Source organism: Streptomyces hyaluromycini (assembly GCF_002217755.1).
GTDB lineage: Bacteria > Actinomycetota > Actinomycetes > Streptomycetales > Streptomycetaceae > Streptomyces > Streptomyces hyaluromycini.
Map to the genome: position 1 here is coordinate 254,760 of NZ_BCFL01000028.1, position 56,299 is coordinate 311,058.

A 56,299-nucleotide genomic window follows, 5' to 3' on the forward strand; every position below is an offset into this window, starting at 1 on the left:
GCGACGCCGTAGCCGATGCCGCGGCTCGCGCCGGTGATGACGGCGACCTTGCCGGACAGCTCGGGCAGTTCAGTCATGTCGGTGTTCCTCAGGTTCCCCGGTGGTCTTCTAGTCGAGCGGTCCGCCGGCCACGTACAGCACCTGGCCGGAGACGAAGCCGGCGGCCTCGTTCGTGAAGAAGGCGATGGCGTTGGCGATGTCCTCGGGCTCGCCGACGCGCTGCACGGGGATCTGGGTGGCGGCAGCGGCCTTGAACTCCTCGAAGCCCATCTTGACGCGCTCGGCGGTGGCCTTGGTCATCTCGGTGGCGATGAAGCCGGGGGCGACGGCGTTGGCGGTGATGCCGAACTTGCCGAGCTCGATGGCGAGGGTCTTGGTGAAGCCCTGCAGACCGGCCTTGGCGGCGGAGTAGTTGGCCTGGCCGCGGTTGCCGAGCGCGGAGGAGGAGGACAGGTTGACCACGCGCCCCCAGCCGGCCTCGACCATGTGCTGCTGGACGGCCTTGGTCATCAGGAAGGAGCCGCGCAGGTGCACGTTCAGGACCGTGTCCCAGTCCGACGCGGACATCTTGAACAGCAGGTTGTCGCGGAGCACGCCGGCGTTGTTGACCAGGATGGTCGGGGCGCCCAGCTCCTCGACGACCCGCGCGATCGCGGCGGCCACCTGGGCCTCGTCGGAGACGTCGGCGCCGACCGCGATCGCCTTGCCGCCGGCCGCGGTGATCTTCTCGACGGTGTCCTTGCAGGCGGCCTCGTCGAGATCGATCACGGCCACCGCGCGGCCCTCGGCGGCCAGTCGTACGGCGGTGGCGGCGCCGATACCGCGCGCGGCACCGGTGACGACGGCCACCCGCTGCTCAGTGCTGGACATTGCTGTTTCTCCTCGCCCTTGAGAACACCTGATCGAGAACCCGGCCGAACAGTGAGCGACCGCTTAGTACCTTCGACAGACGTGACGCTAGAAGCCCTGGCACGCGGTGTCAACGCCGCACCGCGCGGTGTGATCCATTACCTCACCAGGAGGTCCAGCAACCGCTCCGTCTCGGCGGCCGGGTCGAGGGTGAGCCCCGTGTGCACAGGGCCCGGCTGTACGACGGTGGAGCGGGGCGCGACCAGCCAGCGGAAGCGCCGCCCCGGGTCGTCGCCGGCCGCGTGCCCCGCCGCCGCCCCGCCCGCGCACACGCCCTCCACCGCCCCGAGCGCGGCCCGCACCCCGGCCGCGTCCGCGTCCGGATCCAGGGCCAGCAGCCGGGCCTCGTCGAGATGGGTGCGGGCGCCGACGTAGGTCTTGGCCCGGCAGTACACGATCACGCCGGCGTTGATGTACTCGCCGCGCTCCACGCGGGGCACGACGCGCAGCAGGGCGTACTCGAAGACGTCGCGGTCGCCGCCCTGACCGGCCCGGGTGATGTGGCGCTCGGTCACATGTCCGGCCATGTAGATATGGGTCTCGCTCACTTGGTCCCCTCGATGCCGGTGATGCGTTCGTGGATGACGGCGGCCCGGGCGAGCAGCGGCCGCGCATAGGTGCGCCGCAGTTCGTCGGGGGTGTCGAAGCCGGGCTCGGCGGCGAGCCAGACGTCCGGGATCTCGGCGGTGACCTCGGCGAGCAGGTCCTCGGTGACCAGGGGCGCCAACTCGGCGGCGGCCGCCCGGACGTCGGGGCCGAACCCGCTCAGCGCGTGGTCGGCGGCGTCGTAGGGGCGGGCGGCGGACGCCTCGGCCGAGGGCCAGTTGTGCTGCCAGATCATGGTGGCGCCGTGGTCGATGAGCCACAGGTCGCCGTGGTGGACCAGCAGGTTGGGGTTGCGCCAGGAGCGGTCGACGTTGTTGATCAGCGCGTCGAACCAGACGATCCGCCCGGCCTCCTCGGGGCTCACCGCGAAGGCGAGCGGGTCGAAGCCCAGGGCACCGGACAGGAAGTCCATGCCGAGGTTGGTGCCGCCGCTGCCCCGCAACAGGTCCTGCACCTGCTGCTCGGGCTCGCCGAGCCCCAGAACGGGATCCAGTGCGACGGTGACCAGCCGGGGCATCCGGAACCCGAGCCGGCGCGCGAGCTCACCGCAGACGACCTCGGCGACCAGCGTCTTCCGGCCCTGCCCCGCACCCGTGAACTTCATGACGTACGTCCCGAAGTCGTCGGCCTCGACGAGCCCCGGCAGCGAGCCCCCCTCACGCAGGGGCGTGATGTAGCGGGTCGCGGTCACTTCTCGCAGCATTTTCCCAGGCCATCCAGCTTCTCAACCATGCAATCGACGACCGGGGTTGTCGGGAGCAAGACGGGCGGGTCCTCCCCGGCAGCCCGTCGGCGGCGCTGCGCCCCTCGCTTCCGGCCTCCGGCATGAAGTGAGCATAGTAACCGAGCGTGACAGCACGCCAGGAACCCCCGGCCCACGCGCCCGAGTCGCCGCACGGCCTCGGAACGAGAGCACCTAGCGACCGTCAGCACACCGCCGCACGTCCTCGGAACGAGATCGCCGAGTGACCGTCAGCTCACCGCCGAGCAACGGGTGTTCCCCGCCGGCCGGCACCACCTGCCGGTCCGCAGTCCGCGCCGGCTCTCCGCACCGCAGGCCGACGGCGTGATCCGCCGGATCCACGGGCGGCGGCCGACGCCTGCCCGACCGGTCCGTGCCCGGTGGTGCCGCCTCGCGACATCCATGACTTCGACGCATACCACCTGTTCCCAAGTCTCGTTGGCGTCATGGTCACCGGGGCTCCTACGGTGAGTGGGTGGAACCACCGTTTCAAGAGGAGTTCGGCATGATCACCACCCCCTTCGGCTTCTCCAGCACCGCGGCCGAGGTGGCCGCCGGCATCGACCTCTCCGGGCGCCGCGCACTGGTCACCGGGGCGTCCTCCGGGCTCGGCGCGGAGACGGCGCGGGTACTGGCCTCGCGGGGTGCGGAGGTCACCCTCGCCGTGCGGGACACGGCGGCCGGTGAGCGGGTGGCCAAGGACATCGGCTCCGCCGGCGACGAGGCGCTTCGTGTCGCCCGTCTGGACCTGGCCGACCCCGCGTCCGTGGCCGCGTTCACCGCGGCCTGGCACGGCCCGCTGGACATCCTGGTCAACAACGCGGGCGTCATGGCCTGCCCGGAGCAGTACACGCCGCAGGGGTGGGAGCTGCAGTTCGCCACCAACCACCTCGGCCACTTCGCCCTGGCGACCGGTCTGCACGGGGCGCTGGCCGCGGCGCAGGCCGCCCGCATCGTCGTCGTGAGCTCGACCGGCCACCAGCGCTCCCCCGTCGTCCTCGACGACCTGCACTTCGGCTTCCGGGCCTACGAACCGTGGGCCGCGTACGCGCAGTCCAAGACCGCGAACGTGCTCTTCGCGGTCGAGGCCACCCGGCGCTGGGCGGCCGACGGCATCACCGCCAACGCCCTCATGCCGGGGGCCGTCGTGACCAACCTCCAGCGGCACATCGGGGGCAGCAGCGGACGGGGGGCGGCCGATCAGATGAAGACGGTGGAGCAGGGCGCCGCCACCTCGGTGCTCCTCGCAGTCTCACCGCTGCTGGACGGGGTGGGCGGGCGTTACTTCAACGACTGCAACGAGGCCGAGGTGGTCGACCGGCGCACGGGCACGCTGCACGGCGTCGCCCGGTACGCCGTGGATCCGGACAACGCCCGCCGGCTGTGGGACGTCTCCGAGGCCCTGCTCGCCGACGCCGCCGGTGCCTCATGACCGACCTGGTCCAGCGCGACGAACTCGGCGCCTTCCTCCGCGCCCGGCGGGAGGCGACCGACCCGGCGGCGGCAGGCTTCCGGTCCGGGCCGCGGCGCCGCACCCCGGGGCTGCGCCGCGAGGAGCTGGCGCAGCTCGCCGGGCTGAGCGTCACCTGGTACACATGGCTCGAACAGGGCCGCGACATCAGTGTGAGCAGGCAGGTCATCGAAAGCCTGGCCCGTGCGCTGCGGCTCTCCGGGCCGCAGCGCGCGCATCTGTTCACGCTGGCCGCTCTGGTACCGCCGTCGGCGGGACCGGCGCCCGCGAAGGTCGATCCGCTCCTTGAGCGGCTGGTTCGGGAGCTGTTCCCGAAGCCCGCCTACGTGATGAACCCGTGGTGGGACCTGCTGGCGTACAACGACGCGTACGCCGAGCTCCTCGGCGGCCTCGACCAGCGGTCGGCGGACGAGCGGAACATCCTCTGGATCACCTTTGCCGAGTCGCGCGGTTCGGGACTGTTCGTCGACTGGCTCGGCGAGGCGCGTTCCCTCGTCGGCCAGTTGCGGGTGGCCCTCGCCCGGTATCCCGACGATCCGCGCGGCCCCGCGCTCCTCAAGTCGCTGCTGAATTCCTCCGAGGCGTTCCGCGAGCTGTGGGACGAGCGGAGCGTCAGCGGATTCACCGCCGCCCGCAAGGAGCTACGGCATCCACGGCTCGGCCGCATCGCCCTGGACCATCTGAAGCTGTCGGACGCCCATGACGAAAAGCTTTCCCTGACAGTCTTCCTGCCCGCCCAGGAAAGCGGCTCCGAGTAACCGAACACGACGGCCGGTCGACCCCGCCCGGTGGAGCCTCGGGGTGCCCCGCGCGGGCTCCCGGGACCGCCTGACCGTCCGCTTCGGCCGTCCGCTCGACCACGGCCTGCCGGCACGCAGTCTGCTGGTCGCCGACGCCGACGGCCTGCCCGTCGCCGCCTCCGGGACCGGGGACGGCGAGGAGTCCCGGGAGCTGACACCCCACCGGCCCTGGGCGGGGACACCGCATCTGCTCCGGGTGGACCCCGCGCTGGAGGACGTCGCGGGAAACGCGGTCGGCCGGGTCTTCGACCGGGATCTGAGCCGCTCCGCGGACCGGGCCCTCCGCGGCGGGCCCGGTCGCGGTGCCCTTCCGACCTGCGTGACGGTGCCGTGCGTCGCCCGCTCGGCTGCGGCGCAGGTCAAGACCGACAGCGAACCGACAGCGCCGTTTTACCGAAGCCTCATGTCCGGGTGGTCACTATCTGGATGCCGTCTGAACAGGTGGTGCCCGAAGACCGTACCCCTGGACAGATCCACGAGAAGCTCCGCGGAAGGGAACCCCTCACATGACCAGCGCACCGCTCACCCCCTCAGCCGGACCGGGCCGCCGTACCGTCATGGCGGCGGCCGGAGCGGCGGGGCTCGCCGCCGCGCTGACCGCGTGCGGGTCGTCGGACGACGGCTCGTCGAGCACGACCACCACGACCAACAACGCGGGCGGTGGCTCCACCACCCAGGACAGCAACGGCTCGGCCGGCGGCTCCACGGCCGCGGCCGGCGGCACCGCGCTCGCCAAGACCACGGACATCCCCGAGGGCGGCGGCACGATCTACAAGGACCAGTCCGTGGTCGTGACCCAGCCGACGTCGGGTACGTACAAGGCGTTCTCGACCAAGTGCCCGCACGCCGGCTGCGCGGTGACGAGCATCGCCAACGGCGAGATCGTCTGTCCCTGCCACGGCAGCAAGTTCGCCATCGCGGACGGCAGCGTGAAGCAGGGCCCGGCGACCACGGGTCTGACGGCCGCGAACATCACGGTCGCCAGCGACCAGATATCGCTGGCCTGACCCTCAGGACCGCCGGCGCGGTTGTTTGAGGCAGCCGAGCACCTCGTCCGTGGTCGCGACCGTGGCGACCAACGCGAGGGTGTTGCGGACCATCGCGGGGGTGTACTCGGAGGGCACTCCCGCGATGGCGTCGGCCGGGACGACGGCCGTGTAGCCCCGGTTGACCGCGTCGAACACCGTGTTCGGGATGGCCACGTTGGCCGAGACACCGGTGACGACCAGAGTGCGGCAGCCGAGGTTGCGCAGCAGAGCGTCGACGTCGGTGCCCTGGATCGGCGACAGGCCGTGCAGCCGTCGTACGACGAGATCCTCCTCCGAGACCTCGATGGGGGGCGCGACGCGGACCGCCGCCGTGCCGGACAGCTGCTGGACGGGCAGCCGTTCGGCGGCGCGGAACAGGCGGGCGTTGCGGTTCGCGCCCCGGCCGTCCGGGCGGCGTTCGGCGATCGCGTGGATCACCTGGACACCGGTGTCGTGGGCGGCGGCGACAAGGCGGGCGATGTTGTTGAGAGCCCCGGACGTCCGCGCCTCACGGGCGAGTTCGGGCAGCGCGCTCTCCGGGCCCACCACACCCTGCTGGCACTCGACGGTGAGCAGCACGGTGCTCACGGGATCGAGGAGTTCCGAGAGCCGTTCGTACGACGGCATGTGACGCCCCCTTCCGCCTTGGTGCGGGGCGGGCGAGACTAACCAGCATTGCGCGGGAACGGAAGAAGAGGGGGCCGCATGACCGTCACTCAGCGCCGGGGTCGGAAGATCATGATGACGCCCGGGGAGCTGGACGAGTTCCTCACCACACAACGCACCTGCCGGGTCGCGACCGTCTCGGCGTCCGGCGCCCCGCACGTCAGCGCCCTGTGGTTCGCCTGGGACGGCAAGTCCCTGTGGCTCTACTCGGTGGTGCGCAGCCAGCGCTGGAAGGACCTCAGCCGCGATCCGCGGGTGGCCGTCGTGGTCGACTCCGGCGAGGAGTACGACCAGTTGCGGGGCGTCGAGCTGAGGGGGACCGTCGAGTTCGTGGGCGAGGTCCCGCGCACCGGCGAACTGGTCGCCGAACTCGACTACATCGAGACGGTGTTCGCCCGTAAGAACTTCGGCCTGGACGAGATGCCGCACGACGGCCGGCATGCCTGGGCGCGGCTGACCCCGACGAAGATCGCCTCCTGGGACTTCCGCAAGCTGGGCTCGGCGTAAGGCGGTTCGGAAGAGCCGGTTCAGGCGATCGCCTCGGCCGCGCCGCGCAGAGCCTGCACCGCCGCCCGGATCGACGGGCGGCGGTCGGCGTCGGCCCGCCAGACGACGTACACATGGCGGCGCACCCGCTGCTTCAGGGGCACCATGAGAACGCCCTCCGGCACCGGGTGACGCCCCAGCAGCGGGGCGATGCAGACCCCCAGCCCGGCCGCCACCAGGTTGAGCTGTGTGTGCGTCTCGGCCGCGCGGTGCCCGACGATGGGCTCGATGCCGCGCGAGCGGAGCGTGAACATCAGCCATTCGTGGCAGAACTCGCCCTCGCCCCAGGTGATCCACTCGTCCTCGGCGAACTCCCCCAGGTCCACCTCCGCACGGCCGGCGAGCCGGTGCCCGGCCGGCAGCGCCACGTCGGCGGGGTCGTCCAGCAGGGGTGCCTTGACCAGCCCGTCGGGCAGCGGCATCGGCTTGTTGTACCAGTCCAGGACGACGGCGAGGTCGAGGTCGCCGCGGACCACCCCGGCGATGCCCTTCTCCGGCTCCAGTTCACTGGAGCGGACGCGCAGCGCCGGGTGCCGGGCGCGCAGGGCGGCCAGTGCGGTCGGGAACAGGCCGCGGGCGGCCGTCGGGAACGCGGAGAGCCGCAGCTCGCCGACGACCTGGCCCCGGTGCGCCTCCAGGTCGGACTGGGCCAGCTCGACCTGGGAGAGGATCCGGGCCGCGTGCTCGGCGAGCAGCCGCCCGGCGTCGGTGAGCCGGATGCCCCGGCCGTTCTTCGCGAGGAGCTGCTGGTCCACCTCGCGCTCCAGCTTGCCCATCTGCTGCGACACCGCCGACGTCGTGACGTGCAGGGCCTCGGCGGCCCCGCTGACCGAGCCGTGCCGGGCGAGGGCGTCCAGGGTGCGCAGGCGCTCCAGGTTCAACATGTAAGTGATTCTAAGAGGTACCGGGTGACAGATCTCGATTGTGCTACGAGATCGGCTCCCGCATGGTGGAGGCCATGAGCACCGTGACCACCGCCGCGACCAGCGAGCCGACACTGGCCGCCGGCCCCTCCCGCCCCCGCCTCGACTGGCGACTGCGCTTCGGCGCCCTGTCGCTGATCTGGGGTTTCAGCTTCCTCTTCATCAAGGTGGGGACGGAGGGCTACGCACCGTTCCAGGTCACCCTGGGCAGGCTGGCGTTCGGTACGGCGGTCCTTGCGGCGGCGATGGCCGTGAAGCGGCAGCGGCTGCCGCGCGGGGCCCGTACCTGGGGGCATCTGGCGGTCGCGGCGTTCCTGCTCAACGCGCTGCCGTTCTCCCTCTTCGCCTACTCGGAGCTGACGATCCCGTCCACGCTGGCCGGGATCTGCAACGCGACCTCGCCGCTGTGGGGGATGGCGCTGTCGCTGGTGGCCCTGTCGGAGGACCGGCCGACGAGGGTTCGGTTCGCCGGGCTCGGCCTGGGGTTCATCGGCGTGCTGACGGTGCTGGGTGCCTGGGAGGGGTTCCACGGCCTGGACGTCACGGGGACCGCGATGGCGCTGCTGGCCTCGCTGAGCTATCCGGTGGGGTGGATCTACGTCCGGCGGACGCTGGCCGGGACGGGTGACTCCCATCTGGCGACGACCGGGGCGCAGCTGTTGCTCGCGACGGTTCAACTGGCCGTGGTGACACCGCTGTTCACGTCCCTCCCGGCGCACTTCGCACTGGTCCCGCTGCTGGCGATCGCCGCGCTCGGCGCGCTGGGGACGGGGCTGGCGGTGCTCGTCCAGTACGGGCTGGTGGCGGAGGTCGGCCCGACCACCGCCCAGATGGTCACGTACTTCATCCCGGTCATCGCCGCCGCGGCGGGGGTCGCGGTGCTGGGCGAGTCGTTGCGCTGGAGCACGCCGGCGGGAGCGGTGATCGTACTCGCGGGCGCGGCCCTCACCCAGGTGAGGCCGCGCCTCCGGCAGCGCCCCGAAGGGGCGCGGGGCTGTATCCATATGCGGCTCCGCCGCGTGGGCGCGACCAGTCACGACGGCGCCGCAGACGGCAGACGGCAGATCGCGGCACTTCCAGCGGAGCGCTTGGCTAAGCCTGGACGCGTCCTTTCGCCGGCCTCACCGCCGTCGCCACCGCCTCCGCCAGCGGACCGGTCTCCTCGGGCGTCAGTGTCGAGACGGTGATGCGGATGCCCGGTGGGGTCGCCAGGCGGTAGCGCGCGCCCGGGGCCACCGCCCATCCCTCGTGCAGCAGCCGGGACACCGCGGCCGTCTCGTCCGGAACCGGGACCCAGACGTTCATGCCGCAGCGGCCGTGGGCCTGGACACCGTGGTCCGCCAGCGCGTCGATGAGGAGTTCACGGCGGGCCCGGTAGGCCGCCGCCACCTCCGGTCCGTTCACCGCGCCGTCGGCCCACATGCGGACCACCGTGCGCTGCAGCAGCCGGCTCACCCAGCCGGGGCCCAGGCGCTGGCGCCCCCGTACCCGGTCGACCGTGACCTCGTCGCCGGTCAGGGTGGCCAGGCGCAGGTCGGGGCCGTAGGCCTTGGCGACCGAGCGGACGAAGGCCCAGTGCCGGGTGACGCCCGCCAGGGGGTGCAGGGGGAGGTCGACGATGCCGTGGCCGTGGTCGTCCTCGATCAACAGCGTGTGGGGGTGTGCGCGCAGGACGGCCCGCAGGGCACGCGCGCGTGCCGCGCTCACCACGGCGCCGGTGGGGTTGTGTGCCCGGGCCGTGACGATCAGGGCGCGCGCCCCGGACTCCAGCGCCCGGCGCAGGGCGTCGGCCCGCGGCCCCTCGTCGTCGACCGCCACCGGGACGGTGCGCAGTCCCAGCGCGGGGATCAGGTCGAGGGTGCGGCCCCAGCCGGGATCCTCGACGGCGACCGGGTCGCCGGGCTTGAGGTGCGCCAGCAGGACGCGTTCGGCGGCGTCCAGGGAGCCCGAGGTGACGGTGAGCGGCCCGTCGGGCACACCGCCCGCGGCCAGTTCGGCGCGCGCCATCCGCTCCAGCTCCGGCTCGACGGGGTCCGCGCCGTAGAGGACCGGGTCACGGTCGCACTCGGCGGCCACCGCCGCCAGGGCCGGCGCGAGGGCGGGGAGCAGTGCGGGGTCGGGGTTGCCGGAGGACAGGTCACGCACCCCGGCCGGGACGTCGGGGAGCTGGTCCCGCCCGGTGGTGGCCGGCTTCGGCCGGACCCGGCTGCCCCGCCGGCCGGCGGTCTCGATGACCCCGCGCTCGCGCAGGGTGCGGTACGCGGCCGCGACCGTATTGGGATTCACCCCGAGCGCGCTCGCCAACTCCCGCATCGGGGGGAGCAGTTGCCCCGGCGCCAGCTCCCCGGAACCCACCGCGCGCTCGACGCTGGCCGCAATCTCCGCTGCGCCACGCCCTTCGATCCGATATTCTCCTAGCACAAACAACATTATGCACTAGTGCAATGGAGAAACGCAATGGAGACAGCCGTACAGGGAACCGTGCCGGCCCAGCCCGCCGCGTACGAAAAGACCGACCGCACCGTTCCCACCCGTTCCGCCGAGCGGGCGTCGTACGACAGGGAACTGGTGCACGCCATCCTCGACGAGGGCTACCTCTGCCACCTCGGCTTCGTGCGCGACGGCGCGCCCGTGGTGCTGCCGACGCTGTACGGCCGGGTCGGCGAGGTCCTCTACCTGCACGGCTCGACGGGCTCGCGGCCGCTGCGGATGACCGGCCAGGCCGACCCCGGACTCGCGGTGTGCGTGACGGTCACCCATGTCGACGGCCTCGTGCTGGCCCGCTCGGCCTTCCACCACTCGGTCAACTACCGCTCCGTGGTGGTGCACGGCATCGCCCACCAGGTCACCGACCCCGAGGAGAAGTGCTGCGCGCTGGACGCCCTGGTCGACCACGTGGTGCCGGGCCGGGCCGCCGACTCCCGCCCGGCCAACAAGAAGGAACTGGCCGCGACCGCGGTGATCCGCCTCGACCTCAACGAGGTCTCCGCCAAGACCCGCACAGGCGGCGCGAACGACGAGCCGGAGGACCTGGACCTCCCGCACTGGGCGGGCGTGCTGCCGCTGCGCAAGGGGTACGACACCCCGGTCGCGAACGAGGACCTGGCGGCGGACGTCGCGGTGCCGCAGTACTTGAAGACCCGCTGATATGCAGCGCCCCCTCGGGGGCGCGGCCGGCCACCACCGACCGGCGGCCGACAACGCTCAGACCGCCGGCTCCCGCACCACACCCTCACCACGCGCCAAGGGCTCGGCGGAGCCCTTGGCAGGCGCAGAGGACTGCGCGATGAACGCCCCGGCCAGTACGACAACCCCGCCCACCACCTGCGGCGCCCCCAGCCGCTCCCCCAGCAGCACCCACGCCAGCACGGTCGCCACCACCGCCTCCAGACAGGCCACCACCCCCGCCACCTGCGGAGACAACCGCCGTACCGACACCACACCCGTGACGTACGCGACGACCGTCGCGACCAGCACGATCCACCCCAGCAGGACCACCGCCGGCACGGCCGCCCCGTTCATCCGCGCGGAGCCGCCCAGCACCGACCAGTCCATCTCCCACGGCCGGGCCACCACGGTGAGCAGGCCCGCCCCGACCAGCAGCCCGTACGCGATCACCCCCAGCGGATCCGCCCCCTCGCCGCCGCCGTGGTCGGCGAGCACGAAGTACCCCACCTGGCAGCAGGCCGCCGACAGCGCCAGCACCAGCCCCAGCGCGTCGAACCGCAGCCCCGACCACACCTCCACCACACACGCGAGACCGCCCGCCGCGAGGACCACACCGAGCGCGGCGGCGCGGGTGACCGGCCGTCGCTGTACGAACCGGACCCAGCCGAGCACCAGCGCGGGAGCGAGGTACTCCACGAGCAGCGCCACGCCCACCGGTATCCGGGAGATGGCGGCGAAGTAGCAGGCCTGGACGCCGGCCACGGCCAGCAGGCCGAACCCGGCGAGCAGCGCCGGCCGGCGGCGCGGCAGGTCACGGTGGCGGACGGCGAGCGGCAGCATCACCAGGGCGGCGCCCGCCACGCGCAGCCACACCACGTCCAGCGGCGCGAGCCCGGCCTCGATCAGGGGCTTGGCCGCGACGCCGGAGCCGCCGAAGGCGAGCGCCGACCCGACGGCGAGGGAGAGCCCGAGGCCCTTTCCATGGCTGCTGTCAGTGGTGTGCACCGGGACATGATGCCAGCGGACGACATGAGCGTCACCTCTTATGGCACCTGTCTCAGCGGCCGGACGTGCGGCGCTCCGCCTCGGCGTCCACGACCGCGCCGACCGCCCCGTCCCCGTCTATCCGTACGGCCAGCTCACGAGCGGCCACCCCGGCCCGCTCCAGCACCTGCACGGCCCGGGACTCCGGGTCCAGGACGAGGCCCGCGAGCAGGTCGATGCCGCCGGCGTGGTTCTCGCCGCGGCGCCGGGCGCGGCTGCGGGCGTACTCCAGGGCGGCCGCGGCCACCGGCGACCAGGCACCGTCGCCCCGGCCCTCGGCTCTGCCGCCTGGCTGCGGAAGGGCCGGCAGCGCGCCGGAGTCCTCCACCCCGCTCTGCCAGCGCAGGCCGTAGCCGATGCTGCGCTGCACGAGGTAGCCGAGCAGGCGGGCGAGCTGCGGGGCGTCACCGATGGCGGCGCGCACCTCGGGGTCGTACTCGATCAGCGAGTGCAGCAGATGGGCGGTGTCGACCTGGCGGTCCCCGTCCCGTACGGCCCGGCGCCGGGCACCGGCGACCACCGCTGCCGGCTCGGCACCGAGCCCGGCATCGTCGTCCGCGTGGATACTGCCCTGGTCCTGGGCGGGCTGGCGGGGAATACGGGGTTGCACATCCCCTACCTCATCAATCCCAGGGCTCCGAGTCATCGGCGAGGGGAAGCATTTTCGCGTCCCACGCAGAGTGGACGCGGATGGCCGGAATCTCCTCCTTACGGATGAGATCAGACCGATTCCGGCCACAGCGGCGCGCGCCGTCTTGCCGCGCGCCCCACGCGCAACCGTCGCACACCCGTCGTACGTCTCTCACCGACATGGAGAGCGGGTGCTGTTGCTGGCTGGTCGCCCTGCCGGCGGTCGACGGCAGGCAGTACGTGTACCGGGTGTACGCCCCGCCGGACGCGCTGCTCGCGGACCTGTTCTGGGACGCCTGGCACTGCCATGACGAGAGCGCGTTCCCGCGCGCGTGGGACCTGTTCGACGCGGCGCTGATACGGCGGGTCGGCTGAGCGACCACGGCGGCCGCCGCGGCCCCGGATCCGCACATTTCCTGACGGTTCATCAGTATTGAATGTTCGAGGCCCTGCGGCTACGTTCCGCGACACCGTAGCCCGACACGAAGGGGTGGCCCGATGGCCGAAGTCAGCGCGGAGGCACGCATCCAGGCACCGGCCGAGAAGGTGTGGGCACAGCTCACCGACTGGTCGGCGTACGGCGAGTGGAACGCGACCCACACCAACTTTCCCAAGGGCGGCCCCGAGACCCTGGCGGTGGGCGGCACCTTCCAGGAGAACATGAAGCTGATGGGCTTCCCGGCGGAGGTCGAGTGGACCATCGAGGAACTGGAGCCGGCGCGGGTGCTGGCGATCCGCGGCAAGGGCCCGATGGCGGTGACCGTCGCCACCCGCTACACGCTGACCCCGGACGGGGACGCGACGGGGGTGCGGATCGACGGCGAGTTCACGGGCGCGGCCGTGTCGCTGATGGCGGGCAAGCTCAAGGACTCGGCGACGGCGGCCCTGAACGAGTCGCTGCGCAAGCTGGGCGGGCTGGTGGCCTGAGGCGCCCGGCTCGCCGGACACGCCGGGGCGCCCCGTGGATCACTCCACGGGGCGCCCGGTCTCACCTCGTGCCCGAGGGCCCCGAGGGCCCCGAGGATCAGTCCTCGTCGGCGAGGATGAGGTACAGCTTCTTGCGGGTCTCGTTGATGACGGCCAGCGCCTTCTCGCGCTGTTCCTTGCTGCCGGTCTTCCAGACCTGCCCGAAGGCCTCCATCAGACCGAAGCCGGCCTGGCGGATCTCGCTCAGGGCCTCGAAGTCGACCCCTCGGGAAGCCTCTTCCCAGGGGGCGTCCGGCCCCTCGTCGGCGGCGGTGCGGCCGCTGTCGGTGAGGGAGAACAGCTTCTTGCCGCCCTCGCTCTCGCTGGTGATCAGGCCCTCGTCCTCCAGCAGCTGGAGGGTGGGGTAGACCGAGCCGGGGCTGGGCTTCCACGCACCGCCGCTGCGCTCGGCGATCTCCTGGATCATCTCGTAACCGTGCATCGGGCGGTCCTTCAGCAGGGCCAGGATCGAGGCCCGTACGTCACCGCGCCGCGCCCTCCCCCTGGGACCACCGCGTCCTCGCGGCCCCCAGTGCCCCGGTCCGAAACCGGGCCCGCCGGGACCGAAGCCGGGGCCACCCGGACCGAAGGGCCCGAACGCCGCACGCCGGCCGTCACGTCCACCGAAGCCGCCCCGCCCGTGCGGGTGAGAGCCGCCCTGACCATGTCCACGCTCGAATCCGTGGGAACGCATGGCAATCACTCCATTCATCGTTGATCTGTCGCGTACCGTTCGCGATGCCTCAACGATATATCGGAAGCGTTCGGATGGCAAGCCCCTGCTTCACCTGCAGGACCGTGTGACGGGCCTGGCTTCATCCACCCGAATGCGGTCCGTGTCGTCCACAGGGTCCGCGGTCAGGGCGTGCAGATTCTGAGCTGCACCCCGCTGGACGCTCGGACCGTCATGGCCGAGCCGTCCCGCCCCTTTCCGCTCCGGTGCCGTCCCGGCCGGAGCCTCGGCCATGCCCTGGAGCACCCATGCCACGCATGCCCGGCGCCGTCTGGCGGCCCGTCGTCAACGCCCACAAGAACGGCGTCCTTGAACACCGAGGCCTGGTCCTGCACGTCCAGGACGGCAACCACAGCCCCTACGGCTACTTCAACAATCCCGCCAAGCAGGTCAGCTCCGACTTCTGGGTCAGCACGACGGGCCGGATCGAGCAGTACGTCGAGACCGGCGTCGACTACGCCTTCGCGCAGCATCTGGGCAACCCGTACTACGCCAGCGTGGAGACCGAAGGCCACCCGGACATCGCGCTCACCGCCACCCAGGTGGAGGGGGTGGCGCACATCTACGCCTGGGGGAACTCCACCTTCGGCTGGCCGCTGCACGTCGTGGACAGCACGACCCAGCCCGGCCTGACCTGGCACGGCGTGGGCGGCGACGCCTGGGGCGGGCACCCGCACTGCCCCGGTGACAAGCGCAAAGCACAGCGCGGCCAGATCATCGCCCGCGCGACAGAGATCCTGGCGCTCGAAACAGACGGCGAGCCCTGCATCGACCTCGACCGCCTTATCACCCTGACCCGCTCGAACCCGGGCACCACGCAAGGCCACCCGGCCTACCCCGACGGCGCCCGCCTCGTCGAGGGGGCGCTGCACGCCGAAGGCCTGCTCGACAACATCAGTACCGACGGCGACTTCGAGTGCCTCACCATCACGGCGTATGCGGCGTGGCAGCGGCGCCTCGGCTACGAAGGCGCCGCCGCGGACGGTGTTCCCGATCATCTGTCCCTGGCCAAGCTCGGCCGGCGGCACGGCTTCACGGTCACCGCCTGACCGAGCAGGTCGACTTCAGCAGGCTTGCCGACACGCCACGAGGATGAAGGCCAGACCAGCGATCTCTGTCACGGCCTGCGATCGGGGCGCCGTCACTCCATCGACTCCAGGATGCGGTCGAGTGTCCGGCGCCCCATCCTGCTCATCGTCGGATTGCTCTCGACGTAGTACCAGACAACACCCATCGCCTGTTCGAACGCCCATGCCTTGCCGCGCTCCCACTCCAGATCGGCACAGCCCAGTGTCCGCCGAAGCACTTCCCGCGGACCTGGCTGCAACAGGTGCCAGGCACTGACCAGATCGAGCGCGGGGTCGGCCGGGCCGAAGCCGCCGGTGTCGAGTACGCCACCGAGCCGGTCTCCCGCGACCAGTACATTGCCGGGAATCAAGTCACCATGGCTCATCACGTCGGCACCCGTGCGTGGCAACTCCCGGAGGTGGCTCCACACCTGGCGCAGCCGGGGCACGTCGAGCAGCCCCTCACTCTCCTCGAAGCACTTCGCCATCCAATCGTCGTGGTGAGCGAGAACGCCGCCACGATTTTCGCCGTTGAAAAGCCGCCCCCGCGTCTCGGCGTCCCGGAGGGCTGCGATGAAGGCCGCAAGGTCCTCGGCAAAAGCGTCCGACCCACTCGGGTCGGCATCAAGGGCGACCGTTCCCGGCAGCCATGTCTGGACCGACCACGGCATGGGGTAACCCGCGCCAGGCTCTCCCAAGGCGACGGGTTCCGGGACGGGGAACCGAGACACCTGTGCCAGCTCCGCGCTCGCCCGGGCCTCCCGTTCCAGAACCGCCAGCGCCTCGGCAGCATCGGCCAGGCGCAGCGGGAAACGCGCAGAGAGGTCGTTCCCGATGCGGAAGATGGCGTGGACCGTCCCGGTCGACGACTGGAGTCGGACCGCCTTGCCGCTCCACTGAGGGAACTGTTCTTGGATCAAGGTCGCAACGATTTCGATGGTCACGTCCACTTGGTCGTCGTGCATGGTCATCTCTCGCAGTCCCTTCCACTGGTCCCATTCGAAACGCCGGAAGCAGACCAGATCAACCGAGATTTTCGGCCACTCAGGTGTCTCAACCGTTCTCCACCGTGTTTCGGCGTCGGCGGAGAAATGCTGCTCGACGAGCCAGGTGACGTGGCCGGTGGCGACTCGAATGAGTGAGAAGGGACAGCCGATCCGGGGGGAAACCCCCTTCCCCATCCGGGGGTGCCTCGGATCGCGACCCGGCGAGGGCGAAAATTAGCGTTCGGCCATGACGTCGACACTTCGGAAGCACCTCGCCATGGCGCTCGCGGTCACCACGCTGCTCGCCGCCGAGGCGGCCGGCGCCGTCGCCCAGTCCGCCGGTCCCTCCACCGTGGAGCGGCTGCGCCGGGACACCGCGGCGATCCAGGCCCTCGGGGTCAGCGGTGTGCAGGCTCGCGTGATCGGGCCCGACGGCCGGCAGTCGGTCGCCACCAGCGGCACCGCCGACCTGGCCACCGGCCGCCCGGTCTCCTCCGACGGCTACTTCCGCATGGCCAGCACGTCCAAGACGCTGGTCGCCACCGTGGTCCTCCAGCTGGAGGCCGAGGGCCGGCTGTCCCTGGACGACACGGTCGACCACTGGCTGCCCGGAGTGGTGCGGGGCAACGGCAACGACGGCGGCCGGATCACCCTCCGCCAACTCCTCCAGCACACCAGCGGCATCCACGACGACCTGCCCGGATACACCACGCCGGAGGAGTACTACCAGCAGCGCCACGACGTCTACGGTCCCGAGCAGCTGGTCGCCCGGGCCATGGCGCACGCGCCGGACTTCCCGCCCGGCGAGGGCTGGGAGTACTCCAACACCGGCTACGTCCTGCTCGGCATGATCATCCAGAAGGTCACCGGCCAACCCGCCCACCGGGCGATCGAAGACCGCGTCCTGCGCCCGCTCGGCCTCGACCGGACCCGGTGGGCCGGCACCTCGCCCACCCTGCCCCGCCCGCATGCCGAGGCCTACCAGCTCTTCGGCCCCGGTTCCGTGGTGGACGTCACCGACCAGATACCGGTCGACCACGAGAACCTCTCGTGGGTCACGACCACACGGGACGAGAACGGCCTCCTCCGCGCCCTGCTCGCCGGCCGCCTGCTACCGGCGCGGCAGCTGGCCGAGATGAAGCGGACCGTCCCCGTGAGCGCGGAGGTCCAGCAGCTGTGGCCCGGCGGCCGGTACGGGCTCGGCCTGTCCGAACGCCCGCTGAGCTGCGGCGGAACCTACTGGAGCCACGAGGGCGGGGACGGCGGCTACATCACGCTCAACGGCGTCACCGACGACGGCCGGCGAAGCGCCGTGGTCTCCATGTCCGAGGCACGCGGCGACACCCTGGAGCACATCCTGGGCCAGGAGAACGCGGCGAGCGCCCTGATCGACCACGCTCTGTGCGCCTCCCCGTGACCGGAGGCCTCGTCGCGGCGGCCGGATCGGGGCGCCCTCAACAGGGGCGTTGCATGACCATGCGTTCTCATGCATAATCTTCCTATGTCCAAGGTCCTCACCTCCCTTCCCGCCGGCGAGCGCGTCGGCATCGCCTTCTCCGGCGGGCTCGACACCTCGGTGGCGGTCGCGTGGATGCGCGACAAGGGCGCCGTCCCGTGCACCTACACCGCCGACATCGGCCAGTACGACGAGCCCGACATCGCCTCGGTGCCCGGCCGTGCGCACACCTACGGTGCCGAGATCGCGCGCCTGGTCGACTGCCGCGCCGCGCTGGTCGAGGAGGGCCTGGCCGCGCTCACCTGCGGTGCGTTCCACATCCGCTCGGGCGGACGGTCGTACTTCAACACCACGCCGCTCGGCCGTGCCGTCACCGGCACGCTGCTGGTGCGGGCCATGCTGGAGGACGACGTCCAGATCTGGGGCGACGGGTCGACCTTCAAGGGCAACGACATCGAGCGGTTCTACCGGTACGGGCTGCTCGCCAACCCGCACCTGCGGATCTACAAGCCGTGGCTGGACGCGGACTTCGTGACCGAGCTCGGCGGCCGCAAGGAGATGTCCGAGTGGCTGGTGGCCCACGGGCTGCCGTACCGGGACAGCACGGAGAAGGCGTACTCCACCGACGCCAACATCTGGGGTGCCACGCACGAGGCGAAGACCCTGGAGCACCTGGACAACGGCATCGAGACCGTCGAGCCGATCATGGGTGTGCGGTTCTGGGACCCCGAGGTCGAGATCCTCCCCGAGGACGTCACCATCGGCTTCGACCAGGGCCGCCCTGTCACCGTCAACGGCAAGGAGTTCGAGACCGCCGTCGAGCTGGTCATGGAGGCCAACGCGATCGGCGGCCGGCACGGGCTCGGCATGTCCGACCAGATCGAGAACCGGATCATCGAGGCCAAGAGCCGGGGCATCTACGAGGCGCCGGGCATGGCGCTGCTGCACGCGGCGTACGAGCGCCTCGTCAACGCGATCCACAACGAGGACACGGTCGCGCAGTACCACAACGAGGGTCGGCGGCTCGGCCGGCTGATGTACGAGGGCCGGTGGCTGGACCCGCAGGCGCTGATGATCCGCGAGTCGCTGCAGCGGTGGGTCGGCGCGGCCGTCACCGGTGAGGTGACGCTGCGGCTGCGGCGTGGCGAGGACTACTCGATCCTCGACACGACGGGGCCGGCGTTCAGTTACCACCCGGACAAGCTGTCGATGGAGCGCACCGAGGACGCCGCGTTCGGTCCGGTGGACCGGATCGGGCAGCTCACGATGCGCAACCTCGACATCGCCGACTCCCGCGCGAAGCTGGAGCAGTACGCGGGGCTGGGTCTGATCGGTTCCGCCAACCCGGCGATCGGTGCGGCGCAGGCTGCGGCGACCGGGCTGATCGGCACCATGCCGGAGGGGGGCGCCGAGGCGATCGCGTCCCGCGGGGAGGCTGCGCCGGACGCCGACGAGCTGCTGGACCGGGCGGCGATGGAACTGGGCACGGACTGAGCGTTCCGCTCAGGGGGGCCGACCTGGTGACGGGTCGGCCCTTCTCGTCTTGGCGGGGTGCGCTTGGGCGTCCGCGCCGTGGTTACGGCCGGTTGAGCGGCCAGTGCGACGCCGTCGTGCGTTCTCGCGCAGTTCCCCGCGCCCCTGAGGGGCGCGCCGTGGTGGGCCACCGTCAGGGAGCCGGTGCGGCACCGTCGTGGTTGCTCGCGCAGTTCCCCGCGCCCCTGACGGGGCGCTGCAGTCGCGTCAGCCACATAGCTGCGGGCAATCGGTGGGCGCAGCGGCACCCTGCCGGCGCCGGTGAGCGACACCCCGGCCCCCGGCTGGCCGCACCTGGTGGAAATCGGGCCAGGGCTCCGGGATTGGCCTTGGTCGGCCGCGGTGCGGAAGCTCTAGCGTCTGGTGCATGCGGATTCGAATCGTCGATGCCTTTGCCGAGCGGGCCTTTGCCGGGAACCCCGCCGGAGTCGTGCTGCTCGATGCCTTTCCCGGTGACGCGTGGATGCAGAGCGTCGCCATGGAGGTGAACCACGCCGAGACCGCGTTCGCCCACCCCCTGCCCGAGGGCGGGGACGCCGACTGGGCGTTGCGGTGGTTCACCCCGGTCACGGAGGTCGCCATGTGCGGGCATGCCACCCTTGCCACCGCCCATGTGCTGAGCACGACGCAGGCGCAGGCGGGACCCACGCGGTTTGCCACCCGCAGCGGCGTGTTGATCGCGACGCCGAACGCGGACGGGTCGATCACCCTCGACTTCCCCACCGCCCCGCTCACCCGCGTCGACGTGCCCGACGGGGTCACCGAGGCGCTCGGGGCCGAGCCCGTCGCCGTCTTCGACACCGGGCCGAACATCGGGGACCTGCTCCTCGAACTCGCCGACGAGAAGACCGTCCTCGGCCTCTCCCCCGACCACAAGGCCCTCGGCGCCTACTCCGCGCGCGGGATCATCGCCACCGCCCGCGCCGAGGACCCTGCCAAGGGGTACGACTACGTCTCCCGCTGCTTCTTCCCGAACGTCGGCATCGACGAGGATCCGGTGACCGGGAGTGCGCACACCGCCCTCGCGCCGCACTGGTCCGGGCGGCTGGGGAGCGACGATCTGACGGGGCTCCAGGCCTCCCGTCGTACCGGGCTCGTGCGTACCTCGCTGCGCGGCGACCGCGTCCTGCTGACCGGGCGCGCGGTCACCGTCATCGACGGCGAACTGCTCACGCCGTAGGCAGCCAGCCCACCTTGCCGGCGAGCAGCGCGTAGCCGACGAAGGCGCCGATGTCGAGCAGGGAATGCGCGACCACCAGGGGACCGACCCGGCCCCACCGCCGGTACAGGTAGACGAAGACGACGCCCATCACCATGTTGCCGACGAAGCCGCCGATCCCCTGGTAGAGGTGGTACGAGCCGCGCAGGACGGAACTGGCCACCAGCGCCGTGCCGGCGGTCCAGCCCAACTGGTCAAGGCGGCGCAGCAGATAGCCGACCACGATGACCTCTTCGAGGATCGCGTTCTGCATCGCGGAGAGGATCAGCACGGGGTACTTCCACCACACCTCCGGCAGCGCCTCCGGGACCACCGTGAGGTTGAAACCGAGGCCGCGTGCGGCCAGGTAGAAGGCGATTCCGGTGCTGCCGATCACCGAGGCGACGGCCGCGCCGCGCCCGAGGTCGGGCCAGGGGCGGGTGCGGTCGAAGCCGAGCGTGCGCAGGCTCGCGCCCTCGCGCAGGAGGAGGTGGGCGACGAGGAGGACGGGGACGAGTGCCGTCGCGATACCGAAGAGCTGCCAGGCCAGATCCAGCCAGGGGCGGCCCGGCGCGGCCGACGCGTTGAGGGTCGCCGCCTGGTCCTTGAGGCCGCCCGGTTTGGTGACCGAGCCGACAAAGCTGATCAGGGCGGACACTCCGCTCGCACCGAGCGAAAGCCCCAGGACGAGCAGCGTCTCGTCCCTGAACATGCGTTGCGAGGGCCGCTCCAGTGGGTAAGCACCGGCCACCTGATCCGCCTCCACCTGCACTCCTGCCTCCAGCCGAGCAATCCCGCCGCCCCATGGGACGTCCCAGCTTGCCCGATCAACCTGAAGCAGGCACGACCGACCCCCGTGGAAGAGGAAGGCCCACTACAGCGCCCCGAAAGGGGCGCGGGGAACTGCGCGACCAGCCCCCACGGCGCCGCACCCGGCAACCCACGCCCCCCAACGGCGCCGCACCCGGCATCCCACCGCCCCTCCCACGGCGCGACCCCGTCGGCCCTCACCCCAGCGGCACCGGCTCCAATAACCCCACCGGCCAGGTGTGCACCGGCTCCCCCTCGTTCATCAGCTCCGCATAGCGCCGCGTCATCGCGGCCAGCGCCGCATCCCTCGGCAGCCCCCGCTCCAGTGCCCGGTGGAACGTCGCCGCCTGCCAGGACGCCCCGTTGACCCGCCTGCGGCACCGCTCCTCGATCACGCCGAGGTAGAAGTCCCGGTCGGCGGGCTCCACCCCCCACGCGTCCAGCCCGGCCTCCGCCAGCGGCAGCAGCTCGTCGCGGACCAGGGTGACCGCGTCCACCTCCGCCGTACCGCCGCCGTACCGCGCCCGCCTCGGCCAGACCAGCCGTGCGTCGATCCCGTGCCGGCACGCCGCGTCGAAGTTCGCCTCGGCCGTGGCGAACGGCAGCCGCGTCCACACCGGGCGGGACTCCTCCGCGAGGGCGCGGACCAGGCCGTAGTAGAACGCCGCGTTGGCGACGACGTCGGTGACGGTGGGCCCGGCCGGCAGCACGCGGTTCTCGACGCGCAGGTGGGGGACGCCGTCGGCGATGCCGTAGACCGGCCGGTTCCAGCGGTACACCGTGCCGTTGTGCAGGACGAGTTCCGCGAGCTTCGGCACTCCGCCCGCGTCGAGGACGGCCAGCGGGTCCTCCTCGTCGCAGATCGGGAGGAGGGCCGGGAAGAAGCGCAGGTTCTCCTCGAACAGCTCGAAGGCCGAGCTGATCCAGCGTTCGCCGAACCAGGTGCGCGGCCGTACGCCCTGGGCCTGGAGCTCCGGCGGGCGGGTGTCGGTGGCCTGGAGGAACAGCGGGGGGCGGGACTCCCGCCACAGTTCACGGCCGAAGAGGAACGGGGAGTTCGCGCCCACGGCGATCTGCGCGGCGACCGCCGCCTGTGCCGCGTTCCACACGTCGGCGAAGCGGGCCGGGGTGACCTGGAGGTGCAGCTGCACGGAGGTGCAGGCGGCCTCCGGGACGATCGACTTCGAGGTGCACACGAGGTGCTCGACGCCCTCGATGTCGAGCAGGAAGTCCTCGCCGCGGGCGGCCACGATCTGGTCGTTCAGCAGGGTGTACCGGTCCACCTCGGAGAGGTTCGCGGAGACCAGGTCGTCCCGCTCCAGCGTGGGCAGGATGCCGGTCATCACGATCCCGGCGTCCACCTCGCCCGCCTTCCGGTCGGCGTAGGCCAGCGAGGTCCGGAGTTCCTCCGCGAGCCGGTCGAAAACCCGGCCGCCAAGCCGGTGTGGAGCTATGTTCACTTCCAGATTGAACATGGCGAGTTCTGTTTGGAAATCACGGCTCGCGATACGTTCCAGAACCTGACCGTTCAACATTCTCGGCAAGCCGTCGGCGCCGGCCAGATTCAATTCGATCTCGACGCCCATGAGGTTCTTGGGGCGGTCGAACCGCTTCTCCACCAGCAGCCGTTCCAGCCCCGCCAGACAGTCGTGGAGCTTTTCGCGGTAGTGCCGGCGATCGGACAGGTCGAACCGGCCCGCCGCGACCTTCTCCCCCATCGAAGCGTCCCTCCTCGAATGGGCGGGCCGGGCTTCCGGCCGCCGGTGTCCCGAGTCCAGGTGGGATGATGCCCAGCGGAGGCGATCGATAACGTCGCGCGGGGCACCGGCACCCGCTACTCTGTTGGAATGTGTCCCGCGGCACATTCACGAGGCATGGAGCAGCATGCAACTTCGGGTTCCCCGTTCCCCTCGTGAAAAACGCCGACTACATCCGGCCTACCGCGACAGCCTCGTAATCCGAGGTCAGCAGGGTTTCGACGGGCAGGAAATCGGGAGGATTCCGCACGAATCTACGGCCGAATTGCGCCTTGTTCGGTTGTATGAAACAGCCCGGTGAAACACCACCTGAACAGGCGTCGTATAAACTCCGCGGACAAGGCAGAAGGCTGGCGCCCACGGTCCTGGTTCCTGCCGTCTGAGCGACGTGCGGCAGGCAACGCCCGCATCTCTCTTCACCGAACCGGGCCCCCGCCTCTCTGACCCCTGTGAGCTGACAGCGCCGTCCGCCCCCGCCCTCGCGCCACCGCGCCTGTCGAATGAGAGGCGACCCACCATGCCGCTGCAAGTCCCTCCTGCCCCCGCGCCCGCACTGCGTTCCGTCCTCACCGCCCTCGGTTCCCCCACCGCGGTCCGCGAGGCCCGGACCCCCTCCCTGCGCACCGCCCAGGGACCCGCGACCCCCGAACTCCCCCTTCCCGTGCACGTCATGGACCGGATCACCCCGGAGGGCGTGTCCGCCACCCGGCTGGCCGGCTGGCGCTTCCTGATCCGCTGCGGCGACCGGGCGGTGGCCGCGGCCGACACGATGCTCACCCCGGACGGCTGGGCCTTCTCGCACTTCTTCGAGGGCCCGTACATCACCTCCACCGAGCGCGCCCTGCACCAGGCCGAGGCCCTGCAACAGACGTACCAGCCACGCCTGTTGTCCCTGCCCGGCCTCTACATGCTCACCCTGTGGCTGCACGGCGACTGCACGGCGGACGGCGCCGAGGGACACCCGGCCGCCACCGACCTGCTGGTGCCGCTGGCGCCCGCCCCGCCCGGTATCGCGGCCCACCGGCCGCACCTGGTCGCCGAGCTGCTCCCGGTGCTGACCGACAGGATCACCCCGGCCCCCCTGCTGATCACGCCCGCCTGACGCCGTCGCCTCCGTACCCCGCCGCTACCCGTCCAGCGGCGGGGTACGCGCGCGTTGCGGGGTACGGGCGTATTTTTGTAGGGCACAGCCCAGGACACCGGTGTCATGGTCCGAGGCACCGGATTCCGCTCGTACGAGCAATTCACCGCTCCTAAGAGCCGGAATAGCCCTCGCCTCGCGATGGCCCGCCGTCCGGACTAGCCCCATCCGGCCATGCGAAACCATCCGAATCGGCAACCCGGCCGGGATGAACCGTCCGCGCGGGTGACGCGTCTCCAATCTGTGAGAAGCGGTGCAGCGAAATCCCTGCGGAGCAACGCCCGAAAGGCAACACTGGATTCCGACCGACTCATCAGTACGGGGGCCCGAATGATCACGACCGAGCGAGAGACCCTATCCATGTGCCAGCACCAGCCGCCGTGTCCGACAGCCGAATCCGCCGACCGGGAGTCCGCCCGCCTCACGGCGCACCACCCGGAGCAGGGCTGGAGCCTGCTGTGCAACGGCGTTCTGCTCTTCGAGGACACCGGTGAGCTCCTGCCCGACGGCCAGATCATCGCGCCGCACCGCCCGCTCGGTGCCGGCCGCGTGGTGACCGCCGCCTGAGAGACCACCGCATCACCCCCGGGCGGCCCCGCCGCTCCGCCCGGTGACCCGCAGGGGCCGGACGCACACACATGGTGCGCACCGGCCCCGATGTGCGTCCGGGGTTGGTCACTGCGTGTAGCCGAGGGTTGTGCGCAGTGCGAAGTAGGCCGGTTTGGGGGCGAGTTGCTCGTCCCAGGGCAGGGCCGCACCCTCACCGGGGAAGAACGCCGGGATCCACGAGTACTTGTCCGTGTAGTCCCAGACCGTGATGCCCACGCAGTGCCGTACCGCCAGGCAGGCCTTGGTCAGATCGGCGTACCAGGCGGCCTGCTCGGCCAGCTTCTCGTCGGTGGCCGGCAGCTGCATCCGTACGTCCACCTCGGTGAGCGCGGTGTCCAGGCCGAGGCGGGAGAAGCGGCGGAGGTTGTCCTCCAGGGTGGCGGGATAGCCGTACTGGAGGGCCAGGTGGGCCTGGAAGCCGATGCCGTCCAGCGGGACGTGCTGCGCCTTCAGCTGCTGGGCGAGCGCGTAGTAGGCGTCGCTCTTCGCGCCGAGGCCCTCGATGTTGTAGTCGTTCAGGTAGAGCCTGGCGTGCGGGTCGGCCTGGTGGGCCCAGCGCAGCGCGTCCGCGATGTAGCCGGGGCCGAGCGTCTTGTACCAGAGGGTCTCGCGGTAGCTGCCGTCCTCGTTGAAGGCCTCGTTGACGACGTCCCAGGAGTAGACCCTGCCCCGGTAGTGCCGTACCTCGGTCTGGATGTGCTTCTTCAGTACCGCCCGCAGTTCGGCGGCCGTCCAGTCGCGGGAGGTGAGCCAGCCGGGCAGCTGGCTGTGCCAGACCAGGGTGTGGGCGCGGACCTGCTGGTGGTTCCTGCGGGCGAGGTTCACGATCTGGTCGCCGTTGGTCCAGTCGAAGACGCCCTGCTGGGGCTCGGTGGCGTACCACTTCATGCCGTTGCCGGGCGTGATCATGTCGAACTCGGTGCCGAGCAGCTTCGTGTAGGCAGTGTCGGTGAGTTCGGGGTTGTCGGTGGCACTGCCGAAGTAGCGGCCGTGGCGCTGGGCGAGTTCGGCGAGCGTGGGCGGCCGGTCGTGGGCCTGGGCGGCAGGGCCGGTGGCCACTCCGGCCGCCACGAGTACGGCCGCGAGGGCGCCGGCGAGTCTGAGCCGGGTACGGGACATGGTGCGACTCCTGTCCGTGGAAGGGGTGTTCAGCCCTTGGTGGCGCCTGCGGTGAGGCCGCCGACGAGCTGGCGCTCGGCGACCGAGTAGAAGGCCAGGGCGGGAACCATGGCGAGGACCAGGTAGGCGAAGACCCGGGCGGTGTCGGTGGAGTACTGGCCCTGGAACTGCTGCACGCCGACCGGGATCGTCCACCACTTCGGATCGGTGAAGACCAGCAGCGGCAGGAAGAAGTTGTTCCAGCTGGTGACGACCGCGAGCACGGAGACCGTGCCGAGCGCCGGCCGGGCCATGGGCAGCAGGATCCGCCAGAAGAAGGCGAACGGCCCGCAGCCGTCGAGCGTGGCCGCCTCCTCCAGCTCCCCTGGAATCTCCCGGAAGAAGCCGCGCAGGATGATGATGGTCATCGGCAGCCCGAACGCGGCCTGCGGAAGGATCACGCCCAGCGGGTTGTCCAGCAGGTTCATCGAGCGCAGCAGCAGGAAGAGGGGCAGGGCGGCCACCGCGAAGGGGAACATCAGGCCCATCGTGAACACGGTGAACAGGACTTCCCGCCCGCGGAACGCGAACCGCGCGAAGGAGAAGGCGGCGAGTGCCGAGACCGCGACCACCAGGACGGTGGTGGCGATCGCGATCAGCGTGCTGTTGCCGACCAGCCGCCAGAACGTGCCGGTGCCGAGGATGCCGGTGTAGTTGGAGGTCACCCAGGACTCGGGCAGCCCGACCGGGTTGCGGGACAGCTCGCCGGTCGTCTTGAACCCGGACAGCAGGGCGTACAGCAGGGGTACGACCATCAGCGCGCCGACGACGACGAGGACCAGGTGCAGCGGAAGTGTCCGTACGGTCTTGCGGTCGCCGCTCATGCGCCGTCCCCCCGCATGTTCGTGGTGGCGCCCGCCAGGTCGCGGCGGAGCACGAACCGCTGGTAGGCGAGGGCGAAGACGAGGCTGACGGCGAACATGGCCACGCTGATCGCGCTGGCGTAGCCGACCTGGTAGCGCTTGAAGCCGTACTGGAACATGGTCACGGCCATGGTCTCCGAGTGGTGGTCGGGGCCGCCCGCGGTGACCACCCACACCAGGTCGAAGAGCTGGATGGAGCCGATCACCGACAGGAAGACGCTGATGCGCAGGGTGGGGGCGAGCAGCGGCAGCGTGACGTGCCGGAAGCGCTGCCAGGGCGAGGCGCCGTCGACGGTCGCGGCCTCCGTCAACTCGGCCGGGATGGACTGGAGTCCGGCCAGGTAGAGCATCATGTGGAAGCCGAAGTACTTCCAGGTCATGACCAGGAAGAGGGTGGCCATGACGGTGGAGGGGTCGGAGAACCACTTCCCGCCGAGCGCGCCGAGGCCGATGTCGCTCAGGAGGTGGTCGGCGAGCCCGTCGCCGGGCGCGAAGATCATGCCGAAGAGCACACCGGTGATCGCCTCGGAGAGCACGTACGGCGCGAAGAACAGCATCCGGTAGACGGCCCGGCCGCGGATCCGCTGGTTGAGCAGGACCGCCATGGCGAGGGCGAACGGCAGTTGCAGTGCCAGCGACAGCACGACCAGGAGCAGGCAGCGCCACAGGTCGCCGAGGAAGACGTCGTCCTGGAAGAGCCGGGTGAAGTTGTCGGTGCCGGTGTAGTCGGAGGGCATGCCGAAGCCGCCCCAGCGGAAGAACGAGGCGTACAGCGCGAACAGGATCGGCAGCAGGACGAGGACGCCGAACAGGACGAGGGCGGGCAGCTGGAAGCCCATCGCGGTGAGCCAGTGCAGCAGCCGGCGCCTGGTGCGCGCCCGGCCCGCGCGCGGGAGCGGCTGCGGCGCGGCGTCCGGTCCCGACCGCGTGCCGGGCAGGTAGGTCGAGGTCATCGGGCGGCCTACTGCTCTTCCTTCGCGGTCTTGGTGATCGCCTGGGTGACGTCCGCGGGCGACTTGGACCCGGCGATCAGCCCGGCGACGCTGTCGTTGACCTGCTGGCCGACGGCGGGCGCGTACGCCTGGTCGAGGTAGAGCTGGAAACCGGTGGCGGCCTTCAACTGGGCCTGGACGAGCTTGAGGTTGGCGTCGGTCAGGGCGCTCTCGGCGGCGGGTACGACGGGCAGCACGCTGGTCTTCTTCACCAGTTCCGCGTCCGTCGTCTCGGAGGCGAAGAACTTCAGGAAGTCGACCGCGGCCTGCGGGGCGTCGGCGCGCAGCGCGTGTCCGCCGCCGCCTCCGAAGACCTCGGTGACGGTGCCCTTGCCGCCCTCGACGGCCGGGAACGGGAAGAAGCCGAGGTCGGCGCCGATGCCCTTGCCCGCGTCGGCCTCGACGCTCGGGGCCCACTGGCCCATCAGCTCCATCGCGGCCTTGGCGTTGCCGACGGAGGCGGCCTGGCCGGTCGGGGTGGAGTAGGCGGCGCCCAGGAACCCCTTCTGGAACGGCTGGAGGGCGACGAGGTCCTTCAGGTGCTGTCCGGCCTCGACGAACCCGGCACCGGTGAAGTCCTTGTCGTCGTTCGCCTTCTTGAGGGCGTCGATGCCGGCGGTGCGCATCGCGAGGTACGCCCAGTAGTACATGCCGGTCCAGCTCTCCTTGCCGGCCAGGGCGAGGGGGGTGACACCGGCGGCCTTCAGCTTCTTCACGGCGTCGAGGAAGCCGCTCCAGGTGGCCGGGGGTGCGCTGATGCCGGCCCTCTTGAAGAGCGCCTTGTTGTACCAGAAGCCGACCATGCCGATGTCGAAGGGGATGCCGTACGTCTTGTTGTCCAGGATGTACGCCTGCTTGGCCACCGGGAGCAGGCCGTCGGCCCCGGGCTTGGTGGAGTCGGTGAGGTCCTTGACGAGGCCGGCGTCGACCTGCTGCTGGAGGACGCCGCCGCCCCAGGTGTGGAAGATGTCGGGGAGCTTCCCGGAGGCGGTCAGGGCCGTCATCTTCGTCTTGTAGGCGTCGTTCTCCAGCTGGACGATCTTCAGCTTGACCTTGGGGTTCTGCGCCTCGAACTTCTTGGCGAGGGACGCCCACACGCCCTTCGCCGGCTCGGTCGTGGAGATGTTCCACCACTCGACGGTGGTGATTCCCCCCGACGTCCCCGAGTCCGAGCCGCCGCAGCCGCTGAGGGCGGTCATGCCCAGACCGGCGGCCGCGGTGGCCGCCAGGAATCCGCGACGGGACAGTGCCGGGTCGCCCATGATGCGCTCCTTGGGGTACGGGACGACCGACGCCGTCCTGGTTCGGTGGTGCTCCGGGGCCGCCGTTCGAAACATTCGGCGTTTTTATCGAACGTTACGAACGGCGACTCTAGAAAGGCGGATCAGGAGCGTCAAGGTGTCGCGCATCAGCTGATGGGCACGTATTCGAACCAGTCGAAGGCGGCCCGGCCCTCGGTGACGTACATGCCGACGACCCTGCCGGTGAACCCGCCGGCCACCTGGGTGGAGAGATAGCGGCCGTCGAGTTCGGCCAGCCGAACGACACCGTCGGACGTTTCGATCGAAAGGGCCACGGCATCGGGCCCGGCGGGGCGGACACCGGTGCCGTCGTCCTGCCCGGGCGCGGTCGCGGTGGGCGGCGGCACCCGGGTGGTGCGGATCTCGACGACGAGGGTCAACGGCCCCGGCGGCACCACCCGTTCGGCGAGCCGCTGCCGCACCGGCCCGATCCGCGCGACCGCGCTCACCACTCCCCCGCTCACCTCCAGGTCGTAGTGGTGGGCCTCGTCGATGCGGACCGTCAGACCCGCGCGGCCCGGGCCCGGGTCGAGCAGTGCGGCGGCCCGGCAGTCGGCATGCTGCTGGCGCCGGCCGACGAAGGTGTGCCCGGCGCGGTCGAGGCTGTCCCCGGTGGCCGCGAGCGTCAGCCAGCCGGGCCGTTCGGCCAGCGACCAGGACCCGGCCGGCCGGCTGCGCGGGGAGATCCAGTACGGCGCGAGGGCGGGGGCCGTGAAGTCGTCCCGTACGGGCGGCGGTTCGACCGGCTGCCAGGCGGCAGGCGCCTCGTGCCGCTCCCGCACCGGGCCCATGCGCGGCCAGCCGTCCACCCATGTCACCGGGGCCAGGAAGGTCTCCCGGCCGAGCACATGGAACTCGGGGAACCAGCCGCGCGGCCGGGTGCCGAGCAGCACCGCCCACCAGCTGCCGTCGGCCGCCCGGACGAGGTCGGCGTGCCCGGTGCACTGGACCGTCTCCCGGGTGCCCCGGTGCGAGACCAGCGGATTGCCGGGCGCCGGCTCCCAGGGGCCGCGCGGCGAGCGGGCGCGGGCCACGGACACCCCGTGCCCGAGCGCGGTGCCGCCCTCGGCGACCAGCAGGTACCACCACCCGCCGACCCGATAGAGGTGCGGCGCCTCCGGGTCGCGCAGCCCCGTCCCGGACCACATCGGCAGCGGTCCCTCCAGCACCTTCCCGCTGCGGGTGTCGATCCGGGCGACCGCGACGCCGGCCACCGCACACCAGCAGTCGCCGTTCTCGTCCCAGGCGAGGTCGGGGTCGATGCCGGGGACGTCGATCCACACCGGGTCGGACCAGGGGCCCTCGGGCCGCTCGGCGGTGACGAGGAAGTTGCCCCCGCCGCTGACATTGGTGGTGATGACGTGGAAGAGCCCGTCGTGTTGCCGGATCGTCGGGGCGTACACACCGCCCGAGGCCGGCGTGTCGTCCGGCAGCGTCAACTGCCCCGGCCGGTCGAGGACGTTGCCGAGCTGCCGCCAGTGCACCAGGTCCCGGCTGTGGAAGAGCGGGACGCCGGGGAAGTACTCGAAGCTGGAACAGACGAGGTAGTAGTCCGCCCCGACCCGGCACACGCTCGGGTCGGGATGGAAGCCGGGGATGACCGGGTTGCCGTACGTCCGCATGTGTGTGCCCCTCCCCAGGCCGCGCCGAAAGTTTCGGCGAGGTCGGCGAACATTACGGGGCGCACTGTAGGAGCCGGTCCGTGACCCGACAAGGCGGCCGTCACAGCTTCAACCGGTAGGGCAGCATGCACACCACGACGTCGGTGCGGGCCCGCAGAACGGTGGCGAGCAGCAGGCCGCGCTGGTTCTGGAGGATCTCGTAGCGCCGGTGCCTCGGCTCCACCTCGGGGATGAGGACGGCGACCTGGCGGCCGTCCGCCGCCGCCTGCTGCACGTACTCGACGATCGGCTGCACCAGCGAGCGGTGCGGGCTGTCGACGATGTCGAGGCGCACGCCCGGGTTCCAGCGCTCCCAGGCCTCCTCCAGCGCCCGGGACCTGGCCGGGTCACCGTGCACCGCGACCGCGACCACCTCGTCGCCGAGGGCGAGGGCGGCGCCGAGGGCGTGCCGGGCGAGCTTGCTGACCTCGCCGATCGGCACGATCACCAGGCTGGCGGTGCGCCGGACCGGCGGTTCCGGGATCCGGCCGAGGCCCAGCTCCTCGCCCACCTCGGTGTAGTAGCGCTGGATGCGGGCGAACAGCAGCATCATCAGCGGTACGGCGAGCACGACCACCCAGGCGCCGGAGAGGAACTTGGTGAACAGCAGGATGACACCGGCCAGGGTGGTGAGCACGGCGCCGGTGCCGTTGATGAGCGCGCGGCGTTTCCAGCGTGCCGGCCGCTGGGTCGCCCAGTGCCTGACCAGACCGGCCTGGCTGAGGGTGAAGCCGATGAAGACGCCGATGGCGAAGAGCGGCAGCAGCCGGTGGGTGTCGGCGTCGGTGGCGAGCAGGAGGAGCGCGGCGAGCAGGGCGAGGGCGACCACGCCGTAGCGGTAGACCGGGCGTTCGGCGCGCAGGCCGAAGAGGTGGGGCAGCCGGTGGTCGCGGGCGAGCAGGCTCATCAGCACCGGCAGCCCGCCGAAGCTGGTGTTGGCGGCCAGCCCGAGGACGAGGGTGACGACGAGTTTGGTGGCGTAGTAGGGCCAGCCGGTGCCGTAGGCGCCCGCGGTGAGCTGGGCGAGGACGGTCACCCCGCCGCGCGGGGCCACATGGTCGCGGCGGATCAGGACGGCCAGCCCGATCAGCATGGTCCCGAGCAGCGCGCCGAGCATCAGTTCGGTGCGCTGGGCGCGCCTGACGCTGGGGGTGCGGAAGGTCGGCACGGCGTTGGCGATGGCCTCGACACCGGTCAGGGCCGAGCAGCCGGACGAGAACGCCTTGAGGATCACCAGCGCGGTCAGCGCCTCGGTCACGTGCACGGGCTGGGCGGCGCCGACGACGGCGGCCGGGTGCGAGCGCAGCAGGCCGAGGACGATCACACCGAGCATCGCCGCGATGAACAGGAGGGTCGGCAGCATCAGCACCCGGGCGCTCTCGGTGACGCCCCGCAGGTTGACGGCAGTCAGCAGGGCCAGGCCGACCAGGCAGACGGCCGGCTTGTCGTGGGCGAGGGCCGGGAAGGCGGAGACGAGCGCGTCGGCGCCCGCGGCGAGACTCACGGCGACGGTGAGCACGTAGTCGACGACCAGGCTGGCGGCGGCCAGCAGGCTCGCGGTGGCGCCGAGGTCCGCCTTCGCGACGGCGTAGGCGCCACCGCCGTCCGGGTGTACGGCGATGACCTGGCCGTACGACACGACGAGCGCGGCGAGCAGGAAGGTGATCGCGAGGGTGATGGGCAGGGTCGCGGTGAGCGCGCCGGTACCGGCGACCACCAGGGCCAGCACGATCGCCTCGGGTCCGTACGCCACCGAGCTGAGCGCGTCCAGGGAGAGCGCGGCCAGCCCTTCCAGGCTGGTCAGACGGTGCTTGTCGCCCTCACCGGGGCGCAGCGGGACGCGCGGTCTCAGTTCACGACGAGCCAGGCCATACGCCATCGGGACCTCATCGGGGCCGGGTGGGACGGGTCGCCACCAGTGTCGGCGGACGACCGGTCGGGCGCAGCCCGCGAGCGTCCGGTCCGGCTGAGCCCGCAGGTGGTCGTGCCCGCCGCACGCCTTGCGGGCCGGATGTGCCCCGTCACGCGGCACGGGTGGGTGCGGGCGGCCCTCCGCCGGTGCCGGTCAGCGGCCCCACCCCGCCTCGGCCCCGTCGGCCTACAGCCCCACGTCCCGCCTCCGGATGTCGTCCAGGGACTCGCGCCGGACCAGCAGGCGGGCGTGGCCGTCGCGGACGGCGGTGACCGGCGGGCGGCCGACCAGGTTGTAGCCGGAGGCCATGGAGAGGTGGTAGGCGCCGGCCACCGGAACCGCGAGCAGGTCGCCGGGGCGCAGGTCGGAGGGGAGTCGGACGTCGGCGGCCAGGACGTCGCCCGCCTCGCAGTGCCGGCCGACGACGGTCACCGGGGCCGACGGCTCGCCGCTCGCGCGGCCGATGAGCCGGGGCGCGTAGCGGACGCCGTACAGCGCGGGCCGCGGGTTGTCGCTCATGCCGCCGTCGACGGCGACGAAGGTGTGGTCGCCGGTCCTCTTGACGGCGAGGACGCGGTACACGGAGATCCCGGCCGGGCCCACGACGGCCCGTCCCGGCTCGATGATCAGGCGGGGCACCGGGAGCCCGGCCGCCGCGCAGGCGTCGGACAGTTCGGCGCGCACCCTGCGGGCCAGGGCGGTGAGGTCGAGGGCCGCCTCGCCGGGCCGGTAGGCGATGCCGTGGCCGCCGCCCAGGTCCAGCTCGGGCAGGACCAGTCCGTGCTGTTCGTGCAGCCGGGCCATGAGCCCGACCACCCGGCGCACGGCGGCGAGGTACGGCTTGACGCTGGTGATCTGGGAGCCCAGGTGGCAGTGCAGGCCGGTGAGTTCGAGTTGCGGCTGGTCCAGTATCCGGGCGATGGCGTGCTGGGCGTAGCCGTCGGCGATGGACAGGCCGAACTTCTGGTCGTCGGTGCCGGTGCGGATCTTCTCGTGGCCGCCCGCGCTGATCCCGGGCACCACCCGGACCATGACCTTCTGATGCCCGCCGGGTCCGACCGCGGCGGCCAGCCGGGCGATCTCCGACGGACTGTCGATGACGATCCGCCCGACGCCCAGCCGCAGCGCGGTCTCCAGGTCGCGCGGCGACTTGGCGTTGCCGTGCAGCACGATCCGCTCCGGCGGGAACCCGGTGGTGACCGCCAGTTCCAGCTCGCCGGCCGAGCAGACGTCCAGGCCGAGCCCCTCCTCCTCGGTCCAGTGGACCATCGCCCGGCACAGGAACGCCTTGGCCGCGTAGAGGACTTCGGTGTCGGGGAAGGCGTGCCGGTAGGTGCGGCAGCGCGCGCGGACCTCGTTCTCGTCGAGGACGTAGACGGGCGTGCCGAAGCGGTCGGCGACCTCGGCCAGTGGGACTCCGCCGACGGCCAGGTCGCCGGGCCGGGGCTCGGTGGTGGAGGCGGGCCACACCGACAGGTCGTCGGGTGTGGTGGTGACGACGGGTTCGTGCAGGGTGGTCATCGACCGCTCCCCTCTCAGGCGATTCACGCGGTTCAGGCGGTGCGGGCGATCCGCAGGGACAAGGCGACGGGCACGAGCGGCGCCACCGGCGCGGGGGCCGGGGCCGACAGCTGCGGGTCGACCGTGACGGTGGTGACGCCGAGCGGTGCCGCCAGGGCACGCAGGGCGGGTTCGGCGAGCCGGATCCAGGCCTGGTCGGGGCCGAGCGTGACGGCGAGTGCGCGGGCCGAGGTGAAACCGACGGCGGTGCGCTCGCCGAGCGGGGTGCGGAAGAGCCGGGCCGCGTACCCCGCGGGTCCCGGCCGGACCGGTACGAACAGGGGTCCGGCCGGGGAGCGATCGGAAGGCTCCGGGTCGTCACCGCACAAGAGTTCTGGCATGGCATGCCTCCTGGCACAGGAAGGAGCTGGTGCCCCGGACCCGGGCAGGCCGGCCGGGGCTCGCCCCAGACGCTATGCCCGCTTCCGGCACCTCTCCGATGCCTCATGACGGGACGCTGACGGTGATCGCGGCGACGTTGACGGGACGCTGACGGCGGGCTCTTCACTGCTGGTCGCGGGTGTCAGAGGCGTGCCAAGAAGAGACTGCGGGGCTGGCCCGCGCCCGGCCGGGAGGAGTGTCATGGACGTTGTCCGTCCCTGGGACACGCCCGGGGCCCGCTGCCGAAGTACGGTGGATACATGTCTGGTTACGACACCTGCACATCCGGTCGGGTCGTCGTCGGGGTGAGCGGTTCGCTGGGCAGCGTCACGGCCCTGCGCCGGGCGGCGGTGGAGGCCCGGCGGCGGGAAGCCGAGCTGTGGCCGGTGCTGGCCTGGGAGCCGCCGGGCGGTGAACTGGCGGCGCGGCGCTCCCCGGTCCCGCCACCGCTGGTCGAGGAGTGGCAGCGGACGGCCCGGGAGCGGCTGCTCGGCCTGCTCGACGAGGTCTTCGGGGACACCGGCCCCGGCGTCCAGCTGCACGGCACGGTGGTGCGCGCCAGCCCCGGCCTGGCCCTGGTGGAGACGGCCGACCGGGACGATGACATCCTGGTCGTCGGCGCGGGCCGGCGCGGCTGGCACCGGGCCTTCTCGGGTCGCGTCACCCGCTACTGCGTGACCCACGCGCACTGCCCGGTCCTCGCGATACCGCCGTCCCCGCTGGAGGAGGAACTGGCGTCCGCGCATCGCCGCAATGCCTGGCATCTACCGCTGGACGTAAGGAAGTTGCCCTGCTGAGCCGCGCGGCATCGGCGCTATGGGGTCACCGCGGCCGAGAGGTCCGGCCGGCCCGGTCTGCGGCCCGGTGCCGTCGGCAGGCTCAGCACCATGGTGAGGCCGCCGCCCGGGGTGTCCTCGGCGGCCAGCGTGCCGCCCATCGCCTCGGCGAAGCCCCGGGCCACGGCCAGGCCGAGCCCCACCCCCGCACCGCGCGGTGAGTCGCCGTACCGCTGGAACGGCTCGAAGATGCGCTCCTTGACCTCGTCCGGGACGCCGGGGCCGCGGTCCACGACCCGCACCTCGACCCGGTCGGCCATGGAGCTGGCCTTCACCAGCACGGGGGTGTCCGCGGGGCTGTACTTGACGGCGTTCTCGACCACGTTGGCGACGACCCGTTCCAGCAGCCCCTTGTCGACGTGGACCATGGGCAGCGTCTCCGGGATGTCCAGCTCGACGCTGTCATCGGGGACCCCGCCGAGCGCCATCGGCACCACCTCGTCCAGGTCGGCCTCGCGGACGATGGGCGTGACGGTGCCTGTCTGCAGGCGGGACATGTCGAGGAGGTTGCCGACGAGGTGGTCGAGCCGGTCGGCGCCCGCCTCGATGGCCTCCAGGAGCTCCGCCCGGTCCTGCTCGGACCACTCCACGTCGTCCGAACGCAGCGACGACACCGAGGCCTTTATGCCGGCCAGCGGGGTACGCAGGTCATGGCTGACCGCGGCCAGCAGGGCGGTGCGGATGCGGTTGCCCTCCGCCAGCTCCTTCGCCTGGTCCGCCTCCTGCTGGAGCCGCTGCCGGTCGAGCACGACGGCCGCCTGGGCGGCGAACGCGGCCAGCACCCGCCGGTCGGAGGCCGGCAGCACCCGGCCGGACAGGGCGAGGGTCATGTGGTCGCCGACCGGCACGTCGACGTCCGCGCGCTCCGGCGTCCGGCAGGGCCGGGGCCCGACGCTGCCGGCGCAGGTCCACGGCGTCACGTCGTCCGCCCGTTCCAGCAGTGCCACCGACTCCATGCCGAAGGTCTCCCGCACCCGTTCCAGGAGTGCCTCCAGGCTGGTCTCGCCGCGCAGCACGCTGCCCGCGAGGAAGGACAGGATCTCCGACTCGGCGCGCAGCCGGATCGCCTGCTGGGTGCGCCGGGCGGCCAGGTCCACCACCGAGGCCACGGACACCGCGACCCCGACGAAGATCGCGATGGCGACGATGTTCTTCGGGTCGGCGATGGTGAGGGTGTGGACGGGCGGGGTGAAGAACCAGTTGAGCAGCAGGGAGCCGGCCACCGCCGAGGTGAGCGCCGGGAGCAGACCGCCGAGCAAAGCCGCGGCGACCGTCAGGGCGAGGTAGAGCAGCATGTCGTTGGCCAGGCCCACCTCCGGTGCGACCGAGGTCAGCAGCCAGGTGAGCAGGACTGGCCCGAGCACACCGGTCAGCCAGCCCCAGATGAGCCGGGACCGGCCGAGCCGCGCCGAACGGCCCAGCGGGAGCCGCCCCTTGCCGGCCTCGTCGTGCGTGATGAGGTGCACGTCCAGGTCGGGTCCCGAGTCCCGGGCGACCGTGGCGCCGACGCCCGGCCCGAGGACGTACTGCCAGCTTCTGCGCCGGGAGACGCCGAGGACGATCTGGGTGGCGTTGACCCCGCGCGCGAAGTCGAGGAGCGCGGCCGGGACGTCGTCGCCGACGACGTGGTGATAGGTGCCGCCGAGGTCCTCGACAAGGGTGCGCTGGACGGCGAGTTCCTTCGGGGAGGCGGAGTTGAGGCCGTCGCTGCGGGAGATGTAGACGGCGAGCACCTCGCCGCCGGCGCCCTTCTCCGCGAGCCGTACGGCCCGCCGGATCAGCGTCCGGCCCTCCGGCCCGCCGGTGAGGCCGACCACGATCCGCTCGCGCGAGCCCCAGATCTTCGAGACCCGGTGCTCGCTGCGGTACTCGTTCAGGTACTCGTCGACCCGGTCCGCGACCCAGAGCAGGGCCAGTTCGCGCAGGGCGGTGAGGTTGCCGGGCCGGAAGTAGTTGGAGAGGGCCGCGTCGACCTTGTCCGGCTGGTAGATGTTGCCGTGCGCCATCCGGCGGCGCAGGGCCTGCGGTGACATGTCGACCAGCTCGATCTGGTCGGCGCGCCGGACGACCTCGTCGGGCACGGTCTCCTGCTGCCGTACCCCGGTGATGGACTCCACCACGTCGCCGAGGGACTCCAGGTGCTGGATGTTGACGGTGGAGACGACGTCGATGCCTGCGGCCAGCAGTTCCTCGACGTCCTGCCAGCGCTTGGCGTTGCGGGAGCCCGGGATGTTGGTGTGCGGGAGTTCGTCGACGAGGGCGACCTGGGGGCGGCGCGCGAGGACGGCGTCGACGTCCATCTCGGTGAACACCCCGCCCCGGTACTCCAGTTCGCGGCGCGGGATCTCCTCCAGTCCGTGCAGCATCACCTCGGTGCGCGGCCGGTCGTGGTGCTCGACGAACGCGACGACACAGTCCGTGCCGCGTTCGATCCGGCGGTGGGCCTCGGAGAGCATGGCGTAGGTCTTGCCCACGCCGGGAGCCGCACCGAGGTAGATCCGAAGCCTGCCGCGTGCCATGTCATCCTTCGAAGCGGTAGCCCATGCCGGGCTCGGTGATCAGGTACCGGGGATGCGAGGGGTCCGCCTCCAGCTTGCGGCGGAGCTGGGCCATGTAGACCCGCAGGTAGTTGGTCTTGTTGCTCTGCGACACCCCCCACACCTCGCGCAGCAGGTGCTTCTGCGTGACGAGCCGGCCGGGGTTGGTGACCAGTATCTCCAGCAGATGCCACTCGGTGGGGGTGAGCCGTACGTCGTGACCGGCCCGCACCGCCTTCTTGGCGAGCAGGTCGATGGTGAAGTCGGCCGTCTCCACCCGGGTGGTCTCGGGGGTGAGCGGCACGTCCTCGGTGCGGCGGACCGCGGCCCGCAGCCGGGCGAGGAGTTCGTTCATGCTGAACGGCTTGGTGATGTAGTCGTCGGCGCCCGCGTCCAGCGCGGCGACCTTCTCGTCGGAGGCCTGCCGCGCGGACAGCACCAGGATCGGCACGCGGGTCCAGCCACGCAGCGCCTTGATGACGTCGACCCCGTCCATGTCGGGCAGTCCGAGGTCGAGCATCACCACGTCCGGCTGACGCGCGGCCGCCAGCCGGAGGGCCGTGGCGCCGTCGGGCGCCGCGTCCACTCCGTACTGGCGTGCCTGCATGTTGATCACGAGTGCCCGTACGAGCTGGGGGTCGTCTTCCACGACCAGCACTCGGGTCATCGGTTCTCTCAACTGCCCTTGGTCAGGTCCTTCAGCGCGATGTTGAGTTCGAGGACGTTCACCCGGGGCTCACCGATGAAGCCGAGCGTGCGGCCCGTGGTGTGGTCCTTGACCAGCTTCTCCACCTGGGCGACGGAGAGGTTGTTCTTCTCCGCGACCCGGTGGACCTGGAGTTCGGCGTAGGCCGGGGAGATGTCCGGGTCCAGGCCGGAGCCCGAGGAGGTGACGGCGTCGGCCGGCACCTGGGAGGGCGAGACCGTGTAGCCGGGCACCGAGTTGTCCTTGACGACCGCGGTCTTGGCGTCCTTCACCTGCTGGATCAGCACCTTGTTGTCGGCGGCGAGGTTGGTCGCACCCGAAAGGATCAGCTTGTACTGGGTGTTGATGCTGTTGCTGCCGAGCCCGTTGGCCGGGCGGCCCTGGAACCACTGCAGGGCGGCGTCCGGGGTCTGCTGGCCCTTCTTCAGCGGCAGGTTGTACGACTGCCCGATCAGGGACGAGCCGACGACCTTGCCGTCCGACGTGATCTCGGAGCCGTTCGCCTTGCTGTGGAACGCGGCCTGGGCGATGCCGGTGACGACCAGCGGGTAGACGACGCCCGTCACCAGGGTCAGCACGAGGAGGGCCCGCAGGCCCGCCCAGAGCAACCGGGCGGTGTTCGTAACGGAGTTGTTCATGGCCTTCAGCACGCTTTCAAGAAATTACAGCCCGGGGATGAGGGAGATGAGCAGGTCGATGATCTTGATGCCAATGAAGGGGGCGATCAGACCGCCGAGGCCGTAGATCCCGAGGTTGCGGCGGAGCATCTTGTCGGCGCTGACCGGCCGGTACTGCACGCCCTTCAGGGAGAGCGGCACCAGCGCGATGATGATCAGCGCGTTGAAGACGACCGCGGACAGGATCGCGGAGCTGGGCGAGGACAGGTGCATGATGTTGAGCTTGTCCAGGCCCGGGTAGACCACGGCGAACATGGCCGGGATGATCGCGAAGTACTTCGCGACGTCGTTGGCGATGGAGAACGTGGTCAGCGCACCGCGGGTGATGAGGAGCTGCTTGCCGATCTCGACGATCTCGATGAGCTTGGTCGGGTTGGAGTCGAGGTCGACCATGTTGCCGGCCTCCTTGGCGGCCGACGTACCCGTGTTCATCGCCACGCCGACGTCGGCCTGCGCGAGCGCCGGCGCGTCGTTGGTGCCGTCACCGGTCATCGCGACCAGCTTGCCGCCGGCCTGCTCGCGCTTGATGAGCGCCATCTTGTCCTCGGGGGTCGCCTCGGCGAGGAAGTCGTCGACGCCCGCCTCCTCGGCGATCGCCTTGGCGGTCAGCGGGTTGTCACCCGTGATCATGACGGTCTTGATGCCCATCCGGCGCAGTTCCTCGAACCGCTCGCGCATACCCTCCTTGACGACGTCCTTGAGGTGGATGACACCCAGGATCCGGGCGCCCTCGGCGTCCTCGACCGCGACGAGGAGCGGGGTGCCACCGGCCTCCGAGATGACGCTGGCGAGGGTGTCCGCGTCCTCGGCGACGGTGCCGCCCTGCTCGCGGACCCAGGCGATGACCGAACCGGCCGCGCCCTTGCGGATCCTGCGTCCGTCGACGTCCACGCCCGACATCCGGGTCTGGGCGGTGAAGGCGATCCAGTCGGCGTGCGCCAGCTCGCCCTGGTGCCGCTCGCGCAGCCCGTACTTCTCCTTGGCAAGGACGACGATGGAGCGGCCCTCGGGGGTCTCGTCGGCCAGCGAGGACAACTGGGCCGCGTCGGCCACCTCGGCCTCGGTGACCCCGCGCACCGGCACGAACTCGGAGGCCTGGCGGTTGCCGAGGGTGATGGTGCCGGTCTTGTCCAGCAGCAGGGTGGAGACGTCACCGGCGGCCTCGACCGCACGGCCCGACATGGCCAGGACGTTGCGCTGGACCAGCCGGTCCATGCCCGCGATACCGATCGCGGAGAGCAGCGCGCCGATCGTCGTCGGGATCAGACAGACGAGGAGGGCGACCAGCACGACCATCGTGAGGTGGGTGCCCGCGTAGTCCGCGAACGGCGGCAGGGTGGCGACGGCCAGCAGGAAGACGATCGTCAGCGAGGCGAGCAGGATGTTCAGCGCGATCTCGTTCGGCGTCTTCTGCCGGGCCGCGCCCTCGACGAGGCTGATCATCCGGTCGATGAAGGTCTCGCCCGGCTTCGTCGTGATCTTGATGACGATCCGGTCGGACAGCACCTTCGTACCGCCCGTGACGGCGCTGCGGTCACCGCCGGACTCACGGATGACCGGGGCCGACTCACCGGTGATCGCCGACTCGTCGACCGAGGCGACACCCTCGATGACATCACCGTCACCGGGGATGATGTCGCCGGCCTCGCAGACGACGAGGTCACCGATCTTCAGCTCGGTGCCGGGCACCTGCTCCTCGGTGTCACCCACCAGGCGCCGGGCGACGGTGTCGGTCTTGGCCTTGCGCAGGGTGTCCGCCTGGGCCTTGCCGCGGCCCTCGGCGACCGCCTCCGCGAGGTTGGCGAAGATCACGGTCAGCCACAGCCAGGCGCTGATGGTCCAGCCGAACCAGTCGCCCGGGTCCTTGAAGGAGAAGACCGTGGTCAGGATCGAGCCGACCCACACCACGAACATCACGGGCGACTTGACCATCACCCGCGGGTCGAGCTTGCGGCAGGCCTCGGGGAGGGACCTGATCAGCTGCTTGGGGTCGAACAGGCCCGCGCCGACGCGGCCTTCGGCGGGCTTGTGCCCGGTCGGCGCGTCCTGGTGGGGCGCAAGGGTGGGTGTGGACATGGTGTCCTCGTGGGCTTCCGTTCGGGTGGTCACGACGCCAGCCCCTCGGCCAGCGGGCCCAGCGCCAGGGCCGGGAAGTAGGTCAGACCGGTGATGATGATGATCGCGCCCACCAGCAGGCCGGTGAACAGCGGCTTCTCGGTGCGCAGGGTGCCGGCCGTGGCCGGGACGGGCTTCTGCTCGGCGAGCGAGCCGGCCAGCGCCAGCACGAACACCATGGGCAGGAAGCGGCCGAACAGCATCGCGAGCCCGGTCATGGTGTTGTACCAGTCGGTGTTCGCGTTCAGGCCTGCGAAGGCCGAGCCGTTGTTGTTGGCCGCCGAGGTGAAGGCGTACAGCACCTCGGAGAAGCCGTGCGCGCCCGGGTTGAGCATGGAGTGCGGCGGGGTCGGCAGGGCCATGGAGGCCGCGGCGAACACGAGCGCCAGCGCCGGGGTGATCAGGATGTAGATCGCCGACAGCTTGATCTCACGCGCGCCGATCTTCTTGCCCAGGTACTCGGGCGTACGGCCGACCATCAGACCGGCGATGAACACCGCGATGATCGCCATGATCAGGATGCCGTAGAGACCGGAGCCGGTACCGCCGGGGGCGATCTCGCCCAGCATCATGCTGAGCAGGGTGATGCCGCCGCCGAGGCCGGTGAAGGAGGAATGGAAGGAGTTCACCGCGCCGGTCGAGGTGAGCGTGGTCGACACCGCGAAGATCGACGAGCCGCCGACCCCGAAGCGGACCTCCTTGCCCTCGTAGGCACCGCCCGCGAGCTGGAGCGCCGGCCCGTGGTGGGCGAACTCGGTCCACATCATCAGTGCGGTGAAGCCGAGCCAGATGGTGCCCATGGTGGCGAGGATCGCGTAACCCTGCCGGACCGAGCCGACCATGACACCGAAGGTGCGGGTCAGCGCGAACGGGATCAGCAGGATCAGGAAGATCTCGAAGAGGTTGGTGAAGGGCGTCGGGTTCTCGAAGGGGTGGGCGGAGTTGGCGTTGAAGTAGCCGCCGCCGTTGGTGCCCAGCTCCTTGATGGCCTCCTGGGAGGCGACCGCGCCGCCGTTCCACTGCTGCGAGCCACCCATGAACTGGCCGACCTCGTGGATACCTGAGAAGTTCTGGATGGCACCGCAGGCGACCAGGATCACCGCCGCGATCGCGGCGAACGGCACCAGGATGCGGACGGTGCCGCGCACCAGGTCGGCCCAGAAGTTGCCGATCTCACCGGTGCGGGAGCGCGCGAACCCGCGCACCAGAGCCACCGCGACCGCGATACCGACGGCGGCGGAGACGAAGTTCTGCACGGCCAGACCGGCGGTCTGCACGACGTGCCCCATGGTCTGCTCGCCGTAGTACGACTGCCAGTTCGTGTTGGTCACGAAGGAGACGGCCGTGTTGAACGACTGCGCCGGGTTGACCGAGGAGAAGCCGAGCGAGCCGGGCAGGATGCCCTGGATCCGCTGCAGCACGTAGAGGAAGAGGACGCCGACGAGGGAGAAGGCGAGGACTCCGCGCAGATAGGCGGGCCAGCGCATCTCGGTGTCGGGGTTGGCGCCGATGCCCTTGTAGATCCACTTCTCGACCCGCCAGTGCTTGTCGGAGGAGTAGACCCTGGCCATGTGGTTGCCGAAGGGGATGTAGCAGAGCGCCAGCGCGCCTATGAGCGCGACGAGCTGGAGCACGGCGGCGGTTTCGGGACCCATGTGTGTCTCAGAACCTCTCCGGGAAGATCAGGGCGAGGACGAGATAGCCCAGCAGGGCGACGGCCACGACGAGGCCGACGATGTTCTCGGCGGTCACAGCTTGGTCACCCCCTTGGCGACGAGGGCCACCAGCGCGAAACCCGCGAGCACGGTGACGACGAAGGCCAGATCGGCCATCGTGAACTCCTGGATGAGGTTCGGGCACGGACTTGGACTGTTAGAGGAAAGCGTCTTTCTGGCCGGATTCAGCTGCCGTTGACGGGTCCCTTACGGCGGCGTTCACGCCTTTGACGGGACTCTTACGCGGCCACGGCCAACCCGCGACCGGAGGCCGCCGTTCGGCGGCCGAACCCGCCTGAACTGGGGGAACGCCAGCCGCAGGCACATCAGACGGGTCAGCACAGGCGGAACCGCAGCCGGCAGATCACCGCGTCGGTCTCCCGCCGCACGGCGTGCGCGACGACGGCACCGCGCTGGTTCTGCAGGAGCCGCTGCCAGAGCCGCTCGGGCTCGGCCTCCGGGATCAGCACGGTCACCTGGGTGGCCGGCTCGGCGGCGGCCACCTCGCGGACGTACGCGGCGATGGGCCGGCCAAGGGTGCGCCGCTCACAGCTCAGCCGCACCAGCGGCACCCCGGGGTCCCACTCGGCCCAGGCCCGCTCCAGGGCGTGCAGCTGGGCCCGGTCCTCGGGGGCGGGGTGGCAGACGGTGACGGCACGTACCTCGTCGCCGAGGGAGGCGGCCGCGGAGAGCGCCGCGGAGGTGAGCCGGGACAGGGACGACACCGGCACGATCACGACCGACCGCTCCCGGTGCGGCGGCTCCGGGATCCGCCCGAGCCCGAGCCGCTCCCCGATCCGCCCGTAGGCACGGTGCACGGCGACGAAGGCGGCGACGAGCAACGGCAGCATGACCACGACGAGCCAGGCGCCCTCGGTGAACTTACTGATGGTCACGACGACGGTCGCGACCCCGGTCAGGACCGCCCCGAACCCGTTGAGCAGTGCCTTCCCCCGCCAGCCGGGCCCCCGCTCCAGCAGCCAGTGCCGCACCATCCCCACCTGGGCCACGGTGAACCCGACGAAGACCCCGATGGCGAACATCGGCACCAGGGTGTTGGTGTCGCCGCCGGAGAACACCAGCAGCGCGGCCGAGACGACGGCCAGGGCGAGCACACCGTGCCGGTGCACCTGCCGGTCGGCCTTGAGCGCGAAGACATGCGGCAGGTAGTTGTCCCGGGCGAGCAGCTTGAGCAGCACCGGCAGCCCGCCGAACGACGTGTTGGCGGACAACGCCAGCAGGATCATCGTGGCGAACTGGATGACGTAGAAGCCCCAGTTGTGGCCGAGGGAGGCGTCGGCGAGCTGGGCGAGGACGGTCACGCCCGCCACGGGCTGGAGGTGGAACCGGGAGATCAGCACCGAGAGCCCGATCAGCATCGCGCCCAGCACCGCCCCCAGGACGACCTCGGCGTGCTGGGCCCGCTTCGCGCGGGGCACCCGGAAGGAGGGCACGGCGTTGGCGATGGCCTCCACACCGGTGAGGGCGGCACAACCGGAGGCGAAGGCTTTCAGCAGGAGCAGGGCGCCCACGCTGGAGGCGTTGTCGGCGAGCACGGAGGCATGTCCGGCGGCGGTGGCCGTGCTGGCCGGCGAGGACCGGAAGAGCCCCACGACGATCAGCACGAAGATCGACCCCACGAACACGACCGTCGGCACGATGAACGCCTTCGCCGACTCCACGATGCCGCGCAGGTTCACGGCCGTGATCAGCACCAGCACGGCCAGGCACAGCGACAGCCGGTGCGGGTACAGCGCCGGGAAGGCCGAGGTGAGGGCGGCGACACCGGCGGTGACGGCGACGGCGACGTTGAGCACGTAGTCGAGCACCAGGGAGGCGGCGGCCACCAGGCTGGTCCGGGCGCCGAGGTGGGTCCGGGCCACCGCATAGGACCCGCCCCCGTCCGGGAAGGCCGCGATGACCTGCCGGTACGAGGCGACGAGCACCGCAAGGAGGGCCGCGATGGCGAGGGTGACGGGCAGCGTGTAGCCGAGCCCGTGCGCTCCGGCGGCGGCCAGCACGAGCACGATGGCCTCCGGTCCGTACGCCACCGACGCCATCGCGTCCAGCGACAGCGCGGCGAGGCCGGTGACGGCGGTGAGGCGATACCGTTCCCCGGTATCGGGCGGCTCCTCGCCGGCGGGCACTGCGCCCGGTTCGGCGGTCAGTACGGACATGGGCGGGTGCTCCTTAACGAACGGGACATACGTTTCGCGCACGGAGACACCGCGCGCGATGCGATTAGGTTCTGTCCCGCCCCGACCAGGTCCGACAATCCCTTGCGCGTTCTTCGCGCGGGAGGGTTCGACTTTGATGACTTCTTGACGTGAGTGACTACGGCGCCCCGTAAGGGGCGCGGGGCTGTATCGGTTTGCGGCTACCGCCGCGTGGGCGCGCTCAACCCCCACCGGCCCGCACGGACCCACAACCGTCAGAGTCCCGTCAAAGACCCGCAGCTCCTCCTGACGCCGTCGCCCGCGACTCCCTACCTTCACCCCATGCAGCACTCCGAGGACCACCGCTGGTCCAAAGACGTCTACGCATCGGCCCGTTGCGCAGGCGCCCTCCTCGCCCTGCTCCTCCTGATCGACTGCGGATCGGGCACGCTCACCTGGTGGCGCGGCACCCTCTGGACCGCCCTAGGGCCTGTCTGACAATTCCCGTCTGCCTCGCGACGCCATGCACGCACTCTCGCCGCACCGGGCGCAGACCCAAGTACGTCCAGTACGAGGGCCTACGCCCGGCACGCCGAGAACACGCACCTGACGCCGCGAGGCCGCCCTCCGGGCGACGACGGGAATTGTCAGACAGGCCCTAGCCCTGCTCCTCTTCGGCCTCGTCTGCCCCGCCAGGGTCCGCGCCGGCGACGGCTGGCTCACCTCACGCAGGCTGCTGCGCACCCGCAGGGTCCGCACCGACCTCCTGGTCTCCGTCCGCCGCCTCGACGGCATGTCCCCCCGGCTGCTGCTCCGCGACGCCTTCGGCGACCGGCTGGAGATCGACCCCCAGGTCTTCGTCGCGAACCCCGACCTCTGGCTGCGCGTGGACCAAGGCGCACGCAAGGCCGCCACGGCCGGCACCCTCACGTGCGGCTCGACGGCGCTCAGCCGCCTCGGCGAACAGGTCGAGCGCGAGAACGCGTTGGGCGTCTTCAAGGCCTCGGGCCTGGAGTAGCCCCGCTCCCCCGCCGCCCCCGTCTCACCCTCTCCGCACCCCAGTCATCAGCACATCGAGCCCCCGCCGGGTGGTGGCCATCACCACCCGGTCCCCCGCCGCCAGCACCCGCCCCTGCGCCGGCCGCCAGTCGAAGGCCGGCTGTCCCGGGGCGGCCCCGCCGACCGGTCCCACCGCCAGCACCCGCCACTCCCGCCGCCGGAACGCCTGGTGCACCGAGCGCCCCTCCAGCTCCGGATGCCCGGCCACGTCCACGCAGGTGAACAGCAGCGACCCCCGCTCCACCGGCATCACCCCCAGCACATGGCGCCCCATCATGGCCGCCGCGAACGACGGCGCGGCCAGCGCGGAAACGCTTCTGCTCCGGGTGAGCGCGTCCGGGTAGGACGCCCGCAGCGTGCGCTGGACGGTCGCGGCGAAGGCGTCGTCGTACAGCCGGGTGACCACCCGTACCTCGGGGTTGGCCTCCCGGACGGCCATGACGATGTCGAGGTTCTGGCCGTCGTCGCGGGTGAGGACGAGCAGGGAGCGGCACTGCCGGACCCGGGCGAGTTCGAGGACGCCGGGGGCGGTCGCGTCCTCCAGGACCAGCGGGACACCGAGTTCCCGGGCGAGCGCGACACCCCTGGCGCGCGGGTCCCGCTCGATGGCCACGACCTGGTGGCCGGTGGTGCGCAGCCGGTCCAGCACCCGGGTGCCGACCATCCCGAGGCCGACCAGCACGATGTGACCGGTGACGTCGTCGTCGGGCGGATGGTTCACGGAGGCGGTGCGGAACGCCTCGGTGGCGTTCATGGTCGCCGCGACCACGAGCGGCAGCACGGCGAGCCCGACGAAGCCGGCGAGGAGCTGGAGTATGCGGCGGGCGGGCGACTCCTCGGTCGCCGGATCCCCCATCGTGAAGATGTCCAGCAGGGGCAGATAGAAGTTCTTCCACCAGGGGTGCTCGTCCGCGAAGAGCGCGGTGGCGGTGGACAGGGCGATCACCACGGCGGCCAACGAGCCGTAGACGGCGGCCAGTTGCCGGGAGCGGAAGACCCGCCACGGCAGATGGGCGAACCGGGCCCGCAGCCAGCGCACCGGCCGGAACCGCCAGGCGCGGCGGGCCGGTTCGCCCGTGTCGAGGTGGACGACCTCCTCCAGCGTCAGCCGCCCGTGCGTGAACTGCCGGTGGTACGCGGTCCGGTCGTCCGGCAGCAGCTGGGTGCCGTCCTCGCCGGCCGTCTCGGCGCTGTCCTGGCTGGCCGGGTCGTCCTCGTGGGCTCCGGAGAGCACGGCCAGGGTGGCGAGGTCGGTGACGTGCGTCGGGGTGCCCGCGGGCCGTACGACGCCACGGAAGACCTTCCCCTCTACCTCCAGGGTGTGGCCGTGGCCCACGGCGGCCGCCGCGACCAGCTCCGGTACGGCGGTGTCGGCGTCGGAGAGCACGGTGGTGGAGGTGTCCGGCGCCGGGGCGTCGCACAGGCCCGCCGCCCGGTCGAGGAGCCGTTCCAGATGGCTGCCGCGCTCCCGGTCAAACATCCGCACGACCAGCCGCACGGAGGGGTTGACCGCGCGGGCGAGCAGGGCCGCGGTGACGTTGACCTGGTCGTCGCGGTAGATCAGGGCGAGCGCGGCGGCGCGTTCGACACCGGCCGCGCGCAGGGTGGCCTCGTCCGGGCGGGCCGAGATGTGCAGGTGGACGGCGGACGCCGGGTCGCGGTGCAGGGCGGCGACCCGGGCGCCGTGCTCGTCGTCGGCGGCCGGCAGGACCACGGTGACGACCTCGCCGCACACGGCGTCCAGTTCGACGGCGAGCCGGTGCGCGAGACCGTCGTCGCCGCAGATCACCATGTGCCCGGTTCTCTCTCCGGATGTCGCTGGTACGAGCAGAGTTGACGTCACATCAGCCAGAACGGCACGGGCGGCGCGCCTGGTTCCGGCCAGGCCGTGACCTCCGCCCAAGAGTTCGTCAAGAGCATGCCAACAATGTCGGTTCGGAGGGTCCTGGGCCCGGCCCTCCCCCCTCTGGTCAGCCCGCGCCCACCGGCCCCGCCGTGTCCAGCGCGGCCCCGGTCTGGTCGGCCAGCGTCACCGCGACCAGCCGGGCCTGAAGCGGAGGCACCGGCCCGGGTCCCGGGGTGAGCATGAACCGGCCGAGGTAGTGCCCGTTGCCGTACGCGCGCAGTTCGGTCTCGCCCTCCGGCCAGCCGCTCCGCTCCAGGTCCCAGGCCCGGCGCCCGACGGTGATCCCGCCGTCCTTGCCCAGCCGGGCCGGCTGTCCCAGCAGGGTGCCGTACTCGAAACGGCAGCCGGACAGGCCGAGCAGCGCGGTCAGCTCGCCGCGGACGTGGTCGACGACGGTGTCGGCGGACGTGGCGGACCGGACCAGGTCGGCGGTGGTGTGGATCCGGGCGAGGTAGCCCTCGTCGGTCACCGTGATGACCTCCAGCTTGCGGGCGTGGGCCGCGAGCCGGGCCACGATCAGGCCGACGACGAGCAGCAGGACGGCCGTCTCGATGTCGGCGCCGGCGCTGATGTCGAAGGTCCCGTACGGCCGGGTCAGGAAGAAGTCGAACCAGGCCGCCGCAGAAAGCGCCGCCACCGCTCCGGCGAGTCGGCTGCCCAGCGCGGCCACCGCGACGACCACCACGACGAGGATCAGCGCCGCGTTGGTGTGGGACAGGTCGGTGCGGAAGGGGACCAGAACGAGGGTGACCAGGAAGGGGGCGACGAGACCTGCGGCGAGGGCGGCCCGGTCCCGGGCCGGCAGGGCCGCGACGGGCCGTCCGAAGCTCGCTCCAAAGCCGGCGTGCGTGCTGCTCATGGTGCACCTCCTACGCGCTGCGGCGTCCGGAAGGGTTGGGTCCGGTCGGCCAGGGGCAGCGAGACGACCATGGTCAGTCCGCCGCCCGGGGTGTCCTCGGGGGTCAGGGTGCCGTCCATCGCCTCGGTGAGCCCCCGGGCGAGGGCGAGTCCGAGGCCGAGGCCGGTGGTGTTGTCGGTGTCGCCGAGCCGCTGGAAGGGCTCGAAGAGGCGGTCGCGGCCGTTGGCCGGCAGGCCGGGGCCCCGGTCGATGATCCGGAGTTCGGCCCGCCCCGCCAGCGCGCTCGCCGTCACCAGCACCCGCTTGCCGGGCGGGCTGTAGCGGGCCGCGTTGCCGACCAGGTTGGCGATCACGCGCTCCAGCAACGGCGGGTCGGCCAGCAGCGGAGGCATGTTCTCCAGCTCGCCGTGCACCTCGACCGCCGGAGTGTCCGCCAGGGCCGTCGGGAGCACCTCCTCCAGTGCGGTGGCCCGCAGGTTCAGCGTGAGGACGCTGGCCTCCAGGCGGCTGAGGTCGAGGAGGTTGTCGACGAGGCGGCTGAGCCGGGCCATGGACTCCTCGGCGGTGGCGAGGAGTTCGTCGCGGTCCTCCGGGGTGAACTCCACCTCCCGGCTGCGCAGCGAGGTGACCGCCGCCCAGCCGGCCGCGAGCGGGGTGCGCAGGTCGTGGCCGACGGCCCGCAGCAGCGCGGTGCGCATCCGGTCGGCGGCGCGTACGGGTTCGACCTCGGCGGCGACCTGGGCGAGCCGGGCCCGTTCGACCGCCGAGCCGACGTGCGCGGCGAAGGCGGCGAGCACCCGCCGCTCGGACGAGGAGGGCGTACGGCCGCGCAGGACCAGGTAGTTGCCGGGGCCCGCGGGTACGGCGGTGGCGTCGGCTCCGTCCGGCGGTTCGTCGACGAGTTCGGCGGAGTCCATGCCGAAGGTCTCGCGGGTGCGTTCCAGCAGCGCCGGGATGGTCTGGCCGCCGCGCACGATGCTGCCGGCCAGCGACGACATCGTCTCCGCCTCCGCGGTGGCCCGGGCCGCGCGTCTGGACAGCCGCAGCGAGCGGTCGACGACCGCGGCGACGGTGGCGGCCACGACCGCGAACACCCCCAGTGCCAGCAGGGCGTTGGGGTCGTCCAGGGTGAACCGGCCGATGGGCGGGATGAACCAGTAGTTGAGCAGCAGGGACGCGGTGACGGAGGCGATCACGGCGGAGGTCACCCCGCCTATGCAGGCCACGCCGACCACCGCGAGCAGGAAGAGCAGGGCCTCGCTCGTGAGGTTGACGGTGCCGCGCACCTGGGCGAGGGCGACGGTCAGCAGCACGGGCAGGACGAGCCCCGCGACCGGTCCGGCGATGAGCCTGCGGGTGGACAGGGTGCGGCGGCGGGAGGGCAGCAGGGTGCCGCGGCCGGCCCGCTCGTGGGTCACCCGGTGGACGTCGATGTCGCCGGAGAGCGCGGTGACCGTCTCCCCCGTGCCGGGTCCGGTGAGGAAGCGTTCCAGGCGGCCCCGGCGGCTGGTGCCGAGGACCAGCTGGGTGGCGTTCTCGGCACGCGCGAAGTCCACCAGGGCGGTGGCCACGTCGTCGCCGACCACGGAGTGGTAGCTGCCGCCGAGGTCCTCGACCAGCCGGCGCTGCCGGGCCAGCGAGGCGTGCGAGACTCCGGCGGCCAGGCCGTCGCTGCGGGCCACGTGCACGGCGAGCAGGTCGCCGCCCGCCGACCGGTCGGCGATGCGCGCGGCCCGTCGTACCAGCGTGTCGCCCTCCGGGCCGCCGGTCAGCGCGACCACCACCCGCTCGCGGGTCTCCCACACCCCGCCGATGGCGTGCTCGGCGCGGTACGACTGGAGCGCCTCGTCGACCCGGTCGGCGACCCAGAGCAGGGCCAGCTGGCGCAGGGCGGTGAGGTTGCCGGGGCGGAAGTAGTTGGCGAGGGCCGCGTCGACCTTCTCGGGGGCGTAGATGTTGCCGTGCGCCATGCGGCGGCGCAGGCCCCCGGGCGGGATGTCGACGAACTCGATCTGTTCCGCCTTGCGGACCACGTCGTCGGGCACCGTCTCGTGCTGCGGCACCCCGGTGATCTTCTCGACGACGTCTTTGAGTGATTCGAGGTGCTGGATGTTGACGGCGGTGATCACGTCTATGCCCGCCGCTAGCAGGTCCTCTACGTCCTGCCAGCGTTTGGGGTGCCGGCCGCCGCCCGGGATGTTGGTGTGCGCGAACTCGTCGACGATCGCCACCTTGGGGCGACGCGCCAGCACGGCCGCGACGTCCATCTCCTCGAACTCGCCGCCCCGGTAGTCGCAGCGGTGCCACGACCTCCAGGCCGTCGATCATGGACTCGGTCCAGGGGCGCCCGTGGCACTCCACGTACCCCACCGCCACGTCCGCGCCCCGGGACGCGCGGCGCTGAGCCTCGTCGAGCATGCGGTAGGTCTTGCCGACCCCTGGGGCGGCCCCGAGGTAGACCTTCAGTCGTCCGCGCGGTACCTCGTTCATCACCTCAAAGAGAAGCGCGCCGGAAGGCCCGGGGAGCGGCGTCTTGACGTGTCTCTGGCGCCGCTGACGAGGACGTTGACACTGTCTTGACGGCCCTTGGCCGGATAGGGTGAAGGCGGTGTGCCGGGAAGTCTGGTCGGCCGGGAGTCACGGTGGCTCCTGTCGGGCCCGTCCCTGGAGACAGGCCCTGGGCCCCAGGGGGACGGCATGCGCGGCGTGGGTACGGTTCTCGCACTCGTGGTACTGGCCACGGTGGTGGCGACCTTCGCCCGCCGATGGCGGATTCCCGCCCCCTCCCTCCTCGTGGTCGCGGGCCTCGCCGTGGCCCTGCTGCCGGGCACCCCGACGATCCGGGTCAGCCCGGAGGTCATCGGTCTGGTCGTCCTCCCGCCGCTCCTCTACGCCAGCGCGGAAGAGCTCTCCTGGCGCGAGCTGCGGGCGGTGTGGAAGCCGGTCGGCGTGCTCGCGGTCGGTCTGGTGCTGGCCTCGGCGGCGGCCGTGGGTGCCGTCGCCTCGATGGTCACCCCGCTGTCCTGGCAGATGGCACTGGTGCTGGGCGCGATCCTGGCCAGCACCGACCCGGTCGCGGTGACCGCGCTCGGCCGCCGGCTCGCCCTGCCGCCGAAGGTGCAGATGCTGGTCCAGGCGGAGAGCCTCTTCAACGACGCGACCTCGCTGGTCCTCTACCGGGTCGCGGTGAGCGTCGCGGTGGCCTCGGCGGCGGCGAACTGGGGGGCGGCGGGCGGTGAGTTCCTGCTGCTGGCGGGCGGCGGCACGCTGATCGGCGCGCTGGTCGCCGGCGTCGTCGTGGTGATCAGGCGGCGCACCGAGGACCCGGTCCTGGAGACGGTGATCTCCCTGGTCACACCGTACGCGGCGTACGTCCTCGCAGAGGCCGCCCATACCTCCGGGGTCACCTCGGTGGTCGTGGCGGGCGTGGTCCTGGGCGGCCGCGGCGACCGGCTCACCAACGCCCGCATAAGGCTCCAGCTGCACGCCGTCTACGGCACGGTGGTCTTCCTGCTGGAGAGCGTGGTCTTCAGCCTGATAGGGCTCGCGCTGCCCGCCCAGGTGCGGGCGCTGTCCGACGGTGACCGGGCGTGGCCGCTGTACGCACTGGCGGTGGCCGGCACGCTGATCGCGGTGCGGCTGCTGTGGCTGGCTCCGCTGTCGGCGGTGGTGCAGCGCAAGGGCGGCATACAGCGGCCGAACTGGCGGCTGCCGGTGGTGCTGACCTGGGCCGGCACCCGGGGTGTGGTGCCGCTGGCGGCGGCGCTGTCGATCCCGGTGACGGCGAAGGACGGCTCGGCGCTGACCGAGCGCCCGCTGGTCCTGGTCCTGACCACCTCGGTGGTCGTGGTCACCCTGGTCGTGCAGGGTTTCTCGCTGGCCTCGGTGGTGCGCCGCTCGGGCATCGCCCTGGAGCCCGACCACACCGAGCGCGAGGAGGCCGCCGCCCGCTGCCGGCTGGCCGACGCGGGCATCCGGCGGCTGGAGGAGCTGTCCGAGCTGGAGGCCGTGCCGGACGTGGTCCTCGACCGGCTGCGGCGCGGCCTCAACGCCCGCCTCGACGACGCCCGCGACCGGCTGACCGACAGCACCGTCGAGTCGGCCGACCTGGTCTACCGGCAGCTGCGCCGCGACCTGATAGCGGTGGAGGCGGCGGAGCTGCGCCGCCTGTACGACGAGCACACGATCAGCGACACGACCCGACGGCGGCTCCAGCGGTCGCTGGACCTTGAGGAGGCGCGGCTGGCGGACGCCTGACGGCGTTCAGCGGAACTCGGCCGGCCGGGGCCGCAGCCCGAGTCCGGTCAGCCCTACCGCCGGCAGCAACAGCGCGCACGCCCAGGGCAGTTGACCGGTGATCCCGGCCCGGCCCGGCCCGCCCCGCCGCCACCGGGGCGTCGAAGTGGGCCAGGTTGAGGCCGGCCGCGCTGGTGGTGCGGGGGGCGTCGCGGTCGGCCACGTCGTCCCAGGTGCCGTTCGCGGCAAGGCCGGCGACGAGAAGCAGGATCCCCAGGGCGACGGCGAGCAGGACCGTGGCCGCGCGCAGAAGGCGCAGCCGAGCCGGAACGGTCGCCCGGAGACGGCGGCGCAGAGCGGCCCGCGCGGCCACGATCCGCCGCCCCCGGGCGCCTTGTCCGCGGCCCCGGGGCGGGTACGGGCGGCGGGACCACCGTGGCCTGCCGGGGCTCTTCCACAGCCTCCCCCGGGAGGTCTGTGTACTGCGCCGGCCGTGATGGTCACGGTCCCCTTCCGTCCGAGGACGGCGCACCCCCCTCGCAGTGACGGAGTTGACGTGCATGTCCGAGCGAGCCCGCAGGACGAGGTCCGACCACGGCGACAGGGCCGGACATCCCACTGACGACCCGCCGAGCGCGTGCGAGAGCGCGGGCAGAACCTGGTGCGGGATGTCGTACGGGATAACGCTCGGTGTCCGGCGCCCGGCACCCGCCCGCCGTCCCCCGTACAGCCGAACGCCCGGCCCCGGCCTCCAAGACACCGTTTCTTGATGCTCCGACGCCTCCTGTCAGGCGATTCTTAACGCAAGCTTGACGCCTGGGGCCCGCTGATCCGTGGGCCCACGCGTCACTCTCTGCTTACGCTGGTGCCGCCGTCTGCGTGATGGCCGGAATCGAACTGCGCCGCACACCCCGCGCCGGACACCAGGAGCCCACCCCATGGCCACGACCGAACATCCCCCTCCCAGTCGCCTGCGCGCCTGGATGCTGGAGGGACTGTCCGACATGGGCAAGGGCGCCGGCCAAAGTGGCCCGCACACGCAGCCCGAGGCCGCGCACAAGGGCCAGCGCTGGTGGCGGGTGATGTGCCTGACCGGTGTGGACTACTTCTCGACCCTCGGCTACCAGCCGGGCATCGCCGCCCTGGCGGCAGGCCTGCTGTCGCCGATCGCGACCATCGTCCTCGTCATAGTCACCCTGGCCGGCGCCCTGCCGGTCTACCGGCGCGTCGCCGAGGAGAGCCCGCACGGCGAGGGCTCCATCGCCATGCTGGAGCGGCTGCTCTCCTTCTGGCAGGGCAAGTTGTTCGTGCTGACCCTGCTCGGCTTCGCCGCCACCGACTTCCTCATCACCATCACCCTGTCGGCCGCCGACGCCTCCACCCACCTGGTGGAGAACCCGCATCTCACCGACGCCCTGCACGGCAAGCAGATGATCATCACGCTGGTCCTGGTGGCTCTGCTCGGCGCGGTCTTCCTCAAGGGCTTCCTGGAGGCGATCGGCGTCGCGGTCGCCCTCGTGGGCATCTACCTCGCGCTCAACGTCGTCGTCGTGATCGTCGGCTTCTACCACGTCATCACCGCCGAGCACGTCGTCACCGACTGGACCAGCGCCCTCACCACGGAACACGGCAACGTCTTCGTCATGATCGGCGTGGCCCTGATCGTGTTCCCGAAACTCGCCCTGGGCCTGTCCGGCTTCGAGACCGGCGTCGCGGTCATGCCGCACGTCGAGGGCGATCCGGGCGACACCGAGGAGCGGCCCACCGGCCGGATCCGCGACACCAAGAAGCTGCTCACCACGGCCGCCCTGATCATGAGCTGCTTCCTGATCGCGACCAGCTTCATCACGACGCTGCTGATCCCGGAGCAGGCGTTCAAGTCGGGCGGCGACGCCAACGGCCGTGCGCTCGCCTACCTGGCGCACGAGTACCTCGGCAACGCCTTCGGCACGGTCTACGACGTCTCGACCATCTGCATCCTGTGGTTCGCCGGCGCCTCCGCGATGGCCGGCCTGCTCAACCTGATGCCCCGCTACCTGCCCCGCTACGGCATGGCCCCGCACTGGGCCCGTGCCGTGCGCCCGATGGTCATCGTCTTCACTCTGGTCGCCTTCTTGGTGACCTGGATCTTCGACGCCGACGTCGACGCGCAGGGCGGCGCCTACGCCACCGGCGTGCTGGTGCTGATCAGCTCCGCCGCGGTCGCGGTGACCATCGCCGCCCGCAAGGCCGGGCAGCGCAACTGGACCATCGCCTTCGCGGTCATCTCGGTGGTGTTCCTCTACACGACCGTCGTGAACGTCATCGAGCGGCCGGACGGTGTGAAGATCGGTGCCTGCTTCATCGTCGGCATCATCCTCGTCTCGCTGCTCTCCCGTCTCGCCCGCGCCTTCGAGCTGCGCGTGACCAGCGTGACCCTCGACGACATGGCGGAACGATTCATCCGCGACATGGCCAGCCGCAAGATGCGGTTCATCGCCAACGAGCCGGACCGCCGCGACAAGGCCGAGTACCGCGACAAGATCGAGCAGATCCGGGCCGACAACGACATGCCCGAACAGGAGGACTTCGTCTTCGTCGAGGTCACGCTCACCGACCCCTCCGAGTTCGAGGCGGGCCTGACCGTCCGCGGCGAGGTCCTGCACAACCGCTACCGCGTGCTGACCCTGGAGTCGGCTTCCATCCCCAACGCCCTGGCCGCACTGCTGCTGGACGTCCGGGACGAGACCGGCTCCATCCCGCACATCTACTTCGAGTGGACCGAGGGCAACCCGTTCGCCAACTTCCTGCGCTTCTTCCTCTTCGGCCAGGGCGAGGTCGCCCCGGTCACCCGCGAGGTGCTGCGCGAGGCGGAACCGGACCGCGCCCGGCGACCGCGCG

48 protein-coding genes and 2 pseudogenes (2 of these 50 only partly in view) are annotated in these 56,299 nt (G+C 71.6%); 19 read left to right on the top strand and 31 right to left on the bottom strand.

Annotated elements, in window-relative coordinates; genetic code table 11:
• The 4 genes from SSP29_RS38650 to SSP29_RS38665 form a co-directional block, all read right to left on the bottom strand.
• Positions 1-77 carry the start of an SDR family oxidoreductase gene (locus SSP29_RS38650; protein ID WP_089105585.1) on the bottom strand. It extends 685 nt beyond the left edge of the window, so only the first 77 of its 762 coding nucleotides appear in the window; its start codon is at positions 75-77; its stop codon lies off the left edge, out of view.
• Positions 78-108: 31 nt separating this feature from the next.
• Positions 109-870: a 3-oxoacyl-ACP reductase FabG gene (gene fabG, locus SSP29_RS38655; protein WP_089105586.1), complete on the bottom strand. Its 762-nt coding sequence runs from the start codon at positions 868-870 to the stop codon at positions 109-111.
• 137 nt (positions 871-1,007) lie between these two features.
• A complete protein-coding gene (locus SSP29_RS38660; RefSeq protein ID WP_089105587.1) occupies positions 1,008-1,457 on the bottom strand; it encodes a DUF3037 domain-containing protein in 450 nt (149 codons plus the stop codon).
• Positions 1,454-2,218 (bottom strand): HipA family kinase, encoded by a 765-nt coding sequence (locus SSP29_RS38665; RefSeq protein WP_089105588.1) that lies wholly within the window; start codon positions 2,216-2,218, stop codon positions 1,454-1,456. The genes SSP29_RS38660 and SSP29_RS38665 overlap by 4 nt, the downstream gene beginning before the upstream one ends.
• Positions 2,219-2,762: 544 nt before the next feature.
• Here SSP29_RS38665 and SSP29_RS38675 point away from each other — a divergent pair.
• From SSP29_RS38675 to SSP29_RS38685, 3 genes are all read left to right on the top strand, one after another.
• A complete protein-coding gene (locus tag SSP29_RS38675) occupies positions 2,763-3,689 on the top strand; it encodes an SDR family NAD(P)-dependent oxidoreductase (protein WP_089105589.1) in 927 nt (308 codons plus the stop codon).
• Positions 3,686-4,486 carry a helix-turn-helix transcriptional regulator gene (locus tag SSP29_RS38680; RefSeq protein WP_089105590.1) on the top strand — a complete coding sequence of 267 codons (801 nt, stop codon included), beginning with the start codon at positions 3,686-3,688 and terminating at the stop codon, positions 4,484-4,486. Before SSP29_RS38675 ends, SSP29_RS38680 begins: the two co-directional genes overlap by 4 nt.
• Positions 4,487-5,034: 548 nt before the next feature.
• Positions 5,035-5,535 (top strand): Rieske (2Fe-2S) protein, encoded by a 501-nt coding sequence (locus tag SSP29_RS38685; RefSeq protein ID WP_089105591.1) that lies wholly within the window; start codon positions 5,035-5,037, stop codon positions 5,533-5,535.
• Between the two features lie 3 nt (positions 5,536-5,538).
• Here SSP29_RS38685 and SSP29_RS38690 read toward each other — a convergent pair whose 3' ends face one another.
• Positions 5,539-6,183: a cysteine hydrolase family protein gene (locus SSP29_RS38690; RefSeq protein WP_089105592.1), complete on the bottom strand. Its 645-nt coding sequence runs from the start codon at positions 6,181-6,183 to the stop codon at positions 5,539-5,541.
• Positions 6,184-6,261: 78 nt separating this feature from the next.
• Here SSP29_RS38690 and SSP29_RS38695 point away from each other — a divergent pair, with 78 nt between their 5' ends.
• Positions 6,262-6,729, top strand: coding sequence for a pyridoxamine 5'-phosphate oxidase family protein (locus SSP29_RS38695; RefSeq protein WP_089105593.1), 468 nt, complete (start codon positions 6,262-6,264; stop codon positions 6,727-6,729).
• A 20-nt stretch (positions 6,730-6,749) separates the two neighbouring features.
• On the opposite strand, the gene SSP29_RS38700 is transcribed toward SSP29_RS38695, so the two are convergent.
• Positions 6,750-7,652, bottom strand: a complete 903-nt coding sequence (locus tag SSP29_RS38700; RefSeq protein WP_089105594.1) for a LysR family transcriptional regulator — start codon at positions 7,650-7,652, stop codon at positions 6,750-6,752.
• A 74-nt stretch (positions 7,653-7,726) separates the two neighbouring features.
• Between SSP29_RS38700 and SSP29_RS38705 the strand changes: the two are divergent.
• Positions 7,727-8,650 (top strand): annotated as a pseudogene (locus tag SSP29_RS38705) (DMT family transporter); the annotation flags it as partial.
• A 133-nt stretch (positions 8,651-8,783) separates the two neighbouring features.
• Here SSP29_RS38705 and SSP29_RS38710 read toward each other — a convergent pair.
• Positions 8,784-10,112: an aminotransferase class I/II-fold pyridoxal phosphate-dependent enzyme gene (locus SSP29_RS38710; protein WP_089105595.1), complete on the bottom strand. Its 1,329-nt coding sequence runs from the start codon at positions 10,110-10,112 to the stop codon at positions 8,784-8,786.
• A 36-nt stretch (positions 10,113-10,148) separates the two neighbouring features.
• Here SSP29_RS38710 and SSP29_RS38715 point away from each other — a divergent pair, with 36 nt between their 5' ends.
• Positions 10,149-10,838, top strand: a complete 690-nt coding sequence (locus tag SSP29_RS38715; RefSeq protein ID WP_089105596.1) for a pyridoxamine 5'-phosphate oxidase family protein — start codon at positions 10,149-10,151, stop codon at positions 10,836-10,838.
• A gap of 57 nt (positions 10,839-10,895) precedes the next feature.
• On the opposite strand, the gene SSP29_RS38720 is transcribed toward SSP29_RS38715, so the two are convergent.
• The gene (locus tag SSP29_RS38720) at positions 10,896-11,864 is read right to left on the bottom strand and encodes an EamA family transporter (RefSeq protein ID WP_150135729.1); all 969 of its coding nucleotides are present in this window, start codon (positions 11,862-11,864) and stop codon (positions 10,896-10,898) included.
• A gap of 52 nt (positions 11,865-11,916) precedes the next feature.
• Complete coding sequence (locus SSP29_RS38725) at positions 11,917-12,513, bottom strand: Clp protease N-terminal domain-containing protein (RefSeq protein WP_107436325.1); 597 nt, start codon at positions 12,511-12,513, stop codon at positions 11,917-11,919.
• A 200-nt stretch (positions 12,514-12,713) separates the two neighbouring features.
• Between SSP29_RS38725 and SSP29_RS38730 the strand changes: the two genes are divergently transcribed.
• Together SSP29_RS38730 and SSP29_RS38735 are read left to right on the top strand one after the other, a co-directional pair.
• Complete coding sequence (locus SSP29_RS38730) at positions 12,714-12,908, top strand: hypothetical protein (RefSeq protein WP_089105599.1); 195 nt, start codon at positions 12,714-12,716, stop codon at positions 12,906-12,908.
• A 123-nt stretch (positions 12,909-13,031) separates the two neighbouring features.
• Positions 13,032-13,460: a type II toxin-antitoxin system Rv0910 family toxin gene (locus tag SSP29_RS38735; RefSeq protein WP_089105600.1), complete on the top strand. Its 429-nt coding sequence runs from the start codon at positions 13,032-13,034 to the stop codon at positions 13,458-13,460.
• A gap of 97 nt (positions 13,461-13,557) precedes the next feature.
• Here the strand turns inward: SSP29_RS38735 and SSP29_RS38740 are convergent, their stop codons facing one another.
• On the bottom strand, positions 13,558-14,193 hold the full coding sequence (locus SSP29_RS38740) for a PadR family transcriptional regulator (protein WP_089105601.1): 636 nt from the start codon (positions 14,191-14,193) through the stop codon (positions 13,558-13,560).
• Positions 14,194-14,480: 287 nt separating this feature from the next.
• On the opposite strand from SSP29_RS38740, the gene SSP29_RS38745 reads away from it, so the two are divergent.
• Positions 14,481-15,281 (top strand): hypothetical protein, encoded by an 801-nt coding sequence (locus tag SSP29_RS38745; protein ID WP_145969004.1) that lies wholly within the window; start codon positions 14,481-14,483, stop codon positions 15,279-15,281.
• 92 nt (positions 15,282-15,373) lie between these two features.
• Here the strand turns inward: SSP29_RS38745 and SSP29_RS38750 are convergent, their stop codons facing one another.
• Positions 15,374-16,270, bottom strand: a complete 897-nt coding sequence (locus SSP29_RS38750) for an aminoglycoside phosphotransferase family protein (protein ID WP_089105603.1) — start codon at positions 16,268-16,270, stop codon at positions 15,374-15,376.
• 262 nt (positions 16,271-16,532) lie between these two features.
• On the opposite strand from SSP29_RS38750, the gene SSP29_RS38755 reads away from it, so the two are divergent.
• From SSP29_RS38755 to SSP29_RS38765, 3 genes are all read left to right on the top strand, one after another.
• Positions 16,533-17,702 carry a serine hydrolase domain-containing protein gene (locus SSP29_RS38755; RefSeq protein ID WP_089105604.1) on the top strand — a complete coding sequence of 390 codons (1,170 nt, stop codon included), beginning with the start codon at positions 16,533-16,535 and terminating at the stop codon, positions 17,700-17,702.
• A gap of 84 nt (positions 17,703-17,786) precedes the next feature.
• Positions 17,787-19,235 carry an argininosuccinate synthase gene (argG, locus tag SSP29_RS38760; protein ID WP_089105605.1) on the top strand — a complete coding sequence of 483 codons (1,449 nt, stop codon included), beginning with the start codon at positions 17,787-17,789 and terminating at the stop codon, positions 19,233-19,235.
• A 406-nt stretch (positions 19,236-19,641) separates the two neighbouring features.
• Positions 19,642-20,454, top strand: a complete 813-nt coding sequence (locus tag SSP29_RS38765) for a PhzF family phenazine biosynthesis protein (RefSeq protein WP_089105606.1) — start codon at positions 19,642-19,644, stop codon at positions 20,452-20,454.
• On the opposite strand, the gene SSP29_RS38770 is transcribed toward SSP29_RS38765, so the two are convergent.
• Positions 20,444-21,244: a CPBP family intramembrane glutamic endopeptidase gene (locus SSP29_RS38770; protein WP_089105607.1), complete on the bottom strand. Its 801-nt coding sequence runs from the start codon at positions 21,242-21,244 to the stop codon at positions 20,444-20,446. The two genes, SSP29_RS38765 and SSP29_RS38770, sit on opposite strands and share 11 nt — an antisense overlap.
• Before the next feature lie 235 nt (positions 21,245-21,479).
• Positions 21,480-23,000: a glutamate-cysteine ligase family protein gene (locus SSP29_RS38775; protein WP_089105608.1), complete on the bottom strand. Its 1,521-nt coding sequence runs from the start codon at positions 22,998-23,000 to the stop codon at positions 21,480-21,482.
• A gap of 556 nt (positions 23,001-23,556) precedes the next feature.
• On the opposite strand from SSP29_RS38775, the gene SSP29_RS38780 reads away from it, so the two are divergent.
• Complete coding sequence (locus tag SSP29_RS38780) at positions 23,557-24,141, top strand: hypothetical protein (protein WP_089105609.1); 585 nt, start codon at positions 23,557-23,559, stop codon at positions 24,139-24,141.
• Positions 24,142-24,540: 399 nt separating this feature from the next.
• The gene (locus SSP29_RS38785) at positions 24,541-24,747 is read left to right on the top strand and encodes a DUF5999 family protein (RefSeq protein ID WP_089105610.1); all 207 of its coding nucleotides are present in this window, start codon (positions 24,541-24,543) and stop codon (positions 24,745-24,747) included.
• A 108-nt stretch (positions 24,748-24,855) separates the two neighbouring features.
• Here SSP29_RS38785 and SSP29_RS38790 read toward each other — a convergent pair whose 3' ends face one another.
• The 8 genes from SSP29_RS38790 to SSP29_RS38825 form a co-directional block, all read right to left on the bottom strand.
• Positions 24,856-25,908, bottom strand: coding sequence for an endo-1,4-beta-xylanase (locus SSP29_RS38790; RefSeq protein ID WP_089105611.1), 1,053 nt, complete (start codon positions 25,906-25,908; stop codon positions 24,856-24,858).
• A 29-nt stretch (positions 25,909-25,937) separates the two neighbouring features.
• The gene (locus SSP29_RS38795) at positions 25,938-26,771 is read right to left on the bottom strand and encodes a carbohydrate ABC transporter permease (RefSeq protein ID WP_089105612.1); all 834 of its coding nucleotides are present in this window, start codon (positions 26,769-26,771) and stop codon (positions 25,938-25,940) included.
• Complete coding sequence (locus SSP29_RS38800) at positions 26,768-27,763, bottom strand: carbohydrate ABC transporter permease (protein WP_089105613.1); 996 nt, start codon at positions 27,761-27,763, stop codon at positions 26,768-26,770. Before SSP29_RS38800 ends, SSP29_RS38795 begins: the two co-directional genes overlap by 4 nt.
• 8 nt (positions 27,764-27,771) lie before the next feature.
• On the bottom strand, positions 27,772-29,064 hold the full coding sequence (locus SSP29_RS38805) for an extracellular solute-binding protein (protein WP_089105614.1): 1,293 nt from the start codon (positions 29,062-29,064) through the stop codon (positions 27,772-27,774).
• A gap of 146 nt (positions 29,065-29,210) precedes the next feature.
• On the bottom strand, positions 29,211-30,725 hold the full coding sequence (locus tag SSP29_RS38810; RefSeq protein ID WP_089105615.1) for a glycoside hydrolase family 43 protein: 1,515 nt from the start codon (positions 30,723-30,725) through the stop codon (positions 29,211-29,213).
• 100 nt (positions 30,726-30,825) lie between these two features.
• Positions 30,826-32,643, bottom strand: coding sequence for an APC family permease (locus SSP29_RS38815; RefSeq protein WP_089105616.1), 1,818 nt, complete (start codon positions 32,641-32,643; stop codon positions 30,826-30,828).
• A gap of 219 nt (positions 32,644-32,862) precedes the next feature.
• Positions 32,863-34,197, bottom strand: a complete 1,335-nt coding sequence (lysA, locus tag SSP29_RS38820) for a diaminopimelate decarboxylase (RefSeq protein WP_089105617.1) — start codon at positions 34,195-34,197, stop codon at positions 32,863-32,865.
• A gap of 32 nt (positions 34,198-34,229) precedes the next feature.
• A complete protein-coding gene (locus SSP29_RS38825; RefSeq protein WP_089105618.1) occupies positions 34,230-34,577 on the bottom strand; it encodes an SAV_915 family protein in 348 nt (115 codons plus the stop codon).
• A 300-nt stretch (positions 34,578-34,877) separates the two neighbouring features.
• Here SSP29_RS38825 and SSP29_RS38830 point away from each other — a divergent pair, with 300 nt between their 5' ends.
• Positions 34,878-35,414, top strand: a complete 537-nt coding sequence (locus SSP29_RS38830) for a universal stress protein (RefSeq protein WP_089105619.1) — start codon at positions 34,878-34,880, stop codon at positions 35,412-35,414.
• A 17-nt stretch (positions 35,415-35,431) separates the two neighbouring features.
• Here SSP29_RS38830 and SSP29_RS38835 read toward each other — a convergent pair whose 3' ends face one another.
• The 7 genes from SSP29_RS38835 to SSP29_RS38865 all read right to left on the bottom strand — a co-directional run bounded on the left by SSP29_RS38835 (position 35,432) and on the right by SSP29_RS38865 (position 45,380).
• Positions 35,432-37,972 (bottom strand): sensor histidine kinase, encoded by a 2,541-nt coding sequence (locus SSP29_RS38835; RefSeq protein WP_089105620.1) that lies wholly within the window; start codon positions 37,970-37,972, stop codon positions 35,432-35,434.
• Position 37,973: 1 nt separating this feature from the next.
• Positions 37,974-38,657 carry a response regulator gene (locus tag SSP29_RS38840; protein ID WP_089105621.1) on the bottom strand — a complete coding sequence of 228 codons (684 nt, stop codon included), beginning with the start codon at positions 38,655-38,657 and terminating at the stop codon, positions 37,974-37,976.
• An 8-nt stretch (positions 38,658-38,665) separates the two neighbouring features.
• Positions 38,666-39,334: a potassium-transporting ATPase subunit C gene (locus SSP29_RS38845; RefSeq protein WP_150135735.1), complete on the bottom strand. Its 669-nt coding sequence runs from the start codon at positions 39,332-39,334 to the stop codon at positions 38,666-38,668.
• 24 nt (positions 39,335-39,358) lie between these two features.
• Positions 39,359-41,449, bottom strand: a complete 2,091-nt coding sequence (gene kdpB, locus SSP29_RS38850) for a potassium-transporting ATPase subunit KdpB (protein WP_089105672.1) — start codon at positions 41,447-41,449, stop codon at positions 39,359-39,361.
• Between the two features lie 29 nt (positions 41,450-41,478).
• Positions 41,479-43,143, bottom strand: a complete 1,665-nt coding sequence (gene kdpA, locus SSP29_RS38855; protein ID WP_089105623.1) for a potassium-transporting ATPase subunit KdpA — start codon at positions 43,141-43,143, stop codon at positions 41,479-41,481.
• Positions 43,144-43,150: 7 nt separating this feature from the next.
• Positions 43,151-43,240, bottom strand: a complete 90-nt coding sequence (gene kdpF / locus SSP29_RS57145) for a K(+)-transporting ATPase subunit F (protein WP_016434100.1) — start codon at positions 43,238-43,240, stop codon at positions 43,151-43,153.
• A 298-nt stretch (positions 43,241-43,538) separates the two neighbouring features.
• The gene (locus SSP29_RS38865) at positions 43,539-45,380 is read right to left on the bottom strand and encodes an APC family permease (protein ID WP_089105624.1); all 1,842 of its coding nucleotides are present in this window, start codon (positions 45,378-45,380) and stop codon (positions 43,539-43,541) included.
• A 321-nt stretch (positions 45,381-45,701) separates the two neighbouring features.
• Between SSP29_RS38865 and SSP29_RS58830 the strand changes: the two genes are divergently transcribed.
• Both SSP29_RS58830 and SSP29_RS52395 read left to right on the top strand, forming a co-directional pair.
• A complete protein-coding gene (locus tag SSP29_RS58830; protein ID WP_167450102.1) occupies positions 45,702-45,857 on the top strand; it encodes a hypothetical protein in 156 nt (51 codons plus the stop codon).
• A gap of 295 nt (positions 45,858-46,152) precedes the next feature.
• Entirely contained in the window at positions 46,153-46,377 is a 225-nt protein-coding gene (locus tag SSP29_RS52395) for a hypothetical protein (RefSeq protein WP_089105625.1), read from the top strand.
• 24 nt (positions 46,378-46,401) lie between these two features.
• On the opposite strand, the gene SSP29_RS38875 is transcribed toward SSP29_RS52395, so the two are convergent.
• From SSP29_RS38875 to SSP29_RS38885, 3 genes and pseudogenes are all read right to left on the bottom strand, one after another.
• Positions 46,402-48,210 carry an NAD-binding protein gene (locus SSP29_RS38875; protein ID WP_089105626.1) on the bottom strand — a complete coding sequence of 603 codons (1,809 nt, stop codon included), beginning with the start codon at positions 48,208-48,210 and terminating at the stop codon, positions 46,402-46,404.
• A 178-nt stretch (positions 48,211-48,388) separates the two neighbouring features.
• Positions 48,389-49,183: a DUF4118 domain-containing protein gene (locus tag SSP29_RS38880; RefSeq protein ID WP_089105627.1), complete on the bottom strand. Its 795-nt coding sequence runs from the start codon at positions 49,181-49,183 to the stop codon at positions 48,389-48,391.
• A pseudogene (locus SSP29_RS38885) lies at positions 49,180-51,673 on the bottom strand (ATP-binding protein). Before SSP29_RS38885 ends, SSP29_RS38880 begins: the two are co-directional and overlap by 4 nt.
• Positions 51,674-51,880: 207 nt before the next feature.
• Between SSP29_RS38885 and SSP29_RS38890 the strand changes: the two are divergent.
• The gene (locus tag SSP29_RS38890; RefSeq protein ID WP_089105628.1) at positions 51,881-53,440 is read left to right on the top strand and encodes a Na+/H+ antiporter; all 1,560 of its coding nucleotides are present in this window, start codon (positions 51,881-51,883) and stop codon (positions 53,438-53,440) included.
• A 917-nt stretch (positions 53,441-54,357) separates the two neighbouring features.
• Positions 54,358-56,299, top strand: the 5' portion of a protein-coding gene (locus SSP29_RS38895; protein ID WP_089105629.1) for an APC family permease. The gene runs 14 nt beyond the window's last position; the window shows 1,942 of its 1,956 coding nt (coding positions 1-1,942); it begins with the start codon at positions 54,358-54,360; its stop codon lies beyond the right edge, outside the window.

What these genes read in the sequence shown, in the direction of transcription:
- fabG (WP_089105586.1), bottom strand. Translation starts at nt 870, where the DNA reads ATGTCCAGCACTGAGCAGCGGGTGGCCGTCGTCACCGGTGCCGCGCGC.
- SSP29_RS38665 (WP_089105588.1), bottom strand. Translation starts at nt 2,218, where the DNA reads ATGCTGCGAGAAGTGACCGCGACCCGCTACATCACGCCCCTGCGTGAG.
- SSP29_RS38675 (WP_089105589.1), top strand. Translation starts at nt 2,763, where the DNA reads ATGATCACCACCCCCTTCGGCTTCTCCAGCACCGCGGCCGAGGTGGCC.
- SSP29_RS38680 (WP_089105590.1), top strand. Translation starts at nt 3,686, where the DNA reads ATGACCGACCTGGTCCAGCGCGACGAACTCGGCGCCTTCCTCCGCGCC.
- SSP29_RS38685 (WP_089105591.1), top strand. Translation starts at nt 5,035, where the DNA reads ATGACCAGCGCACCGCTCACCCCCTCAGCCGGACCGGGCCGCCGTACC.
- SSP29_RS38690 (WP_089105592.1), bottom strand. Translation starts at nt 6,183, where the DNA reads ATGCCGTCGTACGAACGGCTCTCGGAACTCCTCGATCCCGTGAGCACC.
- SSP29_RS38695 (WP_089105593.1), top strand. Translation starts at nt 6,262, where the DNA reads ATGACCGTCACTCAGCGCCGGGGTCGGAAGATCATGATGACGCCCGGG.
- SSP29_RS38700 (WP_089105594.1), bottom strand. Translation starts at nt 7,652, where the DNA reads ATGTTGAACCTGGAGCGCCTGCGCACCCTGGACGCCCTCGCCCGGCAC.
- SSP29_RS38715 (WP_089105596.1), top strand. Translation starts at nt 10,149, where the DNA reads ATGGAGACAGCCGTACAGGGAACCGTGCCGGCCCAGCCCGCCGCGTAC.
- SSP29_RS38730 (WP_089105599.1), top strand. Translation starts at nt 12,714, where the DNA reads ATGGAGAGCGGGTGCTGTTGCTGGCTGGTCGCCCTGCCGGCGGTCGAC.
- SSP29_RS38735 (WP_089105600.1), top strand. Translation starts at nt 13,032, where the DNA reads ATGGCCGAAGTCAGCGCGGAGGCACGCATCCAGGCACCGGCCGAGAAG.
- SSP29_RS38740 (WP_089105601.1), bottom strand. Translation starts at nt 14,193, where the DNA reads ATGCGTTCCCACGGATTCGAGCGTGGACATGGTCAGGGCGGCTCTCAC.
- SSP29_RS38745 (WP_145969004.1), top strand. Translation starts at nt 14,481, where the DNA reads ATGCCACGCATGCCCGGCGCCGTCTGGCGGCCCGTCGTCAACGCCCAC.
- SSP29_RS38750 (WP_089105603.1), bottom strand. Translation starts at nt 16,270, where the DNA reads ATGACCATGCACGACGACCAAGTGGACGTGACCATCGAAATCGTTGCG.
- SSP29_RS38755 (WP_089105604.1), top strand. Translation starts at nt 16,533, where the DNA reads ATGACGTCGACACTTCGGAAGCACCTCGCCATGGCGCTCGCGGTCACC.
- argG (WP_089105605.1), top strand. Translation starts at nt 17,787, where the DNA reads ATGTCCAAGGTCCTCACCTCCCTTCCCGCCGGCGAGCGCGTCGGCATC.
- SSP29_RS38765 (WP_089105606.1), top strand. Translation starts at nt 19,642, where the DNA reads ATGCGGATTCGAATCGTCGATGCCTTTGCCGAGCGGGCCTTTGCCGGG.
- SSP29_RS38775 (WP_089105608.1), bottom strand. Translation starts at nt 23,000, where the DNA reads ATGGGGGAGAAGGTCGCGGCGGGCCGGTTCGACCTGTCCGATCGCCGG.
- SSP29_RS38780 (WP_089105609.1), top strand. Translation starts at nt 23,557, where the DNA reads ATGCCGCTGCAAGTCCCTCCTGCCCCCGCGCCCGCACTGCGTTCCGTC.
- SSP29_RS38785 (WP_089105610.1), top strand. Translation starts at nt 24,541, where the DNA reads ATGTGCCAGCACCAGCCGCCGTGTCCGACAGCCGAATCCGCCGACCGG.
- SSP29_RS38790 (WP_089105611.1), bottom strand. Translation starts at nt 25,908, where the DNA reads ATGTCCCGTACCCGGCTCAGACTCGCCGGCGCCCTCGCGGCCGTACTC.
- SSP29_RS38795 (WP_089105612.1), bottom strand. Translation starts at nt 26,771, where the DNA reads ATGAGCGGCGACCGCAAGACCGTACGGACACTTCCGCTGCACCTGGTC.
- SSP29_RS38800 (WP_089105613.1), bottom strand. Translation starts at nt 27,763, where the DNA reads ATGACCTCGACCTACCTGCCCGGCACGCGGTCGGGACCGGACGCCGCG.
- SSP29_RS38805 (WP_089105614.1), bottom strand. Translation starts at nt 29,064, where the DNA reads ATGGGCGACCCGGCACTGTCCCGTCGCGGATTCCTGGCGGCCACCGCG.
- SSP29_RS38810 (WP_089105615.1), bottom strand. Translation starts at nt 30,725, where the DNA reads ATGCGGACGTACGGCAACCCGGTCATCCCCGGCTTCCATCCCGACCCG.
- SSP29_RS38815 (WP_089105616.1), bottom strand. Translation starts at nt 32,643, where the DNA reads ATGGCGTATGGCCTGGCTCGTCGTGAACTGAGACCGCGCGTCCCGCTG.
- lysA (WP_089105617.1), bottom strand. Translation starts at nt 34,197, where the DNA reads ATGACCACCCTGCACGAACCCGTCGTCACCACCACACCCGACGACCTG.
- SSP29_RS38825 (WP_089105618.1), bottom strand. Translation starts at nt 34,577, where the DNA reads ATGCCAGAACTCTTGTGCGGTGACGACCCGGAGCCTTCCGATCGCTCC.
- SSP29_RS38830 (WP_089105619.1), top strand. Translation starts at nt 34,878, where the DNA reads ATGTCTGGTTACGACACCTGCACATCCGGTCGGGTCGTCGTCGGGGTG.
- SSP29_RS38835 (WP_089105620.1), bottom strand. Translation starts at nt 37,972, where the DNA reads ATGGCACGCGGCAGGCTTCGGATCTACCTCGGTGCGGCTCCCGGCGTG.
- SSP29_RS38840 (WP_089105621.1), bottom strand. Translation starts at nt 38,657, where the DNA reads ATGACCCGAGTGCTGGTCGTGGAAGACGACCCCCAGCTCGTACGGGCA.
- SSP29_RS38845 (WP_150135735.1), bottom strand. Translation starts at nt 39,334, where the DNA reads ATGAACAACTCCGTTACGAACACCGCCCGGTTGCTCTGGGCGGGCCTG.
- kdpB (WP_089105672.1), bottom strand. Translation starts at nt 41,449, where the DNA reads ATGTCCACACCCACCCTTGCGCCCCACCAGGACGCGCCGACCGGGCAC.
- kdpA (WP_089105623.1), bottom strand. Translation starts at nt 43,143, where the DNA reads ATGGGTCCCGAAACCGCCGCCGTGCTCCAGCTCGTCGCGCTCATAGGC.
- SSP29_RS38865 (WP_089105624.1), bottom strand. Translation starts at nt 45,380, where the DNA reads ATGTCCGTACTGACCGCCGAACCGGGCGCAGTGCCCGCCGGCGAGGAG.
- SSP29_RS58830 (WP_167450102.1), top strand. Translation starts at nt 45,702, where the DNA reads ATGCAGCACTCCGAGGACCACCGCTGGTCCAAAGACGTCTACGCATCG.
- SSP29_RS52395 (WP_089105625.1), top strand. Translation starts at nt 46,153, where the DNA reads ATGTCCCCCCGGCTGCTGCTCCGCGACGCCTTCGGCGACCGGCTGGAG.
- SSP29_RS38875 (WP_089105626.1), bottom strand. Translation starts at nt 48,210, where the DNA reads ATGGTGATCTGCGGCGACGACGGTCTCGCGCACCGGCTCGCCGTCGAA.
- SSP29_RS38880 (WP_089105627.1), bottom strand. Translation starts at nt 49,183, where the DNA reads ATGAGCAGCACGCACGCCGGCTTTGGAGCGAGCTTCGGACGGCCCGTC.
- SSP29_RS38890 (WP_089105628.1), top strand. Translation starts at nt 51,881, where the DNA reads ATGCGCGGCGTGGGTACGGTTCTCGCACTCGTGGTACTGGCCACGGTG.